58 protein-coding genes (2 of these 58 running past the window's edge) are annotated in these 54,201 nt (G+C 67.8%); 30 read left to right on the top strand and 28 right to left on the bottom strand.

The window, feature by feature from the left end; all coding sequences use genetic code 11:
• On the bottom strand, window positions 1–388 hold the 5' portion of the coding sequence (locus L1081_RS03940; RefSeq protein WP_489415280.1) for an ABC transporter permease subunit. Its footprint begins 266 nt before the window's first position; 388 of the gene's 654 nt are visible here — the first part of the coding sequence; it begins with the start codon at window positions 386–388; its stop codon lies beyond the left edge, outside the window.
• A 29-nt stretch (window positions 389–417) separates the two neighbouring features.
• Window positions 418–1,089 carry an amino acid ABC transporter permease gene (locus L1081_RS03935; protein WP_124961131.1) on the bottom strand — a complete coding sequence of 224 codons (672 nt, stop codon included), beginning with the start codon at window positions 1,087–1,089 and terminating at the stop codon, window positions 418–420.
• A gap of 136 nt (window positions 1,090–1,225) precedes the next feature.
• Between L1081_RS03935 and L1081_RS03930 the strand changes: the two genes are divergently transcribed.
• Together L1081_RS03930 and L1081_RS03925 are read left to right on the top strand one after the other, a co-directional pair.
• Window positions 1,226–2,926: a hypothetical protein gene (locus tag L1081_RS03930; protein ID WP_489415279.1), complete on the top strand. Its 1,701-nt coding sequence runs from the start codon at window positions 1,226–1,228 to the stop codon at window positions 2,924–2,926.
• A 34-nt stretch (window positions 2,927–2,960) separates the two neighbouring features.
• Complete coding sequence (locus L1081_RS03925) at window positions 2,961–3,698, top strand: metallophosphoesterase family protein (RefSeq protein WP_489415278.1); 738 nt, start codon at window positions 2,961–2,963, stop codon at window positions 3,696–3,698.
• Window positions 3,699–3,701: 3 nt separating this feature from the next.
• Here the strand turns inward: L1081_RS03925 and L1081_RS03920 are convergent, their stop codons facing one another.
• The gene (locus tag L1081_RS03920; protein ID WP_489415277.1) at window positions 3,702–4,238 is read right to left on the bottom strand and encodes an isochorismatase family protein; all 537 of its coding nucleotides are present in this window, start codon (window positions 4,236–4,238) and stop codon (window positions 3,702–3,704) included.
• Between the two features lie 69 nt (window positions 4,239–4,307).
• Window positions 4,308–5,900: an esterase/lipase family protein gene (locus L1081_RS03915; RefSeq protein WP_489415276.1), complete on the bottom strand. Its 1,593-nt coding sequence runs from the start codon at window positions 5,898–5,900 to the stop codon at window positions 4,308–4,310.
• 199 nt (window positions 5,901–6,099) lie between these two features.
• On the opposite strand from L1081_RS03915, the gene L1081_RS03910 reads away from it, so the two are divergent.
• Window positions 6,100–7,230 carry an MBL fold metallo-hydrolase gene (locus L1081_RS03910; RefSeq protein ID WP_489415275.1) on the top strand — a complete coding sequence of 377 codons (1,131 nt, stop codon included), beginning with the start codon at window positions 6,100–6,102 and terminating at the stop codon, window positions 7,228–7,230.
• 12 nt (window positions 7,231–7,242) lie between these two features.
• Here the strand turns inward: L1081_RS03910 and L1081_RS03905 are convergent, their stop codons facing one another.
• From L1081_RS03905 to L1081_RS03885, 5 genes are read right to left on the bottom strand one after another with little or no spacing between them, the layout of a single operon-like run.
• Complete coding sequence (locus tag L1081_RS03905; RefSeq protein ID WP_124961087.1) at window positions 7,243–7,431, bottom strand: hypothetical protein; 189 nt, start codon at window positions 7,429–7,431, stop codon at window positions 7,243–7,245.
• Window positions 7,431–9,824, bottom strand: coding sequence for a DNA topoisomerase IV subunit A (gene parC / locus L1081_RS03900; RefSeq protein ID WP_489415274.1), 2,394 nt, complete (start codon window positions 9,822–9,824; stop codon window positions 7,431–7,433). Before parC ends, L1081_RS03905 begins: the two co-directional genes overlap by 1 nt.
• 46 nt (window positions 9,825–9,870) lie before the next feature.
• Entirely contained in the window at window positions 9,871–10,992 is a 1,122-nt protein-coding gene (locus L1081_RS03895; protein WP_489415273.1) for a Kelch repeat-containing protein, read from the bottom strand.
• A gap of 43 nt (window positions 10,993–11,035) precedes the next feature.
• Window positions 11,036–11,926 carry a transglycosylase SLT domain-containing protein gene (locus L1081_RS03890; protein WP_489415272.1) on the bottom strand — a complete coding sequence of 297 codons (891 nt, stop codon included), beginning with the start codon at window positions 11,924–11,926 and terminating at the stop codon, window positions 11,036–11,038.
• Window positions 11,927–11,952: 26 nt separating this feature from the next.
• Window positions 11,953–13,950 carry an ATP-binding protein gene (locus L1081_RS03885; protein ID WP_489415271.1) on the bottom strand — a complete coding sequence of 666 codons (1,998 nt, stop codon included), beginning with the start codon at window positions 13,948–13,950 and terminating at the stop codon, window positions 11,953–11,955.
• A gap of 179 nt (window positions 13,951–14,129) precedes the next feature.
• On the opposite strand from L1081_RS03885, the gene L1081_RS03880 reads away from it, so the two are divergent.
• The 7 genes from L1081_RS03880 to L1081_RS03850 all read left to right on the top strand — a co-directional run bounded on the left by L1081_RS03880 (window position 14,130) and on the right by L1081_RS03850 (window position 19,475).
• Complete coding sequence (locus tag L1081_RS03880; RefSeq protein WP_489415270.1) at window positions 14,130–15,353, top strand: MFS transporter; 1,224 nt, start codon at window positions 14,130–14,132, stop codon at window positions 15,351–15,353.
• Between the two features lie 23 nt (window positions 15,354–15,376).
• On the top strand, window positions 15,377–15,517 hold the full coding sequence (locus L1081_RS03875) for a hypothetical protein (RefSeq protein WP_489415269.1): 141 nt from the start codon (window positions 15,377–15,379) through the stop codon (window positions 15,515–15,517).
• A gap of 8 nt (window positions 15,518–15,525) precedes the next feature.
• Window positions 15,526–16,095, top strand: a complete 570-nt coding sequence (locus L1081_RS03870; RefSeq protein WP_489415268.1) for a methyltransferase domain-containing protein — start codon at window positions 15,526–15,528, stop codon at window positions 16,093–16,095.
• A 121-nt stretch (window positions 16,096–16,216) separates the two neighbouring features.
• Window positions 16,217–17,065, top strand: a complete 849-nt coding sequence (gene dapA / locus L1081_RS03865) for a 4-hydroxy-tetrahydrodipicolinate synthase (RefSeq protein WP_489416857.1) — start codon at window positions 16,217–16,219, stop codon at window positions 17,063–17,065.
• A 140-nt stretch (window positions 17,066–17,205) separates the two neighbouring features.
• Window positions 17,206–18,300 carry an NlpB/DapX family lipoprotein gene (locus L1081_RS03860; RefSeq protein ID WP_489415267.1) on the top strand — a complete coding sequence of 365 codons (1,095 nt, stop codon included), beginning with the start codon at window positions 17,206–17,208 and terminating at the stop codon, window positions 18,298–18,300.
• A gap of 5 nt (window positions 18,301–18,305) precedes the next feature.
• Entirely contained in the window at window positions 18,306–19,082 is a 777-nt protein-coding gene (locus L1081_RS03855; RefSeq protein ID WP_489415266.1) for an MBL fold metallo-hydrolase, read from the top strand.
• 60 nt (window positions 19,083–19,142) lie between these two features.
• Entirely contained in the window at window positions 19,143–19,475 is a 333-nt protein-coding gene (locus L1081_RS03850) for a hypothetical protein (protein ID WP_489415265.1), read from the top strand.
• A gap of 50 nt (window positions 19,476–19,525) precedes the next feature.
• Here the strand turns inward: L1081_RS03850 and L1081_RS03845 are convergent, their stop codons facing one another.
• Both L1081_RS03845 and L1081_RS03840 read right to left on the bottom strand, forming a co-directional pair.
• On the bottom strand, window positions 19,526–20,041 hold the full coding sequence (locus L1081_RS03845; RefSeq protein ID WP_489415264.1) for a hypothetical protein: 516 nt from the start codon (window positions 20,039–20,041) through the stop codon (window positions 19,526–19,528).
• On the bottom strand, window positions 20,031–21,173 hold the full coding sequence (locus L1081_RS03840; protein WP_489415263.1) for a JmjC domain-containing protein: 1,143 nt from the start codon (window positions 21,171–21,173) through the stop codon (window positions 20,031–20,033). The genes L1081_RS03845 and L1081_RS03840 overlap by 11 nt, the downstream gene beginning before the upstream one ends.
• Window positions 21,174–21,187: 14 nt before the next feature.
• Here L1081_RS03840 and L1081_RS03835 point away from each other — a divergent pair, with 14 nt between their 5' ends.
• Window positions 21,188–21,712, top strand: a complete 525-nt coding sequence (locus tag L1081_RS03835) for an FKBP-type peptidyl-prolyl cis-trans isomerase (protein WP_489415262.1) — start codon at window positions 21,188–21,190, stop codon at window positions 21,710–21,712.
• 72 nt (window positions 21,713–21,784) lie between these two features.
• Here the strand turns inward: L1081_RS03835 and L1081_RS03830 are convergent, their stop codons facing one another.
• The 4 genes from L1081_RS03830 to coaBC all read right to left on the bottom strand — a co-directional run bounded on the left by L1081_RS03830 (window position 21,785) and on the right by coaBC (window position 24,580).
• Window positions 21,785–22,285 carry a glycine zipper 2TM domain-containing protein gene (locus tag L1081_RS03830; RefSeq protein WP_489415261.1) on the bottom strand — a complete coding sequence of 167 codons (501 nt, stop codon included), beginning with the start codon at window positions 22,283–22,285 and terminating at the stop codon, window positions 21,785–21,787.
• A gap of 173 nt (window positions 22,286–22,458) precedes the next feature.
• Entirely contained in the window at window positions 22,459–22,905 is a 447-nt protein-coding gene (gene dut / locus L1081_RS03825; RefSeq protein WP_021008098.1) for a dUTP diphosphatase, read from the bottom strand.
• 2 nt (window positions 22,906–22,907) lie between these two features.
• On the bottom strand, window positions 22,908–23,357 hold the full coding sequence (locus L1081_RS03820) for a hypothetical protein (RefSeq protein ID WP_209537224.1): 450 nt from the start codon (window positions 23,355–23,357) through the stop codon (window positions 22,908–22,910).
• Entirely contained in the window at window positions 23,357–24,580 is a 1,224-nt protein-coding gene (gene coaBC, locus L1081_RS03815; RefSeq protein WP_489415260.1) for a bifunctional phosphopantothenoylcysteine decarboxylase/phosphopantothenate--cysteine ligase CoaBC, read from the bottom strand. The genes L1081_RS03820 and coaBC overlap by 1 nt, the downstream gene beginning before the upstream one ends.
• 123 nt (window positions 24,581–24,703) lie before the next feature.
• Here coaBC and pyrG point away from each other — a divergent pair, with 123 nt between their 5' ends.
• From pyrG to L1081_RS03775, 8 genes are all read left to right on the top strand, one after another.
• Window positions 24,704–26,383, top strand: a complete 1,680-nt coding sequence (gene pyrG, locus L1081_RS03810) for a CTP synthase (protein WP_489415259.1) — start codon at window positions 24,704–24,706, stop codon at window positions 26,381–26,383.
• Complete coding sequence (kdsA, locus tag L1081_RS03805) at window positions 26,380–27,234, top strand: 3-deoxy-8-phosphooctulonate synthase (protein WP_489415258.1); 855 nt, start codon at window positions 26,380–26,382, stop codon at window positions 27,232–27,234. The genes pyrG and kdsA overlap by 4 nt, the downstream gene beginning before the upstream one ends.
• 27 nt (window positions 27,235–27,261) lie before the next feature.
• Window positions 27,262–27,567 carry a DUF1330 domain-containing protein gene (locus tag L1081_RS03800; protein ID WP_489415257.1) on the top strand — a complete coding sequence of 102 codons (306 nt, stop codon included), beginning with the start codon at window positions 27,262–27,264 and terminating at the stop codon, window positions 27,565–27,567.
• 26 nt (window positions 27,568–27,593) lie between these two features.
• Window positions 27,594–28,877 (top strand): phosphopyruvate hydratase, encoded by a 1,284-nt coding sequence (eno, locus tag L1081_RS03795; protein ID WP_012748543.1) that lies wholly within the window; start codon window positions 27,594–27,596, stop codon window positions 28,875–28,877.
• A 17-nt stretch (window positions 28,878–28,894) separates the two neighbouring features.
• Window positions 28,895–29,173 carry a cell division protein FtsB gene (gene ftsB, locus L1081_RS03790; protein ID WP_012748544.1) on the top strand — a complete coding sequence of 93 codons (279 nt, stop codon included), beginning with the start codon at window positions 28,895–28,897 and terminating at the stop codon, window positions 29,171–29,173.
• Between the two features lie 94 nt (window positions 29,174–29,267).
• Window positions 29,268–29,894 carry a nicotinamide riboside transporter PnuC gene (gene pnuC, locus L1081_RS03785; protein WP_489416856.1) on the top strand — a complete coding sequence of 209 codons (627 nt, stop codon included), beginning with the start codon at window positions 29,268–29,270 and terminating at the stop codon, window positions 29,892–29,894.
• Complete coding sequence (locus L1081_RS03780; RefSeq protein ID WP_489415256.1) at window positions 29,891–30,592, top strand: AAA family ATPase; 702 nt, start codon at window positions 29,891–29,893, stop codon at window positions 30,590–30,592. The genes pnuC and L1081_RS03780 overlap by 4 nt, the downstream gene beginning before the upstream one ends.
• Before the next feature lie 3 nt (window positions 30,593–30,595).
• Entirely contained in the window at window positions 30,596–31,561 is a 966-nt protein-coding gene (locus tag L1081_RS03775; protein WP_489415255.1) for a hypothetical protein, read from the top strand.
• Between the two features lie 37 nt (window positions 31,562–31,598).
• Here the strand turns inward: L1081_RS03775 and L1081_RS03770 are convergent, their stop codons facing one another.
• The gene (locus L1081_RS03770; protein WP_489415254.1) at window positions 31,599–32,399 is read right to left on the bottom strand and encodes a helix-turn-helix domain-containing protein; all 801 of its coding nucleotides are present in this window, start codon (window positions 32,397–32,399) and stop codon (window positions 31,599–31,601) included.
• 144 nt (window positions 32,400–32,543) lie between these two features.
• Between L1081_RS03770 and L1081_RS03765 the strand changes: the two genes are divergently transcribed.
• Both L1081_RS03765 and L1081_RS03760 read left to right on the top strand, forming a co-directional pair.
• A complete protein-coding gene (locus L1081_RS03765) occupies window positions 32,544–33,323 on the top strand; it encodes an SDR family oxidoreductase (RefSeq protein WP_489415253.1) in 780 nt (259 codons plus the stop codon).
• Window positions 33,324–33,348: 25 nt separating this feature from the next.
• Window positions 33,349–34,212 carry an NAD(P)-binding domain-containing protein gene (locus L1081_RS03760; RefSeq protein WP_489415252.1) on the top strand — a complete coding sequence of 288 codons (864 nt, stop codon included), beginning with the start codon at window positions 33,349–33,351 and terminating at the stop codon, window positions 34,210–34,212.
• Window positions 34,213–34,233: 21 nt separating this feature from the next.
• On the opposite strand, the gene hslO is transcribed toward L1081_RS03760, so the two are convergent.
• Both hslO and L1081_RS03750 read right to left on the bottom strand, forming a co-directional pair.
• On the bottom strand, window positions 34,234–35,232 hold the full coding sequence (hslO, locus tag L1081_RS03755; protein ID WP_489415251.1) for an Hsp33 family molecular chaperone HslO: 999 nt from the start codon (window positions 35,230–35,232) through the stop codon (window positions 34,234–34,236).
• 34 nt (window positions 35,233–35,266) lie between these two features.
• Window positions 35,267–35,791 carry a gamma carbonic anhydrase family protein gene (locus L1081_RS03750; protein WP_489415250.1) on the bottom strand — a complete coding sequence of 175 codons (525 nt, stop codon included), beginning with the start codon at window positions 35,789–35,791 and terminating at the stop codon, window positions 35,267–35,269.
• A gap of 37 nt (window positions 35,792–35,828) precedes the next feature.
• Here L1081_RS03750 and L1081_RS03745 point away from each other — a divergent pair, with 37 nt between their 5' ends.
• Complete coding sequence (locus L1081_RS03745) at window positions 35,829–36,641, top strand: DUF455 family protein (RefSeq protein WP_489415249.1); 813 nt, start codon at window positions 35,829–35,831, stop codon at window positions 36,639–36,641.
• 8 nt (window positions 36,642–36,649) lie between these two features.
• On the opposite strand, the gene L1081_RS03740 is transcribed toward L1081_RS03745, so the two are convergent.
• From L1081_RS03740 to L1081_RS03705, 8 genes are all read right to left on the bottom strand, one after another.
• On the bottom strand, window positions 36,650–37,126 hold the full coding sequence (locus L1081_RS03740) for a MaoC/PaaZ C-terminal domain-containing protein (protein WP_489415248.1): 477 nt from the start codon (window positions 37,124–37,126) through the stop codon (window positions 36,650–36,652).
• 43 nt (window positions 37,127–37,169) lie between these two features.
• The gene (locus tag L1081_RS03735; RefSeq protein ID WP_489415247.1) at window positions 37,170–38,303 is read right to left on the bottom strand and encodes an acetyl-CoA C-acyltransferase; all 1,134 of its coding nucleotides are present in this window, start codon (window positions 38,301–38,303) and stop codon (window positions 37,170–37,172) included.
• Between the two features lie 95 nt (window positions 38,304–38,398).
• Window positions 38,399–38,989: a TetR family transcriptional regulator gene (locus L1081_RS03730; protein ID WP_489415246.1), complete on the bottom strand. Its 591-nt coding sequence runs from the start codon at window positions 38,987–38,989 to the stop codon at window positions 38,399–38,401.
• A 44-nt stretch (window positions 38,990–39,033) separates the two neighbouring features.
• Complete coding sequence (locus L1081_RS03725; protein ID WP_489415245.1) at window positions 39,034–40,014, bottom strand: tripartite tricarboxylate transporter substrate-binding protein; 981 nt, start codon at window positions 40,012–40,014, stop codon at window positions 39,034–39,036.
• An 11-nt stretch (window positions 40,015–40,025) separates the two neighbouring features.
• On the bottom strand, window positions 40,026–40,994 hold the full coding sequence (locus L1081_RS03720; protein WP_489415244.1) for a tripartite tricarboxylate transporter substrate-binding protein: 969 nt from the start codon (window positions 40,992–40,994) through the stop codon (window positions 40,026–40,028).
• Between the two features lie 21 nt (window positions 40,995–41,015).
• Window positions 41,016–41,780 carry a DUF72 domain-containing protein gene (locus L1081_RS03715; RefSeq protein ID WP_489415243.1) on the bottom strand — a complete coding sequence of 255 codons (765 nt, stop codon included), beginning with the start codon at window positions 41,778–41,780 and terminating at the stop codon, window positions 41,016–41,018.
• Window positions 41,755–42,666: a site-specific tyrosine recombinase XerD gene (xerD, locus tag L1081_RS03710; protein WP_489415242.1), complete on the bottom strand. Its 912-nt coding sequence runs from the start codon at window positions 42,664–42,666 to the stop codon at window positions 41,755–41,757. The genes L1081_RS03715 and xerD overlap by 26 nt, the downstream gene beginning before the upstream one ends.
• Window positions 42,667–42,732: 66 nt before the next feature.
• Window positions 42,733–43,707 (bottom strand): tripartite tricarboxylate transporter substrate binding protein BugE, encoded by a 975-nt coding sequence (locus L1081_RS03705; protein ID WP_124961055.1) that lies wholly within the window; start codon window positions 43,705–43,707, stop codon window positions 42,733–42,735.
• A gap of 102 nt (window positions 43,708–43,809) precedes the next feature.
• Here L1081_RS03705 and L1081_RS03700 point away from each other — a divergent pair, with 102 nt between their 5' ends.
• On the top strand, window positions 43,810–44,727 hold the full coding sequence (locus tag L1081_RS03700; protein ID WP_489415241.1) for an AEC family transporter: 918 nt from the start codon (window positions 43,810–43,812) through the stop codon (window positions 44,725–44,727).
• 6 nt (window positions 44,728–44,733) lie between these two features.
• On the opposite strand, the gene queG is transcribed toward L1081_RS03700, so the two are convergent.
• The gene (queG, locus tag L1081_RS03695) at window positions 44,734–45,810 is read right to left on the bottom strand and encodes a tRNA epoxyqueuosine(34) reductase QueG (RefSeq protein WP_489415240.1); all 1,077 of its coding nucleotides are present in this window, start codon (window positions 45,808–45,810) and stop codon (window positions 44,734–44,736) included.
• Between queG and tsaE the strand changes: the two genes are divergently transcribed.
• The 3 genes from tsaE (at window position 45,796) to L1081_RS03680 (ending at window position 48,273) form a co-directional block, all read left to right on the top strand.
• A complete protein-coding gene (gene tsaE, locus L1081_RS03690; protein ID WP_489415239.1) occupies window positions 45,796–46,305 on the top strand; it encodes a tRNA (adenosine(37)-N6)-threonylcarbamoyltransferase complex ATPase subunit type 1 TsaE in 510 nt (169 codons plus the stop codon). The genes queG and tsaE overlap by 15 nt on opposite strands.
• Window positions 46,302–47,852: an N-acetylmuramoyl-L-alanine amidase gene (locus tag L1081_RS03685; protein ID WP_489415238.1), complete on the top strand. Its 1,551-nt coding sequence runs from the start codon at window positions 46,302–46,304 to the stop codon at window positions 47,850–47,852. Before tsaE ends, L1081_RS03685 begins: the two co-directional genes overlap by 4 nt.
• A gap of 130 nt (window positions 47,853–47,982) precedes the next feature.
• The gene (locus L1081_RS03680; RefSeq protein ID WP_489415237.1) at window positions 47,983–48,273 is read left to right on the top strand and encodes a YMGG-like glycine zipper-containing protein; all 291 of its coding nucleotides are present in this window, start codon (window positions 47,983–47,985) and stop codon (window positions 48,271–48,273) included.
• A 55-nt stretch (window positions 48,274–48,328) separates the two neighbouring features.
• Here L1081_RS03680 and L1081_RS03675 read toward each other — a convergent pair whose 3' ends face one another.
• Complete coding sequence (locus tag L1081_RS03675; RefSeq protein ID WP_489415236.1) at window positions 48,329–48,997, bottom strand: DedA family protein; 669 nt, start codon at window positions 48,995–48,997, stop codon at window positions 48,329–48,331.
• Between the two features lie 61 nt (window positions 48,998–49,058).
• Between L1081_RS03675 and L1081_RS03670 the strand changes: the two genes are divergently transcribed.
• From L1081_RS03670 to miaA, 4 genes are all read left to right on the top strand, one after another.
• Window positions 49,059–50,276, top strand: coding sequence for a dienelactone hydrolase family protein (locus L1081_RS03670; RefSeq protein ID WP_489415235.1), 1,218 nt, complete (start codon window positions 49,059–49,061; stop codon window positions 50,274–50,276).
• Window positions 50,277–50,331: 55 nt separating this feature from the next.
• On the top strand, window positions 50,332–52,224 hold the full coding sequence (mutL, locus tag L1081_RS03665; protein WP_489415234.1) for a DNA mismatch repair endonuclease MutL: 1,893 nt from the start codon (window positions 50,332–50,334) through the stop codon (window positions 52,222–52,224).
• Between the two features lie 185 nt (window positions 52,225–52,409).
• Window positions 52,410–53,408 (top strand): alpha/beta fold hydrolase, encoded by a 999-nt coding sequence (locus L1081_RS03660; RefSeq protein ID WP_489415233.1) that lies wholly within the window; start codon window positions 52,410–52,412, stop codon window positions 53,406–53,408.
• 33 nt (window positions 53,409–53,441) lie between these two features.
• On the top strand, window positions 53,442–54,201 hold the 5' portion of the coding sequence (gene miaA / locus L1081_RS03655) for a tRNA (adenosine(37)-N6)-dimethylallyltransferase MiaA (RefSeq protein ID WP_489415232.1). 230 nt of this gene lie beyond the right edge of the window; 760 of the gene's 990 nt are visible here — the first part of the coding sequence; it begins with the start codon at window positions 53,442–53,444; the stop codon falls past the right edge of the window.

The following is a 54,201-nucleotide window of genomic DNA, read 5'->3' as shown; positions in this document are numbered from 1 at the left end:
TGCGCGCTGCGTACTTGAGGTTGAGCGCCTGCGCCGCCTCCCACTGGCCGCGCGGAATGGCCTCGATGCAGCCGCGCCAGATCTCGCCGAGGAAGGCGGCGCTGTTCAGGATGAGCGCGACGCCGGCCGCCACCCAGGGGTTGATGTCCAGCCCCAGCACCGGCGCGCCGAAGAACACCAGGAACAGCTGCAGCAGCAGCGGCGTGCCCTGGAAGATCTGGATGAAGGTGGTCGACACGCCGCGCGCCCAGGGCGACTCCGACGTGCGCATGAGCGCGATGGCGAGCCCCAGGATCGCGCCGCCCACGAAGGCGATGGCCGACAGCGCAAGCGTCCACTTGGCCGCTTCGAGGATGAAAAGGAATTCGGGAAAGCCGAAGGTACGCATGGTTTTTTCCTGCTCCGCTCTGGGGCCTGCTACCGGCGGTCCGGGTAGTTGAGCGTGCGCTTGTAGATCAGCTTGAACATCGCCGAGAAGGCCAGCGCCAGCGCAAGGTAGATGGCGGCCACCACGATGTAGATCTCGAAGCTGCGGAAGGTCTGCGACTGCAGGTTGGCGGCCACCGAGGTCAGGTCATCGGCCGAGATGACCGACACCACGGCCGAGCTCAGCATCAGCAAGATGAACTGGCTCGTGAGCGCCGGGTAGATGGCCTTGAGCGCGGGCTTGATGATCACGAAGCGGAAGATCTCCCAGGGCTTGAGGTTGAGCGCCCTGCCCGCCTCGATCTGCCCCTTGGGAATCGACTCGATGCCCGCGCGGATGATTTCCGTGGCGTAGGCGCCAAGGTTCACCACCATGGCCACCAGCGCGGCCGTCTGCGGCGACCAGCGCAGCCCGATGGCCGGCAGCGCGAAGAAGAAAAAGAACAGCTGCACGAGGAACGGCGTGTTGCGGATCACCTCGATGTAGGCGTTGATGAAAAAGCGCAGCCAACCGGGCCCCGAGGTCTTGCCCCAGGCGCAAAAAATCGCGACCACCAGGCCCAGCAGCGTGGCAACGAGCGAGAGCTGGATCGTGATCCAGGTGCCCTTGAGCAGCAGCGGCCAGGCAGCAAAGACGGCGTCGAATTGAAACTGGTAGTTCATGGGGTGGGGCGAACACGGCGTGGCCATGCGCATGCCTCGAAAGCAATGCTTGCAGCTTATATGAAACCGGTTTCAGTCCAAGGCAGGGATTTCCCTAGGTCGGTCTTTCGGCAGCCCTTCTGCCTACACTCGCGCGATGCTGAATACATCCGAGGCCACCGTGCCCGCGCCGGCAGTTGCACCTCCTGCGGTGCAGCATTTCAGGCAGGCCCTGCTCTGGCCCCTGCGGCTGGTGCCGGCCCCCGACGCCAAGCCCACGCACCACGGCCCCTGGCACGTGCTGCGCGAGATGGGCGAGGCCTCGCCCTGGCGCGAGGAGATCGACGAATACACCGGCGACAGCAGCCGCTTTCACGAGCGGCACTACAACGAGTTCGTGAGCTTCCTGCCGTACGTGCAGCGCTTCCTCTACGGCGAAGGCCGCTCGAAGAACAGGGACGGCGCGGACACCGGCAGCGACGGCGATTCGCCGATGCGCATCTTCCGGCGCCACGACATTGCGGCCGTGCGCGTGGTGGCGCAGCAGGGCGACGCGCCGATCACGCTCGACGTGGTGCATTGCGACCTGTATTTCTTCTTCGACATCGACGTGGTGCTGCTCAACCTCGAGGTCGGCGCCGACCACCTGAGCCTCGCGCAGGCGCAGGACCTGCTCTACCGCTTCGGCCGCGCCTATCCCGCGGGCTGGAACGCCGAGGGCGGTGCGCTGCATTGCATGGCCAGCGTCGAATGGCTGGCCGCCGACGGCAGCGTGCTCGCGCGCTCGGATGCGCAGCAGCGCGAAGCCTTTCTCTCGCACGTGGCCCAACACCGTGCGCCGCGCATCTCGGCCCACTGGGCCTACCTGATGCAGCCGCTGGTGAGCGACCATTCCGAAGACCCCGGCGTGCTGCGCTACCGCCAGATCGAGTACTACCGCATGCCGGTGATGGCCTATCTTTCGCTCGACGATCCCAAGCGCCTCACGCGCAACGACTTCATCCGGCTCGGGCTCGTCACCGGCGCGGCCGAAGCCGATGCGGCGCAGCATGCCCACCTGCCCTACGCGGAGCAGCACCTGGCCGACTTCGAGCATCGCTACTGCTACGACCGCTTCTGGGTCGATGCAGGCGCCGCGCCCAACACGCGCTACCTGTGCAACGGCCATGCGCTGATCGTGGTGGGCGATGCACGCTCTGATTTCTTCTGCTGCCGCGACCGCGGCGTGCTCGCGCAGTTCCGCCACCAGCACTTCCTGCTGTTCCTGATTGCGCACTTCCAGAAGGCGGCGCTGCTGATGTTCTCGGACCAGCTGGTCGAGGCGCTCAAGCGGCTCGACATCCACAGCACGCCGAGCGTGAAGCAGTTCAAGCGCGCGATCCGCTCGAGCTTCGAGCGCTTCCTGCGCTTCACGCACCGCTACTGGTTCCACGAGATCTCGGAGCAGGCGCAGGTGCGCGCGCTCTCCCACATGTGCACCGCGCACCTCGGGCTCGATCCGCTCTACGACGAGGTCAAGGCACGCATCGCCGACATGAACACCTACCTGGACGCCGACAGCCTGCGCCGCCAGGCCAGCACCGTGGTGCGGCTTACGGTGGTCACGCTGTTCGGCCTGATCGGCACGGTGACGACGGGCTTCCTCGGCATGAACCTGCTGGCCGAGGCCGACGCGCCGCTGTGGCGCAAGGCGATCTGGTTCGGCGTGGTGTTCGTCTTCACCACCTGGCTCACCATCTACACGATGGTGAAGTCGCAGCGGCTGTCGGACTTCATCGACGCGCTGTCGAACGACCGGCTGAGCCTGAAGGGCAAGCTGGCGGCACTCGCGCGCGTGTGGCGGCGCGGCGCGGACTAAGATCGCGCCCCTTCTTCCTGTACAGGGTCTGCGAATGCGCATAGCCATCGTCTCCGACATTCATGGAAACCTCCCCGCACTCGAAGCCGTGGTCGAAGACATTACCCGCCGCGGCGCGGATGCCATCGTCAACCTCGGCGACAGCCTCTCCGGTCCGCTGATGCCGCTGGAGACCGCGCAGTTCCTGATGGCGCAGGACTGGATCCACCTCGCAGGGAACCATGAACGTCAACTGCTCACATTGCCTCCAGACAGGCGCGGAGCGTCCGATGCGTTCGCGCATGCCCGGCTCGGCACCAGGGAGTTCGAGTGGATGGCTTCGCTCCGGCACAGCCTGCGCTTCAGTCCGGAAGTCCTGCTCTGCCATGGCACGCCGGCCAGCGACCTCGAATACTTCCTGGAGACCGTGGAGCCCACGGAGTTCCGCCCGGCCACGCAGGCGGAAATCGATGCGCGGCTCGGCGAAGTCGATGCGGAACTGATCGCCTGCGGTCACACGCATGTGCCGCGCATGGCGCGTGCATCCAGCGGGCAGCTGATCGTCAATCCGGGCAGCGTCGGCCTGCCGGCCTACGACGACATTCACCCGTATCCGCACGCCGTCGAAACCGGCTCGCCGAAGGCGCGCTATGCCATTGTCGAGCGGCGCGAAGAAGGCTGGACCTCCCGGCTGGTCGCAGTGCCCTACGACCACGTGGCCATGGCGGCACTGGCGCTTGCGCACGAGCGGCCGGACTGGGCCCATGCCCTCGCCACCGGGCGCATGCCCTAGGGATCAATCGCCGAACACGATCTTCGCGCTGGGCACCGCGCGGACCGGCACGCCGAAGCTCGTGATGTCCGACAGCGTGGCATTGTGGTGCGCGCGAATGAAGCCGCCGGTGGCGTGCGGCTTGTCGTGCGAGGTATGCGCATCGGCCGCGAGCACGACCTCGTAGCCGAGCGCGGCGGCTCGGCGCGCGGTGGTGTCCACGCAGAACTCCGACGAGTAGCCGCAGATCACCACGCACTGCACCCCATGCCCTGCGAGCCATGCCTGCAGCGGCGTGCGCAGGAACGAATCGGCCGTGGCCTTGCGGATCCTCGTGTCGCCCGGATCGACTTCCAGCGCGCTGGAAAGCTGCCAGCGCTCGGAATCGAATTCGAGGTCGACGGCGTTCTCGTGCTGGATGAAAGCCACCGGCACGCCCGCGGTACGGGCGCGCCCTGTGAGGTCATTGATCCGCTGCGCGACCTCGGCGGCCTCGTGGGGGCGAGGCAGGTCGTCATAGAGGCCACGCTGCATGTCGATGACGAGAACGGCAGTTTTCATGGGGGAGGAGAAGGCAGGACCCTGGACCGCCCCGAGTATGACGCCGACGCCCGCCGGACGACGCTTCCTTCAACTCCAGGCGCTCACCTCCAGCCGCACCTTGCCGCTGATGCCTGGCGCCGCCGGGGCTGCGCCCAGGCTCGACAGCGGCACGATGAACTGCAGCTTGCCGTCGGCCAGCTGCTTCGGGCTCATCGGCAGCGAGGCCTGTCCCGCGGTGTCGGTCTGCCAGCCGTACTTCACGTTCCAGTTCTGGGCCGCGTCGCCGGGCTGGGGCGGCGCAATCTCGATCACCAGCGTGTCGCGGAACAGCGAGCTGCCTTCGTAATGGCCGTCGAGCCAGAACTTCTTGTTCACCTGGTAGTCGGGCACGCGCACGCCAAGCGTCATCGCGTAGGCCAGCGTCGGCCGGTCCTGCTTCACGCGCGCCTTGTTGGCAAGGAACACGGTCGAAAGATAGATCGAGCGGCGCTCGGGCTTCTCGGGGTCGGTCAGCTCCTTGTGCGTGCGGCAGGCGGGCGAGTCTTCCTCGGCCACGCGCCGGCTCAGGTACCAGCGCTTGCCGCGCGGCGCGGCCAGCAGTTCGACCTGGTAGAGCGCGTCGACATCGGCGTCCTTGGGCAAGTCGGGCGGCAGCGTCACGCCATCGACCTCGAACCAGAGATCGACGCGCACGTCGCCGAACAGGAAGCGCACGAGGTTCTGGTAGGCCTCCTCGGAATTGACGATGCCGAAGTAGCCCGAGTGCGAACGAAAGGCGTAGGCAGTGGCCACCGGCTTGCTGCGCTTCGCATCGTCGATGGACCACAGCGAGGCGTTCTCGATGCGCACCAGCCCGTCGCTGCCGTGGCCCGCGAACATGCGCGAGAGGCCCTTGGCGGCCTCGTAGTCGCCGCGGTTGGAGCCCACCATGCAGAAGAAGCGCTCGGCCGGAAACGCGGCCGCCGGCAGGTAGTCCATGCGGCCATCGACCGGCGCCGTGTCCAGGAACTCCGACATCCGCTCGCGGTTGAAGGTGTTCATCTCGTTGGCCGTGAGCCAGGCCGGCACGTTGATGCCGCCCATGTCGATGCCGTTGTGCGGCGTGGCACAGGTGAACACCTTGTCGACGCAGGCGCGCGCCGCCGCATCGCCGAGCGCCGGGTTCTGCAGGAAGGCCCGTACCACCAGGCCGCCCATCGAATGCGCCACCAGGTAGCAGCGGAAGTCGGCCGGCGAAAAGGCGGGCCCCTCGCGCAGCGCCACCAGGTCGCGCACGCGGAGGATCAGCTTGCTCAAACCCTGCGCATAAATCTTCACGTCGCGCGACTTGCCGTCGCCCAGCAGTTCCGAGCCGCTGTCGTAGTAGCGGTAGATGACGATCGATGCGGCCGGAATGCCGTCCACGTCCTTGCCGGTTTCGTCGGGCGAGGGCTTCCAGTCGTTGTCGAGGATGTCGAGGCCGTTCTGGTAGACGCTCTGGTACTGGAAGTCGGCCAGCAGGCGCACTACCGGAGACTCGAAGACGAACTTCTGCGCCGGCGCATCCTTCTTCACGGTGGCGCGGTAGACGGTGGAGCCCACGTTGAATCCGCAGAACGGATCGGCCGCGGTGTCGTCGCGCTCGGCTTCGGTCATGGCGTAGCCGCGCACGTAGATGATGGGATAGCGGTTGCTGCTCATGTGTGGTCGCCTCCTCGAAGCCCGCGAAACGTGGCGCGCTTCAGTGTGCCGCGCGATGCCGCAGGCGGCCATAGAACGCATGGCATACGACGAGCGGTGCGGAAATGCCCCTGTGCGCCGAATGTTTCTGCCGCTGAAACCATTGGCGGCGGCGCGCCGGCTAAGCTCGCGCCGCAAAAACCCGCCCACATCGCAGCCCATGAACGACGCCGCCCGCCTCTCGATCGCCTTCCCGAAGCTGAAGCGCCGCCTTCGCAGTTACGGCACCTTGCTCTTCGCGGCCAGCTGCGCACTGGTGGCTGGTTGCGCCAGCAACAGCGGATGCGAGGCGCGCTACGACGCATCGCCGCAGTTCAAGGGCTGCAACTTCCAGAACCTGCCGAACCCGGACGTGCTGCCTTCGGCCAGCGGCTGGCGGATCTGGTCGCGCTTCATCGTCGGCGACAAGGTGGGCACCGCGCCGGTCGATCCGATTCCGGTGCGCATGCTGGCCACCGCCGACCTGGAGGCGCTCGACCCCAAGGCCAACCACGTGGTGCGGCTCGGCCATTCGTCGCACCTGCTCAAGCTGCAGGGCAAGTACTGGCTGATCGATCCCGTGTTCAGCGAGCGCGCGTCGCCGTTCACCTGGGTGGGGCCCAAGCGCTTCCACAAGCCGCCGCTCACGCTCGAGCAATTGCCGCCGATCGAAGGCCTGATCCTCTCGCACGATCACTACGACCACCTCGACGTGGCCACCATCGAGTACCTGGCTCAGCGCGTGCAGCGCTACTTCGTGCCGCTGGGCGTGCGCGCGCGGCTGGTGGCCATGGGCGTGCCCGCGGAACGCGTGACGGAGCTCGACTGGTGGCAAGGCGGCGAGCACGACGGCGTGAAGCTCACCGCCACGCCGGCGCAGCACTTCTCGGGCCGGACGCTGACCGACCGCGACCGCACGCTGTGGGCGTCATGGGTGGTGCAAAGCGGCGAGCAGCGCATCTTCTACAGCGGCGACTCGGGCTACTTTCCGGGCTTCAAGCAGATCGGCGAGCGCTTCGGCGGCTTCGACCTGGCGCTGATGGAAAACGGCGCCTACGACGCCTACTGGCCCGCCGTCCACATGACGCCCGAGCAGAGCGTGCAGGCCTTCGAGGACCTGCGCGGCAAGGTGCTCTATTCGGTGCACAACACCACCTTCGACCTGGCCTTCCACACCTGGCACGATCCGCTGGACCGCATTGCCAACCTGTCGCAGGCGAAGAAGATCGAACTCGCCACGCCGGTGATCGGCGAAGTGCTCACGGTGGGAAAGGCGCGCACCAACGAGCGCTGGTGGCAGGGCCTGCGCTGAGGCAAAAAGGCCCTAGCCGCGTTCCTTGCGCTCGCGCGCCCGGCGCTGCTGCCGGGTTTCGTTGGCCTGCGCCGCGATGCGGTCCTTCTCGCGCTGTTTGGCCCCGCGCTTCAGGCGCATGCGCCGGCCGAACCAGAAGCTGGCAAGGCCCGTGACCACCGCAATGAAGAGGCCGATGACGCTGATGTCGATGCCGCCCATCACAGCACCCGCACGATGCTCGTCGGCTTGAAGCCAAGGTCGGCCGCCTTGCCCTTGCGCGCACGGCTGCCGCGCGCGTTGTTGAGCGTGCGGATCTCCAGCGTTTCATCGCGCTCCTTGCCGCCGCGGCCGATGCCTTCGATCTTCACGCTGCGCGTGTAGGCCGCGGCACCCGCCAGCGTGTCCTTGGCGTCGAGGTCGATCAGCGTGAGCCCGCGGCCGCCCTTGGGCAGGCTCTTGAGCTCGGCAATGTCGAAGGTCAGGATGCGGCCGCCGGTCGAGGCGCAGGCCACGTGCGTGGCGGCCGGCATCGGCTCGGCGCCGCTCGCGCCGCCCACCAGAGACGGACGGCAGAGCTGCTCGCCCTCGCCCACGTCGATGAAGGCCTTGCCGCCGCGCTGGCGCGACATCATGTTCTCGACGGTGGCAATGAAGCCGTAGCCGCCGGTGTTGGCCAGCAGCACGCTGGCACCCACCGGACCCGCGAAGAAGTGCGTGACGTGCGTGCCGGCATCGAGCTCGATGAGCGTGGTGACTGGCTGGCCGTCGCCGCGCGCGCCGGGCAGCGAGGCCACGGGCACGGTGTAGACGCGCACGCTCTTGTCCTTGGCCGAGCCGAACACCAGCAGCGTGTCGACGCTGCGGCACTCGAAGGCGCCGTAGAGCGCATCGCCGGACTTGAAGCTGTACTCGGGTGCGGCCGTACCGTTGGCGCCGTTCTTCTCGCTGGCCCAGCCCTTCTGCGCGCGGACCCAGCCCTTCTGCGAGACGATCACGGTCACGGGCTCGTCGACCACCTTCACTTCGGCCACGGCGCGCTTCTCGGCCTGGATCAGCGTGCGGCGCGGGTCTTCGAAGGTCTTGGCGTCGGCCTCGATTTCCTTCACCAGCAGGCGGCGCAGGGCCGCCGGGCTGCCGAGGATGTCCTCGAGCTTCTTCTGCTCGTCGCGCAGGCCTTTGAGTTCCTGTTCGATCTTGATGGCTTCGAGCCGCGCAAGCTGGCGCAGGCGGATTTCAAGGATGTCCTCGGCCTGCCGTTCGCTGAGGTTGAAGCGCGCGATGAGCGCCGCCTTCGGGTCTTCGGCCGCGCGGATGATCGCGATCACCTCGTCGATGTTGAGCAGCACCAGCTGCCGGCCCTCGAGGATGTGAATGCGCTCCAGCACCTTGTTGAGCCGGTGCCGCGAGCGCTTCTCGACGGTGACCTCGCGGAACGCGATCCACTCGTTGAGCATCTGCCGCAGCGACTTCTGCGTGGGCTTGCCGTCGATGCCCACCATCGTGAGGTTGATCGGCGACGAGGTCTCGAGGGAGGTCTGCGCGAGCAGCGTGGTGATGAACTCTTCCTGGCTGATGCGCGAGGTCTTGGGCTCGAACACCAGGCGCACCGCGGCGTCCTTGCTGGATTCATCGCGCACCACGTCGAGCACCGAAAGCATCGCGGCCTTGAGCTGGGTCTGGTCGGCGCTCAGGGCCTTCTTGCCGGCCTTGACCTTCGGATTGGTGATTTCCTCGATTTCCTCGAGCACCTTCTGCGTGCTGACGCCCGGCGGCAGCTCGTTGACCACCAGCTGCCACTGGCCGCGCGCGAGGTCTTCGATCTTCCAGCGCGCGCGCACCTTGAGCGAGCCGCGGCCGGTGCGGTAGGCGTCGGCAATGTCGGCCGGCCCGCTGATAATCTGCGCGCCGCCCGGGTAGTCGGGGCCGGGCACGATCTGCAGCAGTTCCTCGTCGCTGAGCTTGCCGTTCGACTTGATCAGCGCCACGCAGGCATCGGCAATCTCGCGCAGGTTGTGGCTCGGGATCTCGGTGGCCAGGCCGACCGCGATGCCGCTCGCGCCGTTGAGCAGCGTGAAAGGCAGCCGCGCGGGCAAGAGGCGCGGCTCCTCGGTGCTGCCGTCGTAGTTGGGAATGAAGTCGACCGTGCCTTCATCGATCTCGTCGAGCAGCAGGCTGGTGATGCGGGCCAGGCGCGCTTCGGTGTAGCGCATGGCCGCGGCGCCGTCGCCGTCGCGGCTGCCGAAGTTGCCCTGGCCGTCGACCAGCGGATAGCGCTGCGAGAAGTCTTGCGCCATGCGCACCAGCGCGTCGTAGGCGGCCTGGTCGCTGTGCGGGTGGAAGCGGCCGAGCACGTCGCCGACCACGCGCGCGCTCTTGACGGGCTTGGCGCCCACGGTGCCGTTGGTGCCGCCGAAGCCCAGGCCCATGCGCGACATCGAATAGAGGATGCGCCGCTGCACCGGCTTCTGGCCGTCGGACACGTCGGGCAGCGCGCGGCCCTTGACCACGCTGAGCGCGTATTCGAGGTAGGCGGTCTGTGCGTAGTCGGCAAGGGTGAGGGTGGTGTCGCCGTCGGTGGGACCCTGGAGATCGAGCGGAGGTTGGGAGTCCATGTGGAAGAGAGAAAGAGAAACAGTTGGGGGCCGTGCGCTTGCGCGCTCAGCCTAATGTGAAGGCCTCGTGCACCGCGGATTGCACGGCGCCGCCGAGCACCGCGCCGCCGCCGGCCACGTAGATCCAGTCGCCGATCGCCGCGGCGCCCACCGCGTGGCGCGGCGTGGTCATCGGGGCATGGCGCTGCCAGCTGTCGGCCACGGGATCGTAGCTTTCCATCTGGCCGAACACCTTGGCCTGGCGCGGCACGCCGCCCACCAGGAAGCCGCCCTCCCCGCCCATGGCGAACAAGCGGCCGCGGTACACCACGAGGCCGTGGCCCGATCGCGCCGTGGGCAGCGGCGCACGCAGCTCCCAGGTGTCGCGCGCAGGCAGGTAGACGTGGTGCAGGTCGGTGTTGTATTCGAAGGTGTTGAAGCGCCCGCCGATCACATGGATCTGGCCGCCGTGCGCCACGCAGCCCACATGGTCGCGCGCGCCCGGCAGCGGCTTGGCGGAGGACCAGCGGTCGGCCTTGGGGTCGTAGACCTCGTGCCAGCCCACGCTCGCACGTTCGGCGGCAGGCTCGGAGGCACCGCCGATCAGGTGCAGCACGCCGCTCTGCATCACCGCGGCCGCGGCGCCACGCGGTCTCGGCAGCGGCGCGATGGCGCTCCAGCGGTTGGCCGCGATCTCGTAGACGTAGGCATTGGTGTCGGAGCGGCGGTTCTGTTCGACGAAGCCGCCCAGGGCGTAGACCCGGTCGCCATCGGCCACCACCGCCACGTGGTTGGCGCCGCGCGGCAACGGTGCGCCGTCGAGCCAGCGGTCGGCCTTGGGGTCGTAGATGTGGTGGTAGTCGCGGTTGACCGCGCCCTCGCCATAGCCGCCGACCACGTGCATGCGCCCTTGCGCCGCGGTGGCCCAGGCCATCTCGCTGCGCGGAATGGGCAGCGCCGCGCGCGGCACCCAGCGGCCCGCGGGACCGGCCGGCGCGCGGCTGTCGGTGACGCGCTGGGCTTCCTGCTCGGGCGTCATGTGGTGCGGAACGCCGCCCTGCAGCCGCGCGTAGGGTTCCTTCGACGAAGGCGCCGGCGGCAGCGTGTCGTGCGTGGCCGCGTGCTGCGCACGCGCGGCGCCGGCCACCGCGCAGGCGGCGGTCGCGAGAACGAAGCTTCGGCGGTGCATGAAGAACGGCTCCTTCATCGGCGGGGAAAGGCGGGGCGGGCCATCAGGACACCGGCGCGCCCGAGCCGCCGTCCGGCACCGCCGATGGCCCGGGGGCATCGGGCATGGCCGGCATGGCCCCCGGCGAATCGGGCGGCATGTTGCCGCGGCCCAGGGCACCGCCCTTGGGCACCGTGAGTTCCATGCGGATGCGCCCCGGCGTCTTGCCGCCGCGCCCGCCGCCGCTTGCCATGGCCGATGATCCCGCCGCCGATGGCTTGAGGTAGGCGTAGAGCTGCAGCACGGTCTGCACGTAGTTCTGCGTTTCCTTGTAGTTGGGGATCTTGTTGCCCGCGCGCTGCACCGCGCCTTCGCCCGCGTTGTAGGCGGCGAGCGCCAGCTCGATCTGACCCGGGAACATGGCGATCAGGTCGCGCAGGTAGCGCGAGCCCGCGGCAATGTTGATGCGCGGATCGAACAGCTTCTTCTCGATGGTGCTGCGCTTGTCGGCTGCGACGCCATAGCGTTGCGCGGTGGCCGGCATGAGCTGCATGAGCCCCATCGCGCCCTTGGGCGAAACGGCCTGGGCATCGAAGCCCGATTCGGTGGCGATCAGCGCCTGCAGCAATTCGTAGTCGATCGAATGCTTGTTCGCCGCATCGCGCAACGCGGCCTTGGCGGTCTTGTAGCTTGGCGAGGCCTCGAACAGGGCCAGCAGGGTCTGCGACGCGTGCGGCACCTTTCCGTCGAGCTTGCGCCCGCCGCGCGCGAACGGCGCCAGGCCCTGCGAGGTGTCGAAGCTCTGGCCGCGGCGAAAGAAGACCTGGTAGCGCTCGTCGATCTTTTCCGACGCGAAGTGCGCCACGCCCTTGCTGTCGATGTAGCCGTAGACGTCAGCGGCGTGCACGAGCCCCTGCTGCGCGCACAGCAGCAGGGCCAGGAGCAACGGACGCATGAGATCTGGAATTTTCACGAGGGTGGTCAAACATCGATATCGACATCGTCGGCGCGCAGTTCCATCAGTTCGCGCCGGGCGGCAGCCTCGCCCTTGCCCATGAGCTTGGTGATCTCGCCCTGGGTGGAGCTGAAGTCGAAGCGCCCCAATTGCACCTTCATCAGGCGCCGGGTATCGGGATTGAGCGTGGTTTCCCACAATTGTTCCGCGCTCATTTCGCCCAGGCCCTTGAAGCGGCTGATGCTCCAGGCGCCTTCGCGCACGCCATCTTTGCGCAATTTGTCGAGCGTGGCCGTGAGTTCACCCTCGTCGAGCGCATAGACCTTGGAGGCCGGCTTCTTGCCGCGCGCGGGCGCATCGACGCGGAACAGCGGCGGCTTTGCGACATACACGTGGCCGGCTTCGATAAGTTTCGGAAAGTGGCGGAAGAACAGCGTGAGCAGCAGCACCTGGATGTGCGAGCCGTCCACGTCGGCATCGGAGAGGATGCATATCTTGCCGTAGCGCAGGCCGCTCATGTCGGGCGTGTCGGCAGGGCCGTGCGGATCGACGCCCACGGCCACCGAGATGTCGTGGATTTCGGTGTTGGCGAAGAGCCGGTCGCGCTCCACTTCCCAGGTGTTGAGCACCTTGCCGCGCAGCGGCAGGATGGCCTGGCTTTCCTTGTCGCGGCCCATCTTGGCGCTGCCGCCGGCCGAGTCGCCCTCGACCAGGAAGACTTCGTTGTGGCTGATGTCCTTGCTCTCGCAATCGGTCAGCTTGCCGGGCAGCACGGCTACGCCGGAGCCCTTGCGCTTCTCGACCTTCTGGCCGGCGCGCTGGCGCGTCTGCGCGGCCTTGATGGCGAGTTCGGCGAGCTTCCGGCCATAGTCGACGTGCTGGTTGAGCCAGAGTTCGAGCGCGGGGCGCACGAAGCTCGACACCAGGCGCACGGCATCGCGCGAATTGAGGCGCTCCTTGATCTGGCCCTGGAACTGGGGGTCGAGCACCTTGGCGCTCAGCACGTACGAAGCGCGTGCGAACACGTCCTCGGGCAGCAGCTTCACGCCCTTGGGCAGCAGCGAATGCAGCTCGATGAAGCCCTTCACCGCGGTGAAGAGGCCGTCGCGCAGGCCGCTCTCGTGCGTGCCGCCGGCGCTGGTGGGAATCAGGTTGACGTAGCTCTCGCGCACCGGCTGGCCGTCTTCGGTGAAGGCCACACACCAGTCGGCGCCCTCGCCTTCGGCGAAGTTGTCGGCGTTCTTGTCGGCATGGCCGCTGCCTTCGAACAGCGGGATCACCGGGTCGCCGTTGAGCGTCTGCATGAGGTAGTCGCTCAGGCCGCCCTTGTAGAGCCACTGCTGCGTTTCCTTGGTCTTCTCGACCGTGAGCGTGACGCTCACGCCCGGCATCAGCACGGCCTTGCTGCGCAACAGGTGGGTGAGCTCGGCCATCGGCAGCGCCGCGGTCTCGAAATATTTCGCGTCGGGCCAGGCGCGCACGGTGGTGCCCTGCTTGCGCTCGCCGGCTTCGAGCTTGCGCACCTGCAGCGGCTCGATCACGTCGCCGCCGCTGAAGGCCAGCCTGGCGAGCGAGCCCTCGCGGTGCGTCGTCACTTCGAGGCGCTTCGACAGCGCGTTGGTCACCGACACGCCCACGCCATGCAGGCCGCCCGAGAAGCTGTAGGCGCCGCCCGAACCCTTGTCGAACTTGCCGCCGGCGTGCAGCCGGGTGTACACGAGTTCGACCACTGGGGCTTTTTCTTCAGGGTGCAGGCCGAACGGAATGCCGCGGCCGTCGTCCTCGATGCTGACCGAGTTGTCAGCATGCAGCGTGACCTTGATCTTCTTGCCGTAGCCCGCCAGCGCTTCATCGGCGGCGTTGTCGAGCACTTCCTGGATGATGTGCAGCGGGTTGTCGGTCCGGGTGTACATGCCCGGGCGCTGCTTCACGGGCTCGAGGCCCTTGAGCACGCGGATGGAGCCTTCCGAGTACCCGGAGGACGCGGACGATGAACTGGGGGGAGTCTTGGGGGGAGTCGCCATGGGGGCGGATTGTAGTCAGTCGCTGCCAAACAACTGGATACCCATACAGGCACGCGGCGCGTTCACGGCAGGCCGCCGGCTTTGATGCGTGCTGCGCATCAAAGTCGGCGGCACAAATCATCAATGGCCTTGGCCGCCGGTGCGCCTGCCAAAGTGGCCAAGTCGCTACATTCGATGGCATGCAAGCCTCTTCTCCCACTCTCTCGATCAAGCAGGTGCTGATCTGCGGCGCCATGATCGTCACGCTCTCCATGGGCATCCGCCACGGCTTCGGCCTCTGGCTGCAGCCGATCACTCAGGCGCAGGACTGGAGCCGCCAGACCTTCTCGTTCGCGCTGGCCGTGCAGAACCTGTCGTGGGGCATCTTCGGCGTGTTCGCGGGCATGGTGGCGGATCGCTTCGGCGCCTTCCGGGTGCTGATCGCCGGCACGGCGTTCTATGCGCTGGGCCTGCTGGGCATGGCGTATTCGCCCACGCCGCTGCTGTTCACGCTGAGTGCCGGCGTGCTGATCGGCGCGGCGCAGGCCGGCACCACCTATGCCGTCGTCTACGGCGTGATCGGGCGCCAGATCCCGGCCGAACGGCGCTCATGGGCGATGGGCGTGGCGGCAGCGGCCGGCTCGTTCGGGCAGTTCCTGATGGCACCGATCGAGGGGCTGCTCATCGGGCACCTCGGCTGGCAGAGCGCGCTGGCGGTGGTGGCGATGCTGGCGCTGGTGATCGTGCCGCTGGCCTTCGGCCTGCGCGAACCGCAGCGCGGCGCGCTGGCCGGGCACCGCGACCAGTCGGTGCTGCAGGCAGTGGGCGAGGCCTTCCGCTATCCGAGCTTCGGGCTGCTGATGGCGGGGTATTTCGTCTGCGGCTTCCAGCTCGCCTTCATCGGCATCCACATGCCGACCTACCTGCGCGACCAGCGCCTGTCGGCCGAGGTGGCGGGCTATGCGCTGGCGCTGATCGGGCTGTTCAACGTGTTCGGCACCTACACGGTCGGGCTGCTGGGCCAGAAGCTGGCCAAGCGCAAGATTCTGGCGGCCATCTACTTTGCGCGGGCGGTCTCGATCGCGCTGTTCCTGCTGGCGCCCATTTCGCCGCTCAGCGTGTACGTGTTCTCGGCGGCCATGGGCTTCCTGTGGCTTTCGACGGTGCCCGCCACCAACGCGATCATCGCGGGCATCTTCGGCGTGGCGCACCTGTCGATGCTCAGCGGCTTCGTGTTCCTGAGTCACCAGGTCGGCTCGTTCATCGGCGTCTGGCTGGGCGGCTACCTGTACGACACCACGGGCAGCTACGACATCGTCTGGTACATCGCGATTGCGCTGGGCGTGTTCGCGGCGCTGATCAACCTGCCGGTGAAGGAAAGCGCCATCGCGCGCGCCGGCCGGCCGGCCGCCGTGCCCGGCTGATCCTGGCGGAGGACAATGGCCCCATGACTCCGCAGATGCGCCACCATCTCGTGCACGCCGGCTGGCTTGCCGCCGCGCTGGCGGCGCTGGGCGGCGTCTTCGCGCTCTACGTGCACCCGGATTTCCTGGTGACGCTGGTCGACCAGGTCTGGTCCTGCTTCTGATGATCGCTATGAAAGATGTAGCACCTTCGCACGGCGGAACAGCACCGTCGGAATGGATCGTGCGATGGTCGCACCTGCTCGCCCCTGGCGCCGCCGTGCTCGACGTGGCCTGTGGCCACGGACGGCACATGCGGTGGTTCGCGGCGCGCGGGCATGCGGCGACGGGCGTGGACCGCTCGGCCGAGGCGGCCGAGGCCGCGGGCGCCTTCGGCCACGTGCTGACCGCCGATATCGAGGCCGGCCCCTGGCCCTTCACGGGCCAGGCCTTCGGCGCCGTGGTCGTCACCAACTACCTGTGGCGTCCGCGCATGGCGGACATCGTGGCCGCGGTCGCGCCCGGCGGCGTGCTGCTCTACGAAACCTTCGCGGCCGGCAACGAGACGGTGGGCAAGCCCTCGCGCCCCGACTTCCTGCTGCGGCCCGGCGAACTGCTGGCCGCGTGCAAGGATTTGCGCGTGGTGGCCTACGAGGACGGCTTTGTTGCCGAACCGGCGCGCTTCGTGCAGCGCATCGCGGCCATCCGTGCCAGCGATGCCGACGCGGGCCAGCCCCCACGCCATCTGCTGCAGGGAAACTGAGCCCGCCGGGGCAGCCATTTCCGGGGACGCCGGAGTAAGTAGAATCGGCGCTTTCGTCCATCCGACAGAGAGATTCCCCTTGGAGCAACTGACAGGCAGCATCGTCGCTCTCGCCACGCCGATGCACGACGACGGCAGTGTCGACTACCCCGCCCTGCGCCGGCTGATCGACTGGCACATCGACGAAGGCACCGATTGCCTCGGCGTGGTCGGCACCACTGGCGAATCGCCCACGGTCGACGTGGAAGAGCATTGCGAGATCATCCGCGTGGCGGTCGAGCAGGCCAAGGGCCGCGTGCCCGTGATGGCCGGCTGCGGCGCCAACTCGACCAAGGAAGCCATCGAGCTCGCCAAGTTCGCCAAGGGCGTGGGCGCCGATTCGCAACTGCAGGTCGTGCCCTACTACAACAAGCCGACGCAGGAAGGCCAGTACCAGCACTTCAAGGCCATCGCCGAAGCCGTGGGCGACCTGCCCACCGTGCTGTACAACGTGCCGGGCCGCACCGTGGCCGATATGGCGCACGACACCGTGCTGCGCCTGGCGCAGGTGCCGGGCATCATCGGCATCAAGGAAGCCACTGGCAACATCGAGCGCGCGCAGTGGCTCATCCGCGACCTGCCCAGGAGCTTTGCCGTGTATTCCGGCGACGACCCGACCGCGGTGGCCCTCATGCTCTGCGGCGGCCAGGGCAACATCAGCGTCACGGCCAACATCGCGCCGCGCAAGATGCACGAGCTGTGCGTTGCGGCCATCGCCGGCGACGTGCGGCGCGCCATGCAGATCCAGTTCGAGCTGATGCCGCTGCACCGCCACCTTTTCGTGGAGCCCAATCCGATCCCGCTGAAGTGGGCCATGTCCAGGCTCGGGCTGTGCGGCGGCGCATTGCGGCTGCCGCTCACCGAGCTGGCGGAAACGAACCGGCCCGTGGTCGAGGCCGCCCTGCGCGCCACCGGCCTGCTCAAGGGCTGACCCCCCGTTTTTCTTCTCGACACCCCATCGCTTTCCCTGCCGCATCGAGGTTACGCAACCTTTTGCCTGAACCGTGCTCAGAGAGTGCGGGCAATGCGGCCCACAGATTGACCGAACCCATTCCAACAAGGAAGACGACGTTGAAGAACCTTTCGCACATTTCGCGAGCTGCACTGCTGGCCACCCTCGTTGTCAGCCTCGCCGCCTGCTCCGTTCTCGAGAGCGACAAGATCGACTACAAGAGCGCCGGCAAGGCCCCCACGCTCGAAGTCCCGCCCGACCTGTCGCAGCTCTCGCGCGAGAACCGCTATGCGGTGCCGGGCGGTGCGGTCACGGCCAACGCCTACCAGGCCGGTGCCGCCAATGCGCCGGGCATCCCCACCGCGGTGGCCAACATCGGCGACGTTCGCATGGAGCGCTCGGGCACGCAGCGCTGGATCGTCATCAACCGCTCGCCCGACCAGCTCTGGGATCCGGTGAAGGACTTCTGGCAGGAAAGCGGCTTTCTCCTGACCACCGAGCAGCGCAACCTCGGCATCATGGAAACCGATTGGGCCGAGAACCGCGCCAAGCTGCCGCAGGACATCATCCGCGGCACGCTGGGCAAGCTGGTCGATTCGGTCTACTCGACCGGCGAGCTCGACCGCTTCCGCACCCGCCTGGAGCGCACGACCACGGGCACCGAGATCTTCATCAGCCACCGCGGCATGCAGGAGGTCTACAACAACAGCCGCCAGGACCAGACCGTCTGGCAGCCCCGCCCGAGCGATCCTGAGCTCGAGACCGAATTCCTGCGCCGCCTGATGGTCAAGCTCGGCGTGACGCAGGAGCAGTCGAAGATCCTGGCCGCCACCACCGCGCCGTCCAAGACCGCGACCGTCGCCAACGTGGGCGGCCAGCCGGTCGTTCAGATCAGCGAAGGCTTCGACCGCGCATGGCGCCGCGTGGGCCTGGCACTCGACCGCACCGGCTTCACCGTGGAAGACCGCGACCGCAGCGCCGGCATCTACTACGTGCGCTACGTGACCCCGAACCCCGACAAGAAGGAGCCCGGCTTCTTCGGCAAGCTGTTCGGCAGTTCCGACAAGAACGAAGCACCGATCAAGTTCCGCATCCTCGTGAAGGGCGGCCAGGGCGAGAGCACCACGGTTTCGGTGCTGAACGCGAACGGCGCGCCCGAAACCTCGGCGAACGCGCAGCGCATCGTCCAGGTCATCGCCGAAGACCTGAAGTAAGCCGCATGCTCCGCTTCCGAAGCCTCGGCAGCGGCAGCACGGGCAACGCCGCGCTGGTGGAAGCCACCAGCGGCGGGCGCACTTCGCGGCTCCTGATCGACTGTGGGTTCGGCCTGCGGCAACTCGATCTGCGGCTTGCCAAGGCCGGCCTCGAAGCCGGCGACATCGATGCGGTCTTCGTCACCCACGAGCACGGCGACCACATCGGCTGCGCCCACTCGTTGTCACGGCGCAACCGCATTCCCGTCTGGATGAGCGAAGGCACCTGGCTCGCCACCGGGGCCCGCGATTTCGAAGGTCGGCTCAACCTCGCGCGGGACGATGCCGAGTTTGCGGTCGGCGACATTGCGGTGCAGCCCTTCACCGTGCCGCACGATGCGCGCGAGCCGCTGCAGCTTCGCTGCTCCGATGGCGCCCGCACCCTGGGCGTGCTGACCGACCTGGGCCATGCGACTGCCCACGTGCTGGCCCGCCTGAGCGGCGTGCATGCGCTGCTGCTCGAGTTCAATCACGACAGCGAACTGCTCGCCAATTCGGCCTACCCGGCCTTCCTGAAGCTGCGTGTCGGCGGCAGGCACGGACACCTGTCTAACGATGCGGCCGCGGAAATCGCGCGCGCGGTGCGCCACGACGGCCTGCGCCACGTGGTCGCGGCCCATCTGAGCGAGCAGAACAACCGTCCCGACATCGTACGGCGCCTGATGGCCGAAGCGCTCGGCGGGCACGAGGCCCAGATGCTCACGGCCAGCGCGTCGGAAGGCTCGCCCTGGCTGGACGTGTGATTGCGCGGCGCTGTTCCGCGCCCGCATGCAAAAAGCCGCCACCAGGCGGCTTTTTGCTGGATGAATGAACACCCGGGTTATTGCTTCGGCGCTTCGTTCTTCTTGGCAGCCTCGGTCGCGGCATTGGCGGCGTCCAGCGCCGAGGATGCACCCGGCGAAGGCGTGGTTGCGGCCGACGGATCGGTGGTCGACGGGGCCGGCGCGGCTGCGGGCGGCGGCGGGGCCGGTTCGGTCACCGGAGCGGGCGGGGGTGTCACAACCGCCGGCGCGGCGTCCTCTTTCTTTCCGCAGGCCACGAGTGCGGCAGCGGCGATCAACGAAGCGAGCAGGACGGACAATGACTTCTTCATGGAAACTCCTTTGGCAATGGATGTCAGAACGAAAAAATTCTAGACCCGCATCGCTGCCCGTTTGTGTCTCGCGGCCTCATTCGCGGCATTGGCTTACAAGCCCAGTGTCGACGCCGGAAATGCGGCAACTCCCACTCGCCACGACTCATCGATTGTTTCACGCAGTTCGCGCCGCGCACGCGGATCGAAGCCGCACAGGCCGCGGCTGCGCTCGGGATCGGTGCGGTGGGCGAACCACCCAGGCGTCCAGATGGCGCTCGGCACCGCGGTGCTGCCCGCCTCTGCACGCACCGCGCGGCATTCGATGATGTGATCCCACATGCGCCGCCACGCAACGAAACGCGCATGTGAACGTTCGACTGCATCGAAGCGCTGCGCCAGCAGCATGAGGCGGCGGCCCGTGGCCGACCAGGCCTGGAGCGCCTCGATGCTGGCCCGCTCGCCGAGCGGCCAGTCGGCGAAGTCGGGATCGCTGAACACCAGCTCCCTCCACCCCTGCCGCGCTGCGCTCGACAGCGCGGCCCGCACCATGCCCGCGAAGGCTTCGGGGCCATCGAAGCGTCCTTCGGGCAAGGCCGGTGCGGACGCCGCGAAACTCTCACTCGGCATGGGCCCACCCCGCTTCGCACCACTCGGCCAGCAGTGCGAGTGCACCGTCGCTCGCGCGCGCCAGTTCGCGCGGCCCGAGCGCGCGCCGGTCAGCCAGCCGCCGCATCAGCGTTGCATCGGCCCCGCCTGCGCGGAAGCTCTCGCCGTTGATGTAGAGGTGCCGCGCGTCGTAGAGCATGCGCGTGCCGCGGTCGAGCGCCACGGCGTGCAGTTCAGCTGGTGCCTCGGCGCCCTGTTCGAACCAGACGTTGGCCTTGGGTTCGGTCAGCGACTCGCCCAGCGCGCGGTCGATGGCGTCGGCGTCGCGCAGCGCGGCGTCGACCGCCTTGCGCGCAAAGGCCTGCAGCGCGGCCGGCATCGCGGCGGGTGCCTCAACCGCGGGCTGCGTCGGATCGCGGTAGCGCGCAAGCTCGGCCGGGCCCGCATCTTCCAGCGCCTCGGCATAGGCCTGCGCCACGCGCGCCAGCAGGTCGGCGCCGAGCTCGCCGGCCGCAGAAGACCGCAGGCCGATGGAGCAGGTCATGCAGTCGTCGCCGACCGCCACGCCGTCGTGCGCATAGCGCGGCGGCAGGTACAGCATGTCGCCCGGCTCGAGCACAAAGCTCTGCTCGGGCTCGAAGTTCTCGAGGATCTTGAGCGGCACGCCCTGCTGCAGGCGCAGGTCGCTTTGCTTGCCGATCGACCAGCGCCGCCTGCCCTGAGCCTGGAGCAGGAACACATCGTAGCTGTCGAAATGCGCGCCCACGCCGCCCTGGTCGCTCGCATAGCTGATCATCAGGTCGTCCAGCCGCGCATCGGGCAGGAAGCGGAACTGCTGCAGCAGCGCGTGCACGCCGTCGTGATGCAGGTCGACGCCCTGCACCAGCAACGTCCATGCCGGCTGCTTGCGCGGCGGCAGCGCGCGCCGCGCGAGCGGCCCGTGCCTGAGCGTCCAGCCGGCCTTGCCGTGGCGGATGAGGCGCGATTCGACGTCCTCGCGCTCGGCCAGGGCAAAGAGCGCGCTGCGCTCGATCGGTGGCACCATGGCGGGAATGGCCTGGCGCACCAGCAACGGTTTCTTCTGCCAATGCCGCCGCATGAACTGCGCGGCGCTCAGGCCGCCGAGCAACGGCAGCGGTTGTGTAATCTCCATGGGAGAATTCTGCAATGGAAATCTCTGAACAATGCGTGGTCGGCCTGACCTGGACCATGAAAGACACCCTGGGCGAAGTTCTGGACGTGCTGGACGAACCGGTGGAATTCATGGTGGGAGGCGATGACCTCTTCGACGTGATCGAAGCCGCCCTGCAGGGCCACGAGCCTGGCGCCCGGGTGCAATTGCAGCTCGAGCCCGAGCAGGGCTTCGGCGACTTCAACGACCAGTTGCTTTTTCTCGAGCCGCGTTCGCTGTTCCCCGAAGGCACCGAGGAAGGCATGACCTTCGACGGCGCCGCCCTGCCCCAAGGCGTGAGCGACGCCATCCCCAAGGACGTGATCTACACCGTGGCCGAGATCTATCCGGATCACCTGGTGCTCGACGGCAACCATCCGCTCGCCGGCATCGCGATCCGGCTCGACATCACGGTTCGCTCGGTGCGCGAGGCCACGGAAGAAGAAGTCGGCAGTGGAACGGCGGGCACGGCCTTTTTCAAGGTGCCGCCGACCGCGCCCGGCAACAATCTGCTGCACTGACCAGCAGAGCAAACCGCTGCAGCAAGCAAAAAGCCGGGCAGTGCCCGGCTTTTTTCTTGCTGCGGAACACGGCTACATGCGCGAGATGTGGCCGTTGTCGATGCGCACGCGGTCGCCGATGCGCAGGTCGCCCGGATGCTGCACGTCGAAGGCACGGTAGCCGCCGCGGTCGGTCTGCACCGAGATGCGGTAGCTCTCGTAGGCCCGCGGCCCGCTGGCCTGTCCTTCGATGGTGTTGCCGAGCAGCGCACCGCCCACGATGCCCAGGGCGGTTGCCGCGGCGCGGCCGCTGCCGTGCCCGAACTGGTTGCCCACCACGCCGCCGAGCACACCGCCCGCCACAGCACCGCCACCGGTGGTGCCGGTACCCGCAGTTTCGCTGCGCAGCACCTCGATGTTGGCCACGTGGCCGTATTCGACATAGGCCGCCTCCTGGTACGGAACGGCCTGCGGCGGTGCCTGGTAGGGATAGCGCGTGGTGTGATAGACCGGCGCGGGAGCAACGCAGGCCGTGAGCGTGGCAAGCGCCACCACGGAAGCGGCAATGGAAATGAAGCGCGTTGAGATTTTCATGTTGAGAGGCTCCTCGGATAAATCGGCGCATCCCGATGCGCCAAAGCCTGTATCCAACGTCTTGCCCGCAACGGGGATGACGCAAGACACACACCGAAACGTAGGAGCGCGCCGCGAATCGCCAGTTCCGGTCTTTACGGGCCCGACACGAAGCCGGGCAAGACGAGGAGCGGTCAGTGCTTGCCGGTGGAGCCGTAACCGCCTTCGCCGCGTTGCGAAGCTGCAAATTCTGTGACCACGCGAAACTGCGCCTGCACCACCGGCACGATCACGAGCTGAGCGAGCCGCTCCATCGGCTGGAGCACGAAAGGCGTGTCGCTGCGGTTCCAGGCGCTGATCTTGAGTTCGCCCTGGTAGTCGCTGTCGATCAGGCCCACGAGATTGCCCAGCACGATGCCGTGCTTGTGGCCGAGGCCCGAGCGCGGAAGGATCAGCGCCGCATAGGCCGGGTCGGCCAGGTGGATCGCGATGCCGGTGCCGACGAGCTGCCAGGCGTTGGGCTCCAGCGTGATCGGCGCGTCGAGGCAGGCCCTGAGATCGAGCCCAGCGCTGCCGGGCGTGGCATAGGCGGGCAATTGGTCCACCATGCGTGGATCGAGGATACGAACGTCTACTTTCACTTCTACTTGCCTTGCTTCTGTTGCTGTTCTCTTTGCTTGCGGGCGGCTTCCTCGAGCACCTGCTGCCACTTGGCAACACCGGGTGAGAGCTTCAGTCCCTTGAGCTTGCTGGCGAGCCAGAAAGCCGCGCCCGCCAGGAACACCAGCACGACGAGCGACACGCCGGCCGACCACAGCGCCAGGAGCACTACGGCCCCCACGGCGGCCATGATCTTGAGCGCCGCGGGCGGCAGCGCCCCGGCGCCTGGCGCGGAGGTATCGCCGTTCGACGATTCGCGCCGCTGGGCGGCGGCCGCCGCGGCGCCCTGCGCGCCCGGTGCGGGCGTGATGCCCACGTCGAGCCCATGGTCCCCTTCGTGCGCCGCCCGCTTCGGCAATGCGGCCTGGGCCGACAGCCGCTCGACGTAGCTGGCGAAATCGCCATTGGGTGGCGTGTTCCATTGGGGGTTCATCAGACTCTCCAGTCAGGCAGTCGGGCGGCAATCTCGGTCATGAGTTCACGTGCCAGCGTGAGCTTGGGCGCACGCGGCAGTTCGCGCGTGCTCGTTGCGTCCACCAGCAGCAGCGCATTGTCGTCCTGCCCGAAGGTCAGCGGCCCGATGTTTCCGACCAGCAGCGGAATTCCCTTGCGCTCGCGCTTGGCCTTGGCGTGCTCGGCCAGGTTCTCGCTTTCGGCCGCGAAGCCCACGCAGAACAGCTTGCGGGACTGCGCGCGCTCGCTTTGGGCCACTGCCAGCAGGATGTCGGCGTTCTCGACGAAATTGAGCACGGGCGTCTTGCCGCTGCCATCCTTCTTGATCTTCTGCTCGCTGTGGGTGGCGGGCCGCCAGTCGGCGACCGCGGCCGTCGCTACAAAAATGCTAGCGGACTGCGCAGCATGGAGGGTGGCTTCGAGCATGTCCTGCGCGCTGAGCACGTCGATGCGGCTCACCCCGCGCGGCGTCGGCAGGTGCACCGGGCCGGCCACCAGCGTGACCTCGGCGCCGGCCTCGCGCGCGGCGCGCGCAATGGCAAAGCCCATCTTTCCGGACGAATGGTTGGTGATGCCGCGTATCGGATCGAGCGGCTCGAAGGTGGGGCCCGCGGTCACCAGCACCTTCTGGCCCGCCAGCAGCTTTGGCACGAAGAAGGCCGTGATGTCCTCGAGCAGCTGCGCCGGCTCGAGCATGCGGCCGTCGCCCGTCTCGCCGCAGGCCTGCCAGCCGCTGCCCACGCCCAGCACCGTGGCGCCATCGGCCGACACCTGCATCAGGTTGCGCTGGGTGGCGGGATGCGCCCACATCTCGCGGTTCATGGCCGGCGCGATCAAGAGCGGCACGCGGTCCATCGGACGGGCGAGGCACATCAGGCTCAGCAGGTCGTCGGCCCTGCCCTGCACCAGCCGCGCAATGAAGTCGGCGCTGCAGGGCGCCAGCACGATGGCGTCGGCCTCGCGGCTCAGGTTGATGTGCGGCATGTTGTTGGGTTCGCGCGCATCCCACTGCGAGGTGTAGACGGTGCGCCCCGAAAGCGCCTGCATCGTGACCGGCGTGATGAACTGCTCGGCCGCCTCGGTCATCACGACCTGGACGGTGGCGCCCGCCTTCACGAACAGGCGGCACAGCTCGGCCGACTTGTAGCAGGCGATACCACCGGTAAGGCCAAGGACGATGTGTTTGCCGGCGAGATCTTGCATGAGTCATATTGTTGCTCACATACCGACAAGATCAGGAATGGGATGGCCTTGGGCCCAAGGGGCACAAAGGGGACACCTATAATCGCAATTTCCCACTGCCCGGATCTCTGGTCCGGAACTGGCATGACCAAATTTGTCTTCGTCACCGGTGGTGTCGTATCTTCCCTTGGCAAGGGAATCGCCTCCGCCTCCCTCGCCGCGATCCTCGAATCGCGCGGCCTCAAGGTCACTCTCATCAAGCTCGATCCGTACATCAATGTCGACCCCGGCACGATGTCACCGTTCCAGCATGGCGAGGTGTTCGTCACCGACGACGGTGCCGAGACCGACCTCGACCTCGGCCACTACGAGCGCTTCATCACCACGCGGATGCGCAAGGCCAACAACTTCACCACCGGCCAGATCTACAAGACCGTGCTCGAGAAAGAGCGCCGCGGCGACTACCTCGGCAAGACGGTGCAGGTGATTCCGCACATCACCAATGAGATCCAGGAATACATCAAGCGCGGCGCCGGCCTCGGCACGGCGCATGAAGTGGACGTGGCCATCGTCGAGATCGGCGGCACCGTGGGCGACATCGAATCGCTGCCCTTCCTCGAAGCCGTGCGCCAGATGAGCCTGCGCATGGGCCCGAACAACTCGGCCTTCGTGCACCTGAGCTACGTGCCCTGGATCGCCGCCGCCGGCGAGCTCAAGACCAAGCCCACGCAGCACACCGCCAAGGAGCTGCGCGCCATCGGCATCCAGGCCGACGCGCTGCTGTGCCGCGCCGACCGCCCGATCCCCGACGACGAGCGCGCCAAGATCTCGCTGTTCTCGAACGTGCCCGAATGGGGCGTGATCTCCATGTGGGACGTCGACACCATCTACAAGGTGCCGCGCATGCTGCACGAGCAGGGCCTTGACGGCCTGATCTGCGACAAGCTGCGCATCAACACGCCGCCGGCCAAGCTGCAGCGCTGGGACGAGCTGGTGTACGAGGTCGAGCATCCGCAGCAGGAAGTCAGCATTGCGATGGTCGGCAAGTACGTCGACCTGTCCGACAGCTACAAGTCACTGAACGAAGCACTGCGCCACGCCGGCATGAAGAACCATGCGCGCGTGAAGATCGACTACATCGATTCCGAAACCATCTCCCCGCAGGACGTTTCGCGGCTCGCCAAGTACGACGCGATCCTGGTGCCCGGCGGCTTCGGCCAGCGCGGCGTCGAGGGAAAGATCTCGGCCGCCCGCTTCGCCCGCGAAGGCAAGGTGCCCTACCTCGGCATCTGCCTGGGCATGCAGGTGGCCACCATCGAATACGCGCGCCACGTGGCGGGCCTGAAGAACGCCAACAGCACCGAGTTCGATCCCGAGACGCCCTGCCCCGTGATCGCACTGATCACCGAGTGGAAGGACGCCGACGGCACCGTGAAGACGCGCAACGAGAAGTCCGACCTCGGCGGCACCATGCGCCTGGGCGCGCAGAGTTCCGACGTCTCGGCCGGCACGCTGGCCCACAGCATCTACGGCGACGTGGTGACCGAACGCCACCGCCATCGCTACGAAGCCAACGTCAACTACCTCGACGAACTGCGCGCCGCCGGCCTTGTCATTTCCGCGCTGACGCAGCGCGAGCATCTGACCGAGATCGTCGAGCTGCCACAGGACGTGCACCCGTGGTTCATGGGCGTGCAGTTCCACCCCGAATTCAAGTCGACGCCGTGGAGCGGCCATCCGCTCTTCAACGCCTTCATCAAGGCGGCGCTCGACCACAAGGCCCAAAGCGCAGGCGGCGCAAAGAACCTGAAGGCCGTGGCATGAAACTTTGCGGATTCGACATCGGGCTCGACCAGCCCTTCTTCCTGATTGCCGGCCCCTGCGTGGTCGAATCCGAGCAATTGCAGATGGACACGGCCGGCACGCTGAAGGAAATCACTTCCTCGCTCGGCATTCCCTTCATCTTCAAGAGCAGCTTCGACAAGGCCAACCGCTCCTCGGGCACCAGCTTCCGCGGCCCGGGCCGCGAGAAGGGCCTGGAGATCCTCGCCAAGGTGAAGCGCGAGCTCGGCCTGCCTGTGCTGACCGACGTCCACACCGAGGATGACATCACCGAGGCCGCCAAGGTAGTCGACGTGCTGCAGACGCCCGCCTTCCTGTGCCGCCAGACCGACTTCATCCGCGCGGTGGCGCAGTCGGGAAAGCCGGTGAACATCAAGAAGGGCCAGTTCCTTGCGCCGCACGACATGAAGAACGTGATCGACAAGGCGCGCGCTGCAGCCAAGGAAGCCGGCCTGCCCGAAGACAGCTTCATGGCCTGCGAGCGCGGCGCGAGCTTCGGCTACAACAACCTGGTGTCGGACATGCGCTCGCTCGCGATCATGCGCGAGACCGGCGCGCCCGTGGTGTTCGACGCCACCCACTCGGTGCAGCTGCCGGGCGGCCAGGGCACGACCTCGGGCGGGCAGCGCGAAATGGTGCCGGTGCTCTCGCGCGCGGCCGTAGCCGTGGGCGTGGCCGGCCTCTTCATGGAGACGCACCCCGATCCCGCCAAGGCACTGAGCGACGGCCCCAACGCGGTGCCGCTCAAGCACATGAAGGCCATGTTGGAAACGCTGCTCGAGCTGGACCGCATCACGAAGAAGAACGGCTTCCTCGAAAACTCTTTCAACTGAGCCCCCACAACAAGACTGGAGAACACCGTGGCGCCTGCCTACATCATCGTCGACATGAAGATCACCGACCCCGAACAGTACAAGCAGTACATGGCTGTCGCGCCCGACGCGGTGAAGGCTGCGGGCGGCGAGTACCTGGTGCGCGGCGGCCGCTTCGAAACCATGGAAGGCAGCTGGCAGCCCGCGCGCGTGGCCATGCTGCGTTTCCCCAGCTACGAGAAGGCCAAGGCCTTCTACGACGACGAGCTGTATCGCGCCGCGCGCGCCAAGCGTGCCGGCGCGACCGAGTTCTTCAACATGGTTCTGGTCGAGGGCGTTTCCGCCCCGGTCTGAGATTCCGTTCAATCGAAAGGCAATAAGTGAGTGCAATCGTAGACATCGTCGGCCGTGAAATCCTCGACAGCCGCGGCAATCCCACCGTCGAGTGCGACGTTCTGCTCGAATCGGGCACCATGGGCCGCGCGGCCGTGCCCTCGGGCGCATCGACCGGTTCGCGCGAAGCCATCGAACTGCGCGATGGCGACAAGAAGCGCTATCTCGGCAAGGGCGTGCTCAAGGCGGTGGAGAACATCAACACCGAGATCTCGGAATCCGTGCTCGGCCTCGACGCCAGCGAGCAGGCCTTCCTCGACCGCACCATGATCGACCTGGACGGCACCGACAACAAGGGCCGCCTGGGCGCCAACGCCACCCTCGCCGTCTCGATGGCCGTGGCGCGCGCCGCGGCCGAAGAATCGGGCCTGCCGCTGTACCGCTACTTCGGCGGCATGGGCGGCATGCAGCTGCCGGTGCCGATGATGAACGTCATCAACGGCGGCGCGCACGCCAACAACAGCTTGGACCTGCAGGAGTTCATGATCATTCCCGTGGGCGCGCCGAGCTTCCGCGAAGCCGTGCGCTACGGCGCCGAGGTGTTCCATGCGCTCAAGAAGATCCTGGGCGACCGCGGCATCAGCACGGCAGTCGGCGACGAAGGCGGTTTCGCGCCCAGCGTCGAAAGCCATGAAGCGGCCATCCAGCTGATCCTCGAAGCCATCGACAAGGCCGGCTTCGTGGCGGGCGAGCAGATTGCGCTCGGCCTCGACTGCGCCGCCAGCGAGTTCTACAAGGACGGCAACTACGTGCTCTCGGGCGAGAACCTCACGCTGTCGGCCGGCAACTGGGCCGACATGCTGGCCACCTGGGTCGACAAGTACCCGATCATCAGCATCGAGGACGGCATGCACGAAGGCGACTGGGACGGCTGGAAGCTGCTCACCGAGCGCCTGGGCAAGCGCGTGCAGCTGGTGGGCGACGACCTGTTCGTCACCAACACCAAGATCCTGCAGGAAGGCATCGACAAGGGCATTGCCAACTCGATCCTGATCAAGATCAACCAGATCGGCACGCTGACCGAGACCTTCGCCGCCATCGAGATGGCCAAGCGCGCAGGCTACACGGCCGTGATCTCGCACCGCTCGGGCGAAACCGAGGACAGCACCATCGCCGACATCGCGGTGGGCACCAACGCGGGCCAGATCAAGACCGGTTCGCTCTCGCGCTCGGACCGCATCGCCAAGTACAACCAGCTGCTGCGCATCGAGGAAGACCTCGGCGACATCGCCAGTTACCCCGGCCGCGGCGCGTTCTACAACCTGAAGTAGCGCGCGAAGCCGGCGGCATGCGCTCGCGCCTCGTTCCCCCCATCGTGCTGTTGCTGCTGCTGGTCATCCTGCAGTGGCAGCTGTGGAACGGGCGCGGCAGCGTGCGCGACGTGGCACAGCTGCAGTCCAAGCTGGCCGACCAGAAGGCGGCCAACGCCAAGGCCGTAGTCAACAACGAGCGGCTGGCCTCCGAAGTCAACGACCTCAAGATCGGCCTCGAGATGGTCGAAGAGCGTGCGCGGCAGGAGCTGGGCATGGTCAAGCCCAACGAAGTGTTCGTTCAGGTCACGCACTGAAATATATGGCCCCCACGCTCGGCACTGCGTGTCCTCGCTGCCCCCCGAGGGGGCCGCTCGCGCCTTGGGGCGGCCCGGCGGCGCTCGTGCGCTGATGCCCGAGTTCTTCTCGGCCCCCGCATTCGCGCTCTGGGGCTCACCGGTCAGCTGGCTCGAACTCGTGGCCGCGGTGTTGGCGCTCGCGATGGTCGGCTGCAACATGCGCGAGATCCACTGGGGCTGGCCGCTGGCGATCGTCAGCTCGCTGCTCTATGTGGCCGTGTTCGCGCAGGCGCGCATCTACGGCGACGCCTCGCTGCAGGTGTTCTTCGCCGTGGTCGCGCTCTGGGGCTGGGCGCAATGGCTGCGCGGCCACCGCGCCGATGGCAGCGCATTGCGCGTCAGCCGGCTTTCGCCGCGCGGCATCGCGCTGGCGCTCGCGGCCTGCGCAGTGGCATGGCCCGCGGTCGCCCTCTTCCTGCGCCGCTTCACCGACACCGACGTGCCCTGGTGGGACGGGTTTTCGACCGGGCTCAGCCTCGTCGGCCAGTTCCTGCTCGGGCGCAAGTTCATCGAGAACTGGCTGGTGTGGCTGGCGGTGAACGTCGTGAGCGTGGGCCTGTTCATCCACAAGGGCCTGTGGCTCACGGTCGGGCTCTATGCCGTGTTCGCGGTGCTCAGCGTGGCGGGCTTTCTTGCGTGGCGCGCGCGCATGCACGGCGGGGCAGCAGCGCGCGCATGACACCGATGCTGCCGGCCGGATGCGTGATTGCTCTGCTCGGTGCCGAGAGCACCGGCAAGACCGAACTCGCCCGCGCGCTCGCGCAGCGCCTGCGGGAACGCGGCATTGCCACCACGCTGGTGGGCGAATACCTGCGCGAATGGTGCGAGCGCGAAGGCCGCACGCCCCGCCCCGACGAGCAGCGGGCCATCGCGCAGGAGCAGACGCGCCGCATCGATGCCGCGGCCGCTTCGGGCGTGGTGGTGGCCGACACCACTGCCCTCATGACCGCGGTCTACAGCGAACTGCTGTTCGGCGACACCTCGCTGCATGCCGACGCACTGGCGGCGCAGGCGCGCTGCGCGATCACCCTGCTGACCGCGCTCGACATCCCATGGATCGCGGACCCGTTGCGCGATGGCGACCACGCGCGCGAACCCACCGATGCGCTGGTGCGCGCGGCGCTGGTGGGCGCGGGGCTTTCCTTCGCCGTGGTGCACGGCACCGGCAGCGAAAGGCTCTCCAATGCGTGGAACGCCATCAATTCCATCGCCGGCAGCGAAGGCCGGACCCGCGCACGGGGCCGCCTCGAATCCAAACCCGCCTCCTGGTCATGGCCTTGCGAGAAGTGCTCCGACCCGGAATGCGAGCATCGGCTTTTCAGCGACCTGATCGGACGCCGCGACGACACGCCTTCAACCCCCAGCTCGGAGACCTGATCGATGTTCCCGCCTCATTTCTCCCGCTTTTGCGGCTTCTTCCTTGCCGGGCTGCTGGCCACGGCTGCCACGGCCGCGCCGGTCGCGGCCACCGTGGAGAACGCCACCACGACCACCGCCTGCGCCGAGGAAGACAACGTCTCGCTGGTGCTGCGCGGCGAAGGCATCCGGCGCATGCGCATCGAAGCGCTGCAGCCGGCCTACCTCGACAGCATTGGCAACGACACCACCGCCCCCGACTTCTCGGGCTGCAATTTCGACGGCGGTGCGCATCCCACCGACCCCGCGCACAAGTTCAAGCCGCGCCGCGTGGTGCTGCTCGACGATGTGCAGTGGCGCATCGTCGGCATGACGCTGCCCAGCTTCTGGCGGCCGCAGCAGGTGCCGGTGCGCGTGGGCGCGCGCACGGACCGCGGCTTCCACATGCTGCAGATCTTCCGCAAGGAGGAAGGCAAGGCGCTCGAAGCGCTGGTGCTCTACCCTGCCGATGGCTACTGGCGCATCAAGCCGCTGCCGCAGCCGCGCTTCGGCGACGGGGTCTACGGCTCGTCGTTCCTGCTCGGCCCGGTCGAACAGGGCAGCCGGCCGGTGGTCGACATCGCGTCGATCCGCATCGTGCCGAAGCCGCTGGCCATCCACCTGCGCTTCGTCGGAGGCGGCAGCGCCGTGGCCAAGGTGTCCGAGATCAGCCGAGAGCGCACCGCGCTCGACGTGACGCTCTCCAAGCCCACGGCGAGCGCGCGGCCCTTTGCCGTGCTGCGCTCGATGTACGTGACGCCCGACAACGCCGACGTGAGCGAGCTGCGCTGGCAGGAATCGCCCGGGGCCGCGGAGCAGGTGCTGCCGCTGCCCGACGTGAAGACGCTGAACGCGACGCAGGTGCGCTTCGGTCGCAGCCTGCCTTCGCGCCACAACACCAGCGCGCCCGACATTGCGTTCAGCGATTTCGACGACAAAGCGCCGCGCTGACAACGCGCTGAGCCCGACTGCTTGCGCCGGCCAGGGGCTAGCCGGCGCGCCGGACCTCGCCCGGCGTGGCGCCGAGCACGCGGCGCATGCAGCGCGCCATGTGGCTCTGGTGCGAAAAACCGCTCTCCAGCGCCACCTCGCTCGCGGCCATCGCGCTGCGCACCAGCAGGCTGCGCGCACGGTCGACGCGCCGATGGACCACGTACTCGTGCACCGGCAGGCCGGTGGACCGCTTGAACTGCGTCTTCAGGTGCGACGCGCTCAGCCCCGCAACCTCTGCCAGCCTGGCCAGTGAAAGATCGCCGTCGAGGTGCGTCTCGATGTAGTCGGTCACGCGGCGCAGCTGCGGCCGCGTGAGGCCCTGTGCCGGCGCCGCCTCTTGCCGCTGGTGCCCGCCGAGCAGGTGCACCGCCAGCGCGGTGCCCAGGCTGTCGGCGTAGAGGGTGCCGTTGGGAAAGCCGGCGCGCCTTTCAGCGTCGAGTGCCCAGGCAATGTGCTCGATGTGCGCGTCGCGCAGCTGGTGGCGCTCCGCCAGGCTGGCCCGTTCGGCCGGCAGCCCCATTTCCTCGGCGGTGCGGCGCAGCAGCGATGGCGGCATGCGCACGACCAGCGAGGTGCTGGCAGCCTCTTCGTGCCAGATGTCGGAGGTGCCGGCGGGCAGGATGTCGATGTCGCCCCGCGTATAGCGGAACTTGTGCAGCCGGCAGGCGCCATTCACCGGCGCGCCCGCATGCACCTTGATGCGGTGGTCGGGCACGGCCTCGAGGCCGACCACGCCGCCAGGCGTGTGGCGCACATGCACGTTCAGATGGGTGTCGGAGGAGGCGTCGTGGCTCATCGGGCCATTATCCGGCGCTGCGGCGGAACGTGCCCGCGCGTGGCCGTCCGTTCGTGCTGCACCGCGGCCGAACGTGCGCGACCCTGCGGGCCGCTTTCCGGATCATCGGCTGCCATGAACACAACCACCCAAGACACGCGATCCATGGACAACCCCACCACCGGCCACTACGCAGGCAAGAAGGCCGTCATCACCGGCGGCACCATCGGCATGGGCCTGGCCACCGCGCAGGCACTGCTCGAAGGCGGCGCCGAAGTGCTCGTCACCGGACTGAATCCCCGCAACCTGGAAGCCGCGCGGCGCGCGCTGGGCCCTCGCGCCCACGTCGTCGCATCGGATGCCGGCTCGCTTGCGGACATCGAGGCACTCGCAGCGCTCGTCCGGGAAAAGCTCGGCCACATCGACCTGCTGCACATCAACGCCGGCATCTCGACGCTGGAGCCCTTCGAGCAGGTCACCGAGGCAGGCTACGACCGTGCCTTCGCTATCAACACCAAGGGCCCGTTCTTCACCGTGCAGCGCCTGGTGCCGCTGATGCCCGCGGGCGGCGCGGTGGTGGTCACTTCGTCCATCGCGGACGAGGGCGGCATGCACGGCCTGAGCGTCTACAGCGCGACCAAGGCGGCCCTGCGTTCGTTCGCCTCGGGCTTCGCGGCGGAGCTGGTGGGGCGCGGCATCCGCGTCAACGTGGTGAGCCCGGGCTTCATCGACACGCCCACGCTCGGCATTGCCGATGCCACGGCAGAGGAACGCGCCGAGTTCATCCGCCTGGGCGACCAGATCACGCCGATGCGGCGCCACGGCACGGCCGCCGAGGTGGCGCGCGCGGTGCTCTTCTTCGCCTTCGAGGCGACCTTCACGACCGGCGCGCGGCTCACCGTCGACGGTGGGCTGGGGCAGAACCTCACGCCGGCCGCCGCCTGATCACACACCAAGGAACAACAAGCACATGACCGACGTTTCCCTCATCGGCCTCGGCCCCATGGGCATGGCGCTCGCGCGCGCCCTTCGATCGAAATACACGCTGACGGTGTGGAACCGCACCGCCGAGCGCGCCGAGCCGTTGCTGAACCAGGGCACGGTGCTCGCGGCCAGCGCGCTCGCCGCGGTCCAGGCCAGCCCGGTGGTGCTGGTCTGCGTGGCCGACTATGCGGCGTCCCGCGCGATCCTCGCCGCGCCGGGCGTGGCCGACGCGCTGCGCGGCAAGGTGCTGGTGCAGCTGAGCACCGGCACCCCGCAGGACGCGCGCGACGACTGGGCCGCATTGAGCGGCGTGGCCTACCTCGATGGCGCCCTGCTCGCCACGCCCAGCCAGATCGGCCGGCCCGACACGCCCCTTTTCATCTCGGGCGAAGAGCGCGCGCTCGCCGCCTGCCGGCCGCTGCTCGAAGCCTTTGCCGGCAACATCCAGTACATGGGCGAGCCCATCGGCAATGCGGCCGCCTGGGACCTGGCCACGCTCTCGTGCATGTTCGGCGCGATGAGCGGCTTCTTCCATGGCGTGCGCATCTGCGAAGCGGAAGAGCTGAAGGTGAACGAGTTCGCGCGGATGATCGGCTCGATCTCGCCAGTGCTCGGCGAAATGATCAGCGCCGAGGGCGAGGCCATCCACGCCAACCGCTACGGCGAACCCGAGAGTTCGATGGCCACCTGCGCGGGTTCGGGCCGGCTCTTCGTGAAGCAGGCGCGCGAGGCAAGGCTCGATGCGAGCTTTCCGGATTTTCTGATGAGGTTGTTCGACCGCTCATTGAATGCCGGCTTGGCGAACGAACGGCTGGCCGCAATGATCAAGGTGCTGCGCCAGCCCGCTTGAGCAAAGCCGGCGCGCCAAGCCCTACTGGACGATCGGGCTGCCCGGGATCTGGTCCGTCGGCGGCCTGAAGATCTGCGCCGCATCGACCGCATCGAAGCGGTATTGCTTGCCGCAGAAGTCGCAGCCCACCTCGATGTCGCCGCGCTCGGCCAAGATCTCCTCGGCCTCCTCGACGCCGAGCCCGCGGATCATCTGCGCCACGCGGTCGCGGCCGCAGGTGCACGCGAAGTGCGGACCCAAGAGGCCGGCCTGCGGCTCGAAGCGCAGCAGCTTCTCTTCCCAGAACAGGCGGCGAAGAATGGTCTCGATGTCGAGCGTGAGCAGCTCGTCGCGCGTGAGGCTCGAGGCGAGGATCGAGATGCGGTTGTAGTCCTCGTTGCGGCCGATCTGGTCTTCGTTGGCTTGGTCGTGGTCCTTGTCGGAAGTGCCTTCGAGGTTCCCCTCGCCCTTCACCGGCAAGCGCTGGATCAGCAGGCCCGCCGCCACCTTGTCGTCGGCCGCGAGCACCAGCGTGGTGTCGAGCTGTTCGCTTTGCAGCATGTAGTGCTGCAGCACGTCGCTGAGCCTGCCGAGCTTCTCGCCCTCGTCGTCGAACAGCGGCACCACGCCCTGGTAGGGCGTCGTCCCCGGCAGCTTGTCCTTGGGGTCGAGCGTGATGGCGCAGCGGCCCTTGTTGTTGACGTTGACCATCTCGGGCAGGCGCGCATCGGCCGGCAGGTCGCCGATCACCTTGGCGGTGGCGCGCAGGCTCAGGTCGGGCTTGGCCTCGGCCACGGCCACCTTGACCGGGCCGTCGCCGAAGATCTGCAGGATCAGCGCGCCGTTGAACTTGATGTTGGCCTGCATCAGCGTGGCCGCGGCCGTCATCTCACCGAGCAGTTCGGCCACCGGCGGCGGGTAGGCGCCGGTGGCGGTGTTGGAGGCGCGCCGCGCCAGGATTTCCTGCCACGCATCTGTCAGGCGCACGATCATGCCGCGCACCGGCAGGCCATCGAACAGGAATTTGTGCAGCTCGCTCAAAACGGATTCTTCTTTCTGTTGGGCCTGCGCTGTGTCAGGCAATTTTTTTCAAGCCCTTCGCATAGCGAACGGCGTTTGCTACGTAATGGTCGGAGCCGTGCCGCAGTCGCGCGGCATCTTCGTCGCTGATCGTGCGCATCACCTTCGCGGGCGAGCCGAAGATCAGGGAGTTGTCGGGAAACTCCTTGCCTTCGGTCACGACGCTGCCGGCGCCAACAATCGAATTGCGGCCGATCTTCGCGTTATTCAAGACCACGGCCTGGATGCCGATCAGCGAGTTGTCGCCGATGGTGCAGCCATGCAGCATGACCTGGTGCCCGATGGTGACGTTCTCGCCGATGGTGAGCGGGCTGCCAGGGTCGGAATGCAGCATCGACATGTCCTGCACGTTGCTGTTGCGCCCGATCGTCATCTTCTCGTTGTCGCCGCGCAGCACCGCGCCGAACCAGATGCTCGCGTTGTCGCCCAACTGCACGTTGCCGATCACCTCCGCGCTGTCGGCGACCCATGCGCCGGTGCCGAGTTGGGGCGCAACGCCGTCGAGTTCATAAAGGGCCATCGTGGAGTCTCCGGGGGCAAAACCTAGAATTGTAGGGATGCACCCCCGATTGAGCGCGCTGGCCGCGCTGCGACTCACCGACCCTGAACAGAAGGTTGCCGCAACGCGCGCCACCGCTGCCCTCGTCGCTACCGATTCCATAGCAACCGACCCTCTGCGCGTCGTGGGCGATGACCTCGGCGTGCCAGGCCGCCCCGAACGGCCGCTGCGCGTGGCCGCCACCGCCGTGCAAAAGCGCTCGCCCTTCACCCCCGAAGGCCGCGCCGCGCTGATTCATTCGATCTGCCACATCGAGTTCAACGCCATCAACCTCGCGCTCGACGCCGTCTGGCGCTACGACGGCATGCCCGAGGTCTACTACCGCGACTGGCTGCGCGTGGCCGACGAGGAGGCGCAGCACTTCACGCTGCTGCATGCGCACCTGCAGGACATGGGCTGGCGCTACGGCGACTTCCCGGGCCACGACGGGCTCTGGAGCATGTGCGAGAAAACCAAGGACGACGTGCTCGCGCGCATGGCGCTGGTGCCTCGCACGCTCGAAGCACGCGGGCTCGACGCCACGCCGCTCATCCAGGCCAAGCTCAGGCGTGTCGACACGCCCGATGCGCTGCGCGCGGTCGAGATCCTCGACATCATCCTGCGCGACGAAGTGGGCCATGTGGCCATCGGCAACCGCTGGTACCGCTGGCTCTGCGAGCGCGCCGGCCGCGACCCCGAGGCGACCTATCCCGAACTCGTGGCGCGCTACGAAGCGCCGCGTCTGAAGCCGCCCTTCAACCTCGAAGCCCGCGGTCGGGCGGGCTTCAGCGCCGAAGAGCTGCGCGCGCTCTCGGCCGCCGGCAAGAACTGAATCGCAGCCTACGCGGGCCTGGCGTGCACGACCAACTTGGGCGTGAAGTTCTGCACCACGTCGCCATCCTGGTTGAGCGTGCGGCAGCGCATCGTCACCATCGCTCGGCCGGGCTTGGAGCGAGAGGGCACGATCTCGATCACCTCGCCCACCACATGCAGCACGTCGCCGGGCCGTGTCGGCTTGGGCCACTGCAGCTCGCCGCCGGAGCCGATGATGCCCTCGGCCAGCGGAATGCCGCTTTCCACCAGCAGCTTCATCGTGAGCGCCGCCGTGTGCCAGCCACTGGCCGCGAGGCCGCCGAAGAAGGTGCTTTTCGCGGCTTCTTCGTCGGTGTGGAAGGGCTGCGGATCGAACTGGCGCGCAAAGGCCTTGATCTGCGCCACGTCCAGTGCATGCTCGCCGCTCTGGAAGCGGTCGCCGACCGAGAGGTCTTCGAGGTACAGCGCGCGCTTGGCGCCGGTGTCGTCAGGGAGTGCCGCCATGGGAGTTCCTTTGTAGTGCCTGCGCGCATTCTCGAACAAGCGCTCAGACGCGCTCGAGAATCGTGGCAATGCCCTGCCCGCCGCCAATGCATTGCGTGGCCAGCGCATAGCGGCCCTTCTCGCGCGCGAGCAGCGAAGCTGCCTTGCCCGTGATGCGCGCACCGGTCGCGCCCAGCGGGTGGCCGATGGCAAGGCCACCGCCATCGAGATTGATCTTTGCCGCGTCGAGGCCGAGATCGCGGATGCAGGCCAGCGCCTGCGACGAGAAGGCCTCGTTGAGTTCGATCACGTCGAGGTCGGCGGCCGTCAGCCCGGCGCGCGCCAGCGCCTTGCGTGTTGCGGGGATCGGGCCGATGCCCATGATGGCGGGGTCCACGCCCACGGTCGCGAACGAGCGGATGCGCGCGAGCGCCTGCAGGCCGTGCTTCGCGGCGAAGGCATCGCTGGTCACGAGCACGACTGCGGCGCCATCGGTGAGCGGCGAAGAGGTGCCGGCTGTCACTACGCCGTCGGGCCGGAATGCCGGCTTGAGGCCCGCCAGCGCCTCGGCCGAAGTGGCCGGGCGGATGCAGCCATCGGCATCGACCACGTCACCCGAAGCCAGGTGCACCGGCACGATCTCGCCCGCCAGCCGCCCTTGCGCGCGCGCAGCGGCGGCCTTGCGGTGCGACTCGACCGCGAAGGCCTCCTGGTCGGCGCGGCTCACGTTCCAGCGCTGCGCAACGTTCTCGGCGGTCTCGCCCATCGAGATGTAGGCATCGGTGCTTTCCTTCAGCTCGGGGTTCGGCGAGAAGTTGAAGCCGCCCTGCGGCACCATCGTCATCGACTCCACGCCCACGCACAGGAAGGCCTCGCCCATGCCCGCCTCGATCTGCGCCGCGGCAATGTGCACGGCCTGCATCGACGAGCCGCAGAAGCGGTTCACCGTCATGCCGCCCACCTCGTGCGGCAGGCCCGCGAGCAGACCGACGATGCGCGCGAGGTTGTTGCCCTGCGAGGCCTCGGGATACGCGCAGCCCAGGATGATGTCTTCGAGCAGCGCGGGGTCGAGGTCGGTGCGCTGCAGCAGGCCGCGGACCACGCCGGCGGCCAGCGTGTCGGGGCGCACCTCGGCGAGTGCGCCCTTCCTCGCGAAGTGGAAAGGCGAGCGCGCGTAGTCGGAAATGACGGCTTTCATGGGAACACTCCTTGATCAAAAACCTACCATCCAATCGGTAGGCAGCGAGGCCGAAAAATAGGCACGCGCTGCGTGCCCGCGATGCCGCCCGGCGATCAGCCAGGCAATGAACTCCTGAGCTGCGCAATGGCTTCGTCGAAGTCCTCGACACGCCCCGTCATGCGCGATGCGAGCAGCGCACCCTGGCACACCGCAAACACATAGGCCGCCTGCGATGCAAGCGATGCGCCCTTCTTCTGCCGGGCCGGCGCCAGCGCGCCCAGCACGCCCGTGAGCCACAGCACCTGGGTGTTGCGCAGTTCCTGCACGGTCTGGCGCAGTTCCTCGTCGATGCAGTCCCAGCCGGGCGTCAGCGCTCCTGCGGGACACATGCCCGAGCCGGCCTTGAGCGTATTGCGGTACATGCGGAAATACGATTCGAGCGCGTCCTTCGGCGTGCGCACACGTGCCGCGTCCCAGTCCTTGAAGAGCTGGGTGGCCTGGCGGATCACCGCGATGCCCAGCGCTTCCTTGGTCGGGAAGTGGTGGTACAGGCTCGCCTTGCGGACGCCGACCGCATCGGCCACGTCCTGGAAGCTGAAGCCCAGGTAGGAACGCGTTTCGATCAGGCTGCGCGCCACCCCGAGGATCTGCTCCCGGGTGCTGCCGGCGGCGAGTGCGGTCGAGGGGGCGATGGGGCTGCTCATCTACCTACTATAAGGTAGGTAAATTGAGAGCACAAGCCGCGGGGTCAATCGGCCTTGATGTTCGCGGCCTTCACGATGCGCGCGTTGCCTTCGAACTCCGCGGCGATTTCCTTGGCGAAGGCCGCGGGGGTGCCGCCGGTCGGCACGTTGTCGGTGGCCGTGAGCTTGGCGCGCAGCTCGGGGCTGGCCAGGGCCTTGTTGATCTCGGCGTTGTACTTTGCGATCAATGCGGGCGGCGTGGCCGCGGGCGCGAAGACGCCGAACACCGAATTGATGTTCGCCGCACTGTAGCCCAGCTCGCCCAGCGTGGGCACCTGCGGCAGGCTCTCGAGCCGCGCGGGCGCGCCCACGGCCAGCGGACGCAGCTTGCCCGACTGGATGTGCGCCGTGAGCGTCGGGCTCGCATTGCTCGAGAGAATCTCGAACTGCCCGCCGAGCGCATCGTTGAGCTGCTGGCCGCCGCCCTTGTAGGGCACGTGCGTGATGTCCACGCCCGTGGCCGCCTTCACCTGCTCGAGCACGATGTGGCCGAGCGATGCCGGCCCCGAGGTGGCCCAGCGCACCGCGCCGGGCTGCGCCTTGGCATCGGCGATCAGCGCGCGGAAGTCCCGGGCCTTGCTGGCCGGCGTGGCAATCAGCAGCACCGGCGAATACATCACGCTCGCCACCGGCGCGATGTCCTTGACCGGATCGAAGGGCAGCTTGCCGAGATGCGGACTCAGCACCAGCGGGCTGATGGCCGAGAAGCCCAGCGTGGCGCCATCGGGTGCGGCCTTGGCCACGGTGTCCATGCCGATGGCACCGCTCGCGCCGGCGCGGTTGTCGACGACCACCGTGGTGCCCATCTGCGCAGCGAGCCTTTCGCCGAGCGCACGCGCGACCACGTCGCTGACGCCGCCTGCGGGATACGCCACGATGATGCGAATGGTCTTGGGAACGGCCTGGGCCTGGGCGCCGGCGGCAGCGCTGAGCGCGGCGACGGCGAAGAGCCACGACGGCTTGAACGGGAATTGCATGGAACTCATTGAAAGTCTGATTAATCGAGTTGCAATTTGCGCTCACGAATGAGCCTGGACCACTTCTCATTGTCGGCCTTGACGAAGGCCGCGAACTCGGCCGGTCCGAGCGGATGCACCTCGGCCCCGGCAGCGGCGAACTTGGCCTTGATCGCAGGTTGCGCCAATGCACGGGCCAGTTCGCCGGAGAGCCGGTCGACCACGTCCTTCGGCATGTTGGCCGGCCCGACCAGCCCCTGGAACCCGACCGACTCCATGCCCGCGAGGCCCAGCTCCTTCACGGTCGGCACATCGGGCAGTTGCGGATCGCGCACCGGCCCGGTCACCGCCAGCGCCTTGAGCTTGCCGCCCTTCACCTGTGGCAGCAGCACGCTGCCCGCGTCGATCAGGATCTGCGTCTGACCACCGAGCAGGTCTTGCACCGCAGGGGCGCTGCCCTTGTACGGCACATGGGTCATGTCGAGACCGGTCACCTGGTTCATCAGTTCGCCGTTCAGGTGCGTCGAGGTGCCGTTGCCGCCCGAGGCGAAGTTGACCTTGCCCGGTTGCCCCTTGGCCCAGGCAACGAACTCCTTCAGGTCCCTGGCCGGATGGTCGGGCCGCGTCACCGCGATGTAGCTGCCCTGGCTGATCTGGCCGATGTAGGTGAACTGCTTGATCGGGTCATAGGGCGGCTTGCTCTGCAGGTACGGCGCGATGGCAAACGGCCCTGTGTTGGCAAGCAGCAGCGTGTAGCCGTCGGCCGGCTGCCGCGTGAGTTCCGTGGCGGCGATCATGCCGCTCGCGCCGGGCTTGTAGTCGACCACCAACTGCTGTTTGAGGGCCTCCTGCAGCGGCACTTGCACCGTACGCGCCGCGAAGTCGATGCCGCCGCCGGGCGGGTAGCCGACGATCAGACGGATGGGCTTGGCGGTGGGAAATCCCTGCGCCACGGCAAGTCCGGCAACGGCCGCCAGCGCAATGCCGGCGCAGAGCTTGTTGAAATTCACGATGCTGTCTCCTCGAGTGAATCAGCGATTCTGAAGCAGGTGCGCGAGCGTCGCCGCATTGCCAACCGCCTCGCCGCCCGCCGTGTTGTCAAAGATGCACCAGCACTCCGCGCCTTCTTCTCGCGCTTGCGTCAAGCGCCGCGCGAGCCGCGCCAGCAGCGCATCGTCGTAGGCCGACCAGTAGCGGCGTGGCGATCCGTGCAGTCGCAGATAAACGAGACCGGGCCATCCGCCGGGCGATGCAGCCTCGTCGAACAGCACCGGATCGGCCAGAACGCGCCCGACTCGCAAGCGCGACAGCAACGACTCGGCCGCGGGCACGAACCAGCTGCGGTGCCGCGGCTCCAGCGCAACCGCCCCGGCACGCCTTCGCCGTACATCGGCAAGAAACCGTCGGACCACGCCTTCGTCGAACGCGAGGCTCGGCGGCAATTGCACGACGAGGCAGCCGAGCCTCTCGCCCAGCCCCGCGACCTGCGCAAGGAATTCATCGAAGGCAGGCATGGCACCGACCAGCCGCTGTTCGTGCGTGATCGTCTGCGGCAGCTTGACCGCGAAGCGGAAGGCGCCAGGCGTGCTCGCAGCCCAACGCTCATAGGTCTCGCGCCGGTGCGGCCGGTAGAACGACGTGTCGATCTCGACCGCATCGAAGCGCTGTGCATAGCGCTGCAGGTGCGAGCCCTCGGGTGGGAACTCGGACCACAGGGCACGGGGCAGGCTCCAGCCCGCGCAACCGATACGCAGCGACGCCGGCAGCGGCTCAACCGCGTGGATGATGCGCGGCATGCAATTGCTTGAGGCGCTCGCGCGCCACGTGGGTGTAGATGGTGGTCGTGGAAATGTCGGCATGGCCGAGCAGCAATTGCACCGCGCGCAGGTCCACGCCATGGTTCAGCAGGTGCGTGGCAAAAGCATGGCGCAGCGTGTGCGGCGACAGCGGCACATGGATGCCGGCCGCGGCGGCCTGCTTCTTCACGATGACCCAGAACATCACGCGCGTCATGCCCGCGCCGCGCGCGGTCACGAAAAGGTCGGGCGTCTGCTGTCCGCCGAGGATGGTGGGGCGCGACTCTTCCAGGTAGCGCTCGATCCAGCGCCGCGCCTCGCCGCCGAAGGGCACGAGGCGCTCCTTGCTGCCCTTGCCGAGCACGCGCAGCACGCCGTCGTTGAGGCTCATGTCGATGACCTTGAGCGCCACCAGCTCGCTCACGCGCAGGCCGCTCGCATACATCAGCTCGAGCATCGCGCGATCGCGCAGGCCGAGCGGGGTTTCCACGTCGGGCGCGGCCAGCAGGTCGTCCACCTGCTTTTCCGAAAGCGTCTTGATGGCCCGCGGCATCTGCCGCGCAGGTGCGAGCCGGATGCTCGGGTCGGCCGCGATGCGGCGCTCGCGCAGCGCCCAGCGGTAGTAGCGCTTGAACACCGTGAGCCGCCGGTTGGCCGAGGTGGCCTTGCCGCGGGTCGACAGGCGCGCGCCCATGTAGGCCTGCAGGTCGGACTCCTGCGCCGTGTCGAGCGCGCCGCCGCTGCGCTGGCTGCCCAGCCACTGCGCGAACAGCGCGAGGTCGCGGCGATAGGCGGCCAGCGTGTTCTTCGACAGCCCGTCCTCGAGCCAGAGGGCATCGATGAAGTCGTCGATCTCGGGGGTTTGTGTGGCGGCGGCCTCTGTCATGCGCTGCAAGATAACAAAAAGAAAAGCCGCCCGGGACGCGGGCGGCTTTGGCAGAGTTGGCGAGGCTCAGTCGAGCTTGAGCTTCTGCTTGGCGACGACCTGCTTGTAGACCTCGTACTCGGCCTTGATCTGCGCGGCGAACTGCTCGGGCGTATTGGCCACGATCAGCGAGCCCGTGTCTTCGATGCGTTTCTTCACGGCCGGGTCTTCCACTGCCTTCTTCACGCCGGCATTGATCTTGTCGACCACTTCCTTCGGCACGCCCTTGGGGCCGAGGATGCCGTAGTACGCCATGCGGTTGACCGGCTCGAGGCCGACTTCCTTGAAGGTCGGCACATTGGGCAGCGCGGCCAGGCGCTGCGGCGCCGACACGACGATCGGAATCAGCCGGCCGCTCTGGATGAAGGGCATGGCCGACGGGATGTTGTCGAACATGATCGGCACCTGGCCGGCCACCACGTCGTTGAGCGCGGGACCTGCGCCGCGGTAGGGAATGTGCGTGACGAAGGTGTTGGTGAGGCTCTTGTAGAGTTCCATCAGCAGGTGGCCGATGCCGCCCGTGCCCGACGAGGCGTACGAGTACTTGCCGGGGTTCTTCTTGAGTTCGGCCACGAACTCCGCATAGTTCTTGGCCGGGAAGCTCGGGTTGACCGCAATGATGTTGGGCGTGGCCGCGATGTTGATGATCGGCGTGAAGTCGTTGATCGGGTCGTACGGCACCTTGGGGTTGATGGCCGGGTTGGCCGCCGTGCTCGAGACCGTGGCCACGCCGAGCTTGTAGCCGTCGGGCGTGGCGCGCGCCGTTTCGGCCGCGCCCACGATGCCGCCGCCGCCCGCGCGGTTGATCACTACCACGGGCTGGCCCAGCACCTTGCCCAGCGGGTCGGAAATCACGCGCGCCACGATGTCGGTCGTGCCGCCCGGTGCGAAGGGCACGCTCAGCTCGACCGGCTTGTTCGGATAGCCCTGCGCGAAGCTCTGGCCCGCGGCCGCGACCAGCGCGGCGGCTCCCACCATGGCGCCCCATTGACGACGTTGCATCTAAAACTCCTTGATTGACTGATGTCGAAAAACCAAAGCCCCGGATGCTAGCGGCTTCGCACTTCGCCCGTGCTGTGGATTACCCATGGTCCGCCACGGTTTATGCTCGAAGCGGTGAACTTCGCCCAGCTGCTCTTCCCGGATTTTTCGCTCATTGCCATCGGTTGGCTGCTTTGCCGCTACACCGCGCTCGACCGCCGCGTGTGGGACCAGGTCGAAAGCCTGGTCTACTACTTTCTATTTCCGGTGCTGCTGTTCCACTCGATCGTGCGCAGCCCGCTCGATTTTGCCGCCACCTCGAGCCTGCTCACCGCGGGCGTGGGCATCGGCCTTTGCGGCATCGCGATGGCCTACGCGCTGCCCTACGTGCCTGGCCTGCGTTCTCATATCGACCGCCGCGACCATGCGGCGAGCGCGCAGATCGGGTTCCGCTTCAACTCCTTCATCTGCCTTGCGCTCGCTGAGCGGCTGGCCGGCGCGCAGGGCCTGCTGCTGATCGCGGTGCTGATCGGCGTGTGCGTGCCGATGTTCAACATCGCGGCCGTCTGGCCGATGGCGCGGCATGCCGAGAGCGGCTTCGCGCGGCAGCTGGTGCGCAACCCGCTGATCGTCGCCACGCTGGCCGGGCTGCTGGCCAACGTGCTGGGCTTCACCGTTCCGAACTGGGCCACGCCCACGCTCACGCGCATCGGCGCCGCATCGCTCGCGCTCGGACTTCTGGCCGCAGGCGCGGGCATGCAGTTCGCGACCTTGGGGCGCGGAAAGGTGCTGGCGGTGTCGGTGCTGTCCATACGGCACCTGTTCCTGCCGCTGGTGGCGTGGGGCCTCTCTCTTGCGCTGCGGCTGGACGCGACACAGGCTTCCGTGCTGATGGCGTTCTCCGCCGTGCCCACGGCCTCGAGCGCCTATGTGCTGGCGGCGCGCATGGGCTACAACGGACCGTATGTGGCGGGCCTCGTGACCCTGTCCACGCTGCTGGGCGTGGCAAGCCTGCCGTTTGCGCTGGCCCTGCCGCGCTAGGGTCGTTCAGCGCTCGGGGCGCTGCGCCAGCGCCCACGCCACGTGCTCGCGCACCAGTTCGCTCGGGTCCGAGGCCCGCGTGGCCAGGGCCTGCGCTGCGCCGCTCTCGCCCGCGCGCAGCGCATTTCCCAGCGCCACGGCGATGTTGCGCAGCCAGCGTTCATGCCCGATGCGGCGGATCGGGCTGCCTTCGGTGAAGCGCAGAAAATCTTCCTCGCTCCAGGCAAAGAGCGAAGCCAGCGCCTGGCCGGTAAGCCCTTCGCGCGCATCGAAGTCGGGCAGCGCGCTCTTCTTCGCGAACTTGTTCCAGGGGCAGATCAGCTGGCAGTCGTCGCAGCCGTAGATGCGGTTGCCCATCAGGGGCCGAAGCTCCAGCGGAATCGGCCCGCCGTGCTCGATGGTGAGGTACGAAATGCAGCGCCGCGCATCGAGCCGGTATGGCGCGACGATGGCCTTTGTCGGGCACACGTCGATGCAAGCGCTGCAGCTGCCGCAGTGCGCGGTGACCGGCTCGCTTTCGGGCAGCGCCATGTCGACGTAGATCTCGCCCAGGAAGAACATCGAGCCCGCGCTGCGGTCCAGCACCAATGTGTGCTTGCCGCGCCAGCCCTGGCCGCTGCGCGAGGCGAGCTCGGCTTCGAGCACCGGGGCCGAATCGGTGAAGGCGCGGTGGCCGAACGGGCCCACCTCCTCTGCGATGCGCTCGGCCAGCCTGGCCAGCCGCGCACGCAGCACCTTGTGATAGTCGCGGCCGCGCGCATAGACCGAGACGATGGCTTCGCCGGGCCGCGCGAGGCGATCGAATTCCACGGCCTGCCAATCATCCGGCGGCGTGTCGCGCGGCAGGTAGTCCATGCGCGCCGTGATGACGCTCACCGTACCCGGCACCAGTTCGGCCGGCCGCGCGCGGCGCATGCCGTGCGTTGCCATGTATTTCATCTCGCCATGGAACCCATGGGCCAGCCATTGCATCAGACCTTCCTCGGCGCTCGATAAATCGACGCCCGCGATTCCGATTTGGGAGAATCCGAGTTCCCGGGCCAATGCCTGAATACGAGCAACGAGTGGATGGCTGACGATCACTTGCCGATTGTAGAAACGCCGAAGAACGCCGGCCGCACGCTGCACTGGCGCAGCGAGGACGACACCGACGCCTTCGCGCGCGCGCTGGCGGCCTCGCCCGCGCTGCGCGATGCCTTCATCGCGCTGCACGGCGACCTCGGCGCCGGCAAGACCACCTTCGTGCGCCACCTGCTGCGCGCGCTCGGCATCGAGGGGCGCATCAAGAGCCCGACCTATGCCGTGGTCGAGCCGCACGAAGCGCCCGACGGGCTTGCCATCTTCCATTTCGACTTCTACCGCTTCAACGATCCGCGCGAGTGGGACGACGCCGGCTTCCGTGACATTTTCGCGGGACCGGGCCTCAAGCTCGCGGAGTGGCCAGAAAACGCTGCCGGCCGCACACCAATTGCCGACCTCGCTATTAAAATAGAAGCAATGACAGATGACACACGCAGCGTGACCCTCCTGGCGAACACTCCCCGCGGCAGCGCCCTGCTGACGCAGCTCGGCGCATGAAGGCCAGCGGCCTCAAGCGGCGCGTGCTGCTGCAGGGCGGCAGCGTCGCGCTGATGCTCGGCGTGCACCAGATTGCGCGCGGCGCCACCATCCTCGCGGTGCGCGTGTGGCCCGCGGCCGACTACACGCGCGTGACCATCGAATCCGACGCGCGGCTGCATTCGCAGCAGCTGGTCGTCGGCAGTCCGCCGCGGCTGGCGGTGGATATCGAAGGCATCGATCTCAACCCCGAGCTGCGCGACCTGGTCGGCAAGATCAAGCCGGGCGACCCGTACATCAACGGCCTGCGCGTCGGCCAGAACGCGCCCAAGGTGGTGCGCATCGTGTTCGACCTCAAGCAGGCCGTGGTGCCGCAGGTGTTCTCGCTGGCGCCCATTGCCGCGTACAAGCACCGGCTGGTGCTCGACCTCTACCCCGAAAAAGCCATCGACCCGATGGAAGCGCTGATCACCGAGCGCCTGCGCGAGGCACCGCGCGGCAGCAGCGGTGGCGGCAACAACGGCGCCGTGGCGAGCGCGCCGTCGGTGCCGCCGCCGGCCGCGCCCTCGGGCCTCGCGCCCGACGGCGGGCCGCCGATCCTCGTACGGCCTTCGCCCAACGTGCCCGCGCCGCGCCCTGCGCCCGGCAGCATCGCGCCTCCCGCACGCCCGCCGGCCACGGCGGCCGCGCCCGCACCCGATCCGCTGGGCGAGCTGATGGCGCAGCAGTCGACCCGGCCCGGCCCTGTCGTGCCGCCCGCGCCGCCGATTGCGCCTGCCGTACCTGTGGCGCCTCCCGCGCCCCTCGCGTCCGCGCGCGGCGGCGCCACCGCAAGCCGCACCGACCGCATCATCATCGTGGCGCTCGATCCCGGCCATGGCGGCGAAGACCCGGGCGCCATCGGCCCCAACGGCACGCGCGAAAAAGACATCGTGCTGCAGATCGCGCACCGCCTGCGCGACCGCATCAACGCCAGCAGCGTCAACGGCAACCCGATGCGCGCGTTTCTCACGCGAGACGCCGATTTTTTCGTGCCGCTGGGTGTGCGCGTGCAAAAGGCGCGGCGCGTGCAGGCCGACCTCTTCGTGAGCATCCACGCCGATGCGTTCACCACGCCCGCCGCGCGCGGCGCGAGCGTCTTTGCGCTGAGCCAGAGTGGAGCCTCGAGCAGCGCCGCGCGCTGGCTCGCCAACAAGGAAAACGAAGCCGACAAGGTGGGCGGCGTGAACGTCGGCAACCACGAAGTCCAGGTGCAGCGCGCGCTGCTCGACATGAGCACCACGGCGCAGATCAACGACAGCCTCAAGCTCGGCGGCGCCATGCTCGGCGAGATCCGCGGCATCGGTGCGCGACTGCACAAGCCCGCGGTCGAGCAGGCCGGCTTCGCGGTGCTCAAGGCGCCCGACATCCCCAGCGTGCTGGTCGAAACGGCGTTCATCAGCAACCCCGAAGAAGAAGCGAACCTGCGCAGCGTCAGTTACCAGGAAAGCCTTGCCGATGCACTGATGCGCGGCATCCAGCGTTACTTTGCGCAGAACCCGCCGCTGGCGCGCAGCCGACAGCTCTAGGGCCCCGCTCGCCCTGCCGTCCCACGCCGAGCGGCCCGTAGCACCGCACAGCCAAGCGCGGCAGGCTCCTACACAGCGTGCCGGTGCCTTTTGACCATCATGGTCCCATCACTCTGGAAAGGTGGACATCATGATGAAGACACGAATCTGGATTGCCGCTGCGGCGGCAACCACGGCCATGGCACTGGCAGGTTGCGCATCCGGCCCCAATCAGAATCTGGGCACCGGCATTGGCGCGCTGGGCGGCGCTGCAGTGGGCCACGCCATCGGCGGCAACACCGGCAGTACCCTGGGCGGCGCAGCCATTGGTGGCGTGATCGGCAATCAAGTGGGACGCAGTGTGGACGAACGCAACTACTACGAGAGCCAGCGCGCCTATCCGCCGAGCGGCTACTACCCCTACAACGGGCCGAGATACTGACCCGAGTCCACTCTCATTGAAGCGCGCCACGGGCGCGCTTTTTTTGTGCCGGCGATCAAGCCTTCGAAGGCAACTGCGCGCGCGCCTTCTCCGCGCGCGATGCACGCCAGGCGCCGAAGATCGCGATCAGGCCCGGCACGAAGATCAGTGCCCAGATGATCTTGTCGAGATGCTCGCGCACGAACGGCAGGTTGCCGAAGAAGTAGCCCGTCGTTGCGATGCCCAGCACCCAGATCAGCGCGCCGACCACGTTGAACATGGTGAATTTCGCGCGGTTCATTTCGGCCACGCCGGCCACGAAGGGGGCGAAGGTGCGAATGAAGGGCATGAAGCGCGCAAGGATGATCGTGATACCGCCGTAGCGCTCGTAGAACGCGTGCGCCTGGTCGAAGGCCTTGCGGTTGAAGAAGCGCGAGTTCTCCCACTGGAAGACCTTGGGCCCGAAATAACGGCCGATGCTGTAGTTGCACTGGTCACCCAGGATGGCCGCGGCAATGAGCACCGCGCAGGCCAGCGGAAAGCTCATGAGCCCCACGCCGCACAGCGCGCCCACGATGAAGAGCAGGGAGTCGCCGGGCAGGAAGGGCATCACCACCGCGCCTGTCTCCACGAACACGATCAGGAAGAGCAGCGCATAGACCCAGGGGCCATAGGCAACGACGAAGGCCTCGAGGTGTTTGTCGACATGCAGGATGAAGTCGACGAGAAAGCTGATGATTTCCATGGTTGCGGATTATCCTTGCTGCGCGCCGCGTGGCGTCCCACGACGAATTCGGAGATTCAAGATGACAGGTCGATACATCCAGATCGAGGCCAGCGACGGCAGCGGCACCTTCCGCGGCTACCTCGCCTTGCCCGAGTCCGGCAGCGGCCCCGGGCTGGTGATTGCCCAGGAAATCTTCGGCGTCAACCGCACGATGCGCGAGGTGGCCGACTACTACGCCGAGGAGGGCTATGTGGCGCTCGTGCCCGACCTGTTCTGGCGCCAGCAGCCCGATGTGGAGCTCGGCTACAGCGAGGCCGACTGGCAGCGCGCCTTCGGTTTCTACCAGGGCTTCGACGAGGCCAAGGGCATGCAAGACATGCAAAGCGCCATCGATGCGCTGCGCGCCCGGCCCGAGGTGGGCGGCGCCAAGGTCGGCGTGCTCGGCTTCTGCCTGGGCGGCAAGCTGGCCTACCTGGCGGCCTGCCGCACCGATGCGGACGTGTCGGTGGGCTACTACGGCGTGGGCATCGAGGCCGCGCTCGACGAGGCCGACCAGATCAAGCGGCCGCTGACGCTGCACATCGCAGAGCGCGACAAGTTCTGCCCGCCCGAAGCCCGCGAGCGCATCGTGCAGGCGCTGCAGGGCCGCCCCGGCGTGGCGCTGCACGTCTACCCCGGGGTCGACCATGCCTTCGCCCGCGCCGGCGGCGAGCATTTCCACAAGCCCTCGGCGCTGATGGCGCACGAGCGCAGCATTGCCGCGCTCAAGGCCGCCATCGGCCCGCACTACGACCTCTCCGCGCTGTGGGACAAGCACTGCGAGTACGAGTTCGGCACCCGCAACGTCGACGACACCATGTCCACCATGGTGGCCGAACCGTATGTCAACCATATTCCCACCATGACCGGCGGCGTGGGCTACCAGGCGCTGCACAGCTTCTACAGCAAGCATTTCGTCAACAGCAATCCGCCTGACACCACGCTCGTGTCGATCTCGCGCACGGTGGGCGCCACGCAGGTGGTGGACGAACTGCTCTTCAGCTTCACGCACACCACCGAGATCCCGTGGATGCTGCCGGGCGTGGCGCCCACCGGCAAACGCGTGGAAATCCCGCTGCTGGCTGTCATCAAGTTCCGCGGCAGCAAGCTCTACCACGAGCACATCTACTGGGACCAGGCCAGCGTGCTGGTGCAGGTGGGCCTGCTCGACCCCGCGCTGCTGCCCGTGGCGGGCGTGGAGACGGCGCGCAAGCTGCTCGACGAAACCCTGCCTTCGAACACGCTGATGCCGGGCTGAAGGGGCTCCCGGAGGCCGTGGCTCGGCGGCGGCAGCCGGCTTCTAGAATGCTTGCGTGAGTGCCCTTCCCTCTTCCATTCCGTCCCCCGAACGCCGTCCGATCCGCGAACTCCCCGACGAGCTGATCAGCCAGATCGCCGCCGGCGAAGTGGTCGAACGCCCGGCCTCCGTGGTGCGCGAGCTGCTCGACAACGCCCTGGACGCCGGCGCGCGCCAGATCACGGTGCGGCTGGCTTCGGGCGGTGTGCGGTTGATCTCGGTCGAGGACGACGGCCTGGGCATTCCGCGCGAAGAGCTCACGGTGGCGCTGCGCCGCCATGCCACCAGCAAGATCGCGAGCCTGAACGATCTCGAAACCGTGGGCACCATGGGCTTTCGCGGCGAGGCGCTCGCGGCCATCAACGCCATTGCAGAACTCAGCATCCTTTCGCGCTTTGCGGGCGCCGACGGCGCCTTCGCGCTCGACGGCCGCACCGGCGAATTGCGGCCGGTGGCCCGCGCCGTCGGCACCACGGTCGAGGTGCGCGAGCTTTTCTTCGCGACCCCCGCGCGCCGCAAGTTCCTGAAGACCGACGCCACCGAACTGGCCCACTGCATCGAGGCCGTGCGCCGCCATGCGCTGGCGCGGCCCGAGGTCGGCTTTTCGGTGTGGCACGACGGCAAGCTGATGGAGCAGTGGCGCGCCGCCGACCGGCGCGAGCAGCGCCTGGCCGATGCGCTCAGCGACGACTTCGTGGCGCAGAGCGTGGCCGTCGAGCACATCGGCGGCGCCGTGCGCGTGGCCGGCCGCGCCGGCATTCCGGATGCCGCCCGCTCGCGCGCCGACCAGCAGTTCTTTTACGTCAACGGCCGCTTCGTGCGCGACAAGGTGCTTTCGCATGCCGTGCGCAGCGCCTACGAAGACGTGCTGCATGGCCAGCGCCAGCCCGTGTATGCGCTGTACCTCGAAATCGATCCGTCGCGCGTCGACGTGAACGTGCATCCGACCAAGATCGAAGTGCGTTTTCGCGATGGCCGCGAGGTGCACCAGGCGGTGCGCCACGCGATCGAGAACGCGCTCGCGGCACCGCGCGCGGGCGATGCCGTCGCGCCGGCGGCGCCGCAGCAGCCCTTTTTCAAACCCCATGTGCCCGCTTCGGGCGCCACCTGGGCCCAGCCGGGGATCAATTTCGTGGCGGCGGAGCGCGGCGCCGGCGATTTCGAGGCCCTGTGGCCCCAGCGGACCGGCGGATCGGGCCCTGAAACCGAATCCGGCGCTTCCCTGTGGCCTGCCGCCGGTGGGGCGCCCGCGGCGTTCCGGGCCTCCGCCATCGGGCTGGCGGCCGAATCGCGGGGCGCGGGCGACCTGGCCCCCAACGAGCAAGCCTGGCCCCTGGGCCGCGCGCTGGCGCAGCTGCAGGGCATCTACATCCTGGCCGAGAACAGCCAGGGCCTGATCGTGGTCGACATGCACGCGGCGCACGAACGCATCGTCTACGAGCGGCTCAAGACCCAGCTCGACGGCGCCGCCATCACGAGCCAGCCGCTGCTGATTCCGGCCACCTTCGCGGCAACGCCCCAGGAAGTGGCCACCGCCGAGGCCTGCGCCGCAGTGCTGCCCACGCTGGGGCTGGAAATCACGCCGTTTTCGCCGCGCACCCTTGCGGTGCGCGCGGTGCCGGGCACCCTGGCCGACGGCGATCCGGTGGAGCTCGCGCGCAGCGTGCTGGCCGAACTGGCGCAGCACGACGCCAGCACCGTGGTGCAGCGGGCACAGAACGAATTGCTCTCGACCATGGCCTGCCATGGTGCGGTTCGGGCCAACCGCAAGCTCACGATCGACGAAATGAACGCTTTATTACGTCAAATGGAAGCCACCGAGCGCTCGGACCAGTGCAACCATGGCCGGCCGACTTGGCGGCAACTGTCGATTCGGGAGCTGGACGCGCTTTTTATGCGCGGCAGATAGCAAATCGGGGCATTTTGAGGGTTTTTCCGGAGTTTTTGGAAGTCATCCGAGAAGCGGGCACGGGCGTTGCATATGTAGAACAAAGTGCCGCCTGAGGGCACTATGGGGGAGGTGCTGGAGCGCAGTGTCGGCGCGTTCCATGCTCGAGCATGAACTTTCCGCCGGCTTCGCTGTCCCTCTAGTCCATGAAACGCTGGTCCCTCCTTGCCTCCGTTCTTTCGCTGTGCGCCCTTCTGGCCGCCGGCTGCTCCACATTCGACGAACAGCAACGCGAGTGGATCTTTCAACCCAGCGACCGCAGCTGGGGCAACACCGCGACCATGACCGAGGGCATGCAGGACGTCTGGATCGACTTCCAGTCGTCCATTACCGGCGAATCCGCGCGCCTTCACGGCCTCTGGCTCGGCGGCGAGCCCGAGACCACCGACCGGCCCGTCATGCTGTACCTGCACGGCGCCCGCTACAACGTGGCCGGCTCGGCGCCGCGCATCCAGCGCATGCACGAGCTCGGCTTTTCAGTGCTGGCCATCGATTACCGCGGTTTCGGCAAGAGCTCCAAGGGCCTGCCGTCGGAAGAATCGGCGCGCGAGGACGCCCGCGCCGCCTGGACCTGGCTCGCGGCCCGCCATCCGCGGCAGCACCGCTACATCTTCGGCCACTCGCTCGGCGGCGCCATCGGCATCGACCTGGCCGCGCATGTCAACGACGAGAGCGGCACCATCGTCGAAAGCACCTTCACATCCATTGCCGACGTGGTGAGCGGCTTCAAGTGGGGCTGGCTGCCGTTCGGCCCGCTCATCACGCAGCGCTTCGAGGCCATCAACCGCGTCAAGGACATCGGCGCGCCGCTGCTGGTGGTGCATGGCACCGCCGACAGCCTGATCAACCCCACGCTGGGCCGCAAGCTCTACAACGCGGCCACCGTGCCCAAGCTCTTCGTGCTGGTCGAGGGCGGATCGCACCACAACACCAATTCGATCGGCGAGGCGCAGTACCGCTCGGCGCTTTCGCAGCTGTTCCGCATGAAGCCCGAGACCACGCTGGCTTCGCGGCAAGGGGAAGGCACGCCGGTGCTGCGCGGCACGCCATCGCTGCCTGTCTCGCCGGCGGCCCCGCAGGCGGATTCGCCCGCCCGGCCGCAGGAAGCGCGCGGCCAGGCCAGTGCCAGTGCGCAGGCGATCTGAGGCTTTCGGTTTTGTTGTTACCCTCGGGCGCTTATGCCGCCCTCCGCTGCCGCTTCCGGCCTTCCTGAAAACCTGACATACATCGCGCTTGCGGGGCCGACCGCCTCCGGCAAGACGGCGGCAGCGCTCGCGCTGGCGCGGATGCGCCCGGTCGAGATCGTCAGCGTCGATTCGGCGCTGGTCTACCGCGGCATGGACATCGGCACCGCCAAGCCGAGCCGTGCCGAGCGCGCCGCCGTGCCGCACCACCTGATCGACATCCTCGATCCGCGCGAAAGCTACAGCGCCGCCGCCTTCGTGGCCGACGCGACACGGCTGATCGGCGAGATCCGCGCGCGCGGCGCCTTGCCGCTGCTGGTGGGCGGCACCATGCTCTACTTCAAGGCGCTGTTCGACGGCATCGACGCCATGCCCGCCGCCGATGCCGCGATGCGCGCGCGCATCGACGCCGAAGCCGCCGCGCTGGGCTGGCCCGCGATGCATGCGCGGCTCGCCAAGGTCGATCCCGCGACGGCCGCGCGGCTGGCGCCGCAGGACAGCCAGCGCATCCAGCGCGCGCTCGAAGTGTGGGAGAGCAGCGGCCAACCCTTGTCGAGCTTTCATGCCGGCGACAAGGACAAGGCGGTGAAGGGATTGGCCGGCGGCGCGCTGTTCTCGCTCGAACCCACCGACCGCGCCTGGCTGCATTCGCGCATTGCCGAGCGCTTCGACGCCATGCTGGCCGCCGGCTTCCTCGATGAGGTCAGGGCGCTGCGCGCACGCGGCGATCTCTCGACCGAGCTCCCCTCGATGC

Source organism: Variovorax sp. MSC1_012, assembly GCF_023667525.1.
GTDB classification, from domain to species: Bacteria; Pseudomonadota; Gammaproteobacteria; order Burkholderiales; family Burkholderiaceae_C; genus Variovorax; species Variovorax beijingensis_B.
This window is presented reverse-complemented; position numbering and strand designations above follow the sequence as displayed.

What these genes read in the sequence shown, in the direction of transcription:
- L1081_RS03935 (WP_124961131.1), bottom strand. Translation starts at nt 1,089, where the DNA reads ATGAACTACCAGTTTCAATTCGACGCCGTCTTTGCTGCCTGGCCGCTG.
- L1081_RS03930 (WP_489415279.1), top strand. Translation starts at nt 1,226, where the DNA reads ATGCTGAATACATCCGAGGCCACCGTGCCCGCGCCGGCAGTTGCACCT.
- L1081_RS03925 (WP_489415278.1), top strand. Translation starts at nt 2,961, where the DNA reads ATGCGCATAGCCATCGTCTCCGACATTCATGGAAACCTCCCCGCACTC.
- L1081_RS03920 (WP_489415277.1), bottom strand. Translation starts at nt 4,238, where the DNA reads ATGAAAACTGCCGTTCTCGTCATCGACATGCAGCGTGGCCTCTATGAC.
- L1081_RS03915 (WP_489415276.1), bottom strand. Translation starts at nt 5,900, where the DNA reads ATGAGCAGCAACCGCTATCCCATCATCTACGTGCGCGGCTACGCCATG.
- L1081_RS03910 (WP_489415275.1), top strand. Translation starts at nt 6,100, where the DNA reads ATGAACGACGCCGCCCGCCTCTCGATCGCCTTCCCGAAGCTGAAGCGC.
- L1081_RS03905 (WP_124961087.1), bottom strand. Translation starts at nt 7,431, where the DNA reads ATGGGCGGCATCGACATCAGCGTCATCGGCCTCTTCATTGCGGTGGTC.
- parC (WP_489415274.1), bottom strand. Translation starts at nt 9,824, where the DNA reads ATGGACTCCCAACCTCCGCTCGATCTCCAGGGTCCCACCGACGGCGAC.
- L1081_RS03895 (WP_489415273.1), bottom strand. Translation starts at nt 10,992, where the DNA reads ATGCACCGCCGAAGCTTCGTTCTCGCGACCGCCGCCTGCGCGGTGGCC.
- L1081_RS03890 (WP_489415272.1), bottom strand. Translation starts at nt 11,926, where the DNA reads ATGCGTCCGTTGCTCCTGGCCCTGCTGCTGTGCGCGCAGCAGGGGCTC.
- L1081_RS03885 (WP_489415271.1), bottom strand. Translation starts at nt 13,950, where the DNA reads ATGGCGACTCCCCCCAAGACTCCCCCCAGTTCATCGTCCGCGTCCTCC.
- L1081_RS03880 (WP_489415270.1), top strand. Translation starts at nt 14,130, where the DNA reads ATGCAAGCCTCTTCTCCCACTCTCTCGATCAAGCAGGTGCTGATCTGC.
- L1081_RS03875 (WP_489415269.1), top strand. Translation starts at nt 15,377, where the DNA reads ATGACTCCGCAGATGCGCCACCATCTCGTGCACGCCGGCTGGCTTGCC.
- L1081_RS03870 (WP_489415268.1), top strand. Translation starts at nt 15,526, where the DNA reads ATGAAAGATGTAGCACCTTCGCACGGCGGAACAGCACCGTCGGAATGG.
- dapA (WP_489416857.1), top strand. Translation starts at nt 16,217, where the DNA reads ATGCACGACGACGGCAGTGTCGACTACCCCGCCCTGCGCCGGCTGATC.
- L1081_RS03855 (WP_489415266.1), top strand. Translation starts at nt 18,306, where the DNA reads ATGCTCCGCTTCCGAAGCCTCGGCAGCGGCAGCACGGGCAACGCCGCG.
- L1081_RS03850 (WP_489415265.1), top strand. Translation starts at nt 19,143, where the DNA reads ATGAATGAACACCCGGGTTATTGCTTCGGCGCTTCGTTCTTCTTGGCA.
- L1081_RS03845 (WP_489415264.1), bottom strand. Translation starts at nt 20,041, where the DNA reads ATGCCGAGTGAGAGTTTCGCGGCGTCCGCACCGGCCTTGCCCGAAGGA.
- L1081_RS03840 (WP_489415263.1), bottom strand. Translation starts at nt 21,173, where the DNA reads ATGGAGATTACACAACCGCTGCCGTTGCTCGGCGGCCTGAGCGCCGCG.
- L1081_RS03835 (WP_489415262.1), top strand. Translation starts at nt 21,188, where the DNA reads ATGGAAATCTCTGAACAATGCGTGGTCGGCCTGACCTGGACCATGAAA.
- L1081_RS03830 (WP_489415261.1), bottom strand. Translation starts at nt 22,285, where the DNA reads ATGAAAATCTCAACGCGCTTCATTTCCATTGCCGCTTCCGTGGTGGCG.
- L1081_RS03820 (WP_209537224.1), bottom strand. Translation starts at nt 23,357, where the DNA reads ATGAACCCCCAATGGAACACGCCACCCAATGGCGATTTCGCCAGCTAC.
- coaBC (WP_489415260.1), bottom strand. Translation starts at nt 24,580, where the DNA reads ATGCAAGATCTCGCCGGCAAACACATCGTCCTTGGCCTTACCGGTGGT.
- pyrG (WP_489415259.1), top strand. Translation starts at nt 24,704, where the DNA reads ATGACCAAATTTGTCTTCGTCACCGGTGGTGTCGTATCTTCCCTTGGC.
- kdsA (WP_489415258.1), top strand. Translation starts at nt 26,380, where the DNA reads ATGAAACTTTGCGGATTCGACATCGGGCTCGACCAGCCCTTCTTCCTG.
- ftsB (WP_012748544.1), top strand. Translation starts at nt 28,895, where the DNA reads ATGCGCTCGCGCCTCGTTCCCCCCATCGTGCTGTTGCTGCTGCTGGTC.
- pnuC (WP_489416856.1), top strand. Translation starts at nt 29,268, where the DNA reads ATGCCCGAGTTCTTCTCGGCCCCCGCATTCGCGCTCTGGGGCTCACCG.
- L1081_RS03780 (WP_489415256.1), top strand. Translation starts at nt 29,891, where the DNA reads ATGACACCGATGCTGCCGGCCGGATGCGTGATTGCTCTGCTCGGTGCC.
- L1081_RS03775 (WP_489415255.1), top strand. Translation starts at nt 30,596, where the DNA reads ATGTTCCCGCCTCATTTCTCCCGCTTTTGCGGCTTCTTCCTTGCCGGG.
- L1081_RS03770 (WP_489415254.1), bottom strand. Translation starts at nt 32,399, where the DNA reads ATGAGCCACGACGCCTCCTCCGACACCCATCTGAACGTGCATGTGCGC.
- L1081_RS03765 (WP_489415253.1), top strand. Translation starts at nt 32,544, where the DNA reads ATGGACAACCCCACCACCGGCCACTACGCAGGCAAGAAGGCCGTCATC.
- L1081_RS03760 (WP_489415252.1), top strand. Translation starts at nt 33,349, where the DNA reads ATGACCGACGTTTCCCTCATCGGCCTCGGCCCCATGGGCATGGCGCTC.
- L1081_RS03750 (WP_489415250.1), bottom strand. Translation starts at nt 35,791, where the DNA reads ATGGCCCTTTATGAACTCGACGGCGTTGCGCCCCAACTCGGCACCGGC.
- L1081_RS03745 (WP_489415249.1), top strand. Translation starts at nt 35,829, where the DNA reads ATGCACCCCCGATTGAGCGCGCTGGCCGCGCTGCGACTCACCGACCCT.
- L1081_RS03740 (WP_489415248.1), bottom strand. Translation starts at nt 37,126, where the DNA reads ATGGCGGCACTCCCTGACGACACCGGCGCCAAGCGCGCGCTGTACCTC.
- L1081_RS03735 (WP_489415247.1), bottom strand. Translation starts at nt 38,303, where the DNA reads ATGAAAGCCGTCATTTCCGACTACGCGCGCTCGCCTTTCCACTTCGCG.
- L1081_RS03730 (WP_489415246.1), bottom strand. Translation starts at nt 38,989, where the DNA reads ATGAGCAGCCCCATCGCCCCCTCGACCGCACTCGCCGCCGGCAGCACC.
- L1081_RS03725 (WP_489415245.1), bottom strand. Translation starts at nt 40,014, where the DNA reads ATGAGTTCCATGCAATTCCCGTTCAAGCCGTCGTGGCTCTTCGCCGTC.
- L1081_RS03715 (WP_489415243.1), bottom strand. Translation starts at nt 41,780, where the DNA reads ATGCCGCGCATCATCCACGCGGTTGAGCCGCTGCCGGCGTCGCTGCGT.
- xerD (WP_489415242.1), bottom strand. Translation starts at nt 42,666, where the DNA reads ATGACAGAGGCCGCCGCCACACAAACCCCCGAGATCGACGACTTCATC.
- L1081_RS03705 (WP_124961055.1), bottom strand. Translation starts at nt 43,707, where the DNA reads ATGCAACGTCGTCAATGGGGCGCCATGGTGGGAGCCGCCGCGCTGGTC.
- L1081_RS03700 (WP_489415241.1), top strand. Translation starts at nt 43,810, where the DNA reads ATGCTCGAAGCGGTGAACTTCGCCCAGCTGCTCTTCCCGGATTTTTCG.
- tsaE (WP_489415239.1), top strand. Translation starts at nt 45,796, where the DNA reads ATGGCTGACGATCACTTGCCGATTGTAGAAACGCCGAAGAACGCCGGC.
- L1081_RS03685 (WP_489415238.1), top strand. Translation starts at nt 46,302, where the DNA reads ATGAAGGCCAGCGGCCTCAAGCGGCGCGTGCTGCTGCAGGGCGGCAGC.
- L1081_RS03680 (WP_489415237.1), top strand. Translation starts at nt 47,983, where the DNA reads ATGATGAAGACACGAATCTGGATTGCCGCTGCGGCGGCAACCACGGCC.
- L1081_RS03675 (WP_489415236.1), bottom strand. Translation starts at nt 48,997, where the DNA reads ATGGAAATCATCAGCTTTCTCGTCGACTTCATCCTGCATGTCGACAAA.
- L1081_RS03670 (WP_489415235.1), top strand. Translation starts at nt 49,059, where the DNA reads ATGACAGGTCGATACATCCAGATCGAGGCCAGCGACGGCAGCGGCACC.
- L1081_RS03660 (WP_489415233.1), top strand. Translation starts at nt 52,410, where the DNA reads ATGAAACGCTGGTCCCTCCTTGCCTCCGTTCTTTCGCTGTGCGCCCTT.